This window comes from Microbacterium sp. MMO-56, from assembly GCF_037146215.1.
Taxonomy (GTDB): Bacteria; Actinomycetota; Actinomycetes; order Actinomycetales; family Microbacteriaceae; genus Microbacterium.
The window spans coordinates 1-57049 of sequence record NZ_JBBCVW010000003.1; the positions used below are offsets into that span (position 1 = coordinate 1).

55 protein-coding genes and 1 pseudogene (1 of these 56 cut by a window edge) are annotated in these 57049 nt (G+C 72.3%); 39 read left to right on the plus strand and 17 right to left on the minus strand.

What is annotated here, in order from left to right; translation table 11 throughout:
• Positions 1–297 precede the first annotated feature (297 nt).
• From WFI00_RS03280 to WFI00_RS03310, 7 genes are all read right to left on the minus strand, one after another.
• Positions 298–942, minus strand: coding sequence for a winged helix-turn-helix transcriptional regulator (locus tag WFI00_RS03280; RefSeq protein ID WP_336630557.1), 645 nt, complete (start codon positions 940–942; stop codon positions 298–300).
• A 7-nt stretch (positions 943–949) separates the two neighbouring features.
• Positions 950–1447, minus strand: a complete 498-nt coding sequence (locus tag WFI00_RS03285; RefSeq protein WP_442928289.1) for a VOC family protein — start codon at positions 1445–1447, stop codon at positions 950–952.
• 238 nt (positions 1448–1685) lie between these two features.
• The gene (locus WFI00_RS03290) at positions 1686–2603 is read right to left on the minus strand and encodes an NADP-dependent oxidoreductase (protein ID WP_336630558.1); all 918 of its coding nucleotides are present in this window, start codon (positions 2601–2603) and stop codon (positions 1686–1688) included.
• Between the two features lie 93 nt (positions 2604–2696).
• On the minus strand, positions 2697–3578 hold the full coding sequence (gene purU / locus WFI00_RS03295; protein WP_336630559.1) for a formyltetrahydrofolate deformylase: 882 nt from the start codon (positions 3576–3578) through the stop codon (positions 2697–2699).
• Positions 3579–3634: 56 nt separating this feature from the next.
• On the minus strand, positions 3635–4300 hold the full coding sequence (locus WFI00_RS03300) for a GntR family transcriptional regulator (protein ID WP_336630560.1): 666 nt from the start codon (positions 4298–4300) through the stop codon (positions 3635–3637).
• 225 nt (positions 4301–4525) lie between these two features.
• Positions 4526–6109, minus strand: coding sequence for an amidohydrolase (locus tag WFI00_RS03305; protein WP_336630561.1), 1584 nt, complete (start codon positions 6107–6109; stop codon positions 4526–4528).
• Positions 6106–7572, minus strand: a complete 1467-nt coding sequence (locus WFI00_RS03310) for an APC family permease (protein WP_336630562.1) — start codon at positions 7570–7572, stop codon at positions 6106–6108. The genes WFI00_RS03305 and WFI00_RS03310 overlap by 4 nt, the downstream gene beginning before the upstream one ends.
• Before the next feature lie 124 nt (positions 7573–7696).
• On the opposite strand from WFI00_RS03310, the gene WFI00_RS03315 reads away from it, so the two are divergent.
• Complete coding sequence (locus WFI00_RS03315; protein ID WP_336630563.1) at positions 7697–8299, plus strand: TetR/AcrR family transcriptional regulator C-terminal domain-containing protein; 603 nt, start codon at positions 7697–7699, stop codon at positions 8297–8299.
• Between the two features lie 12 nt (positions 8300–8311).
• Here WFI00_RS03315 and WFI00_RS03320 read toward each other — a convergent pair whose 3' ends face one another.
• Positions 8312–9493, minus strand: a complete 1182-nt coding sequence (locus tag WFI00_RS03320; RefSeq protein ID WP_336630564.1) for a cobalamin-independent methionine synthase II family protein — start codon at positions 9491–9493, stop codon at positions 8312–8314.
• Positions 9494–9838: 345 nt separating this feature from the next.
• On the opposite strand from WFI00_RS03320, the gene WFI00_RS03325 reads away from it, so the two are divergent.
• The 13 genes and pseudogenes from WFI00_RS03325 to menC form a co-directional block, all read left to right on the plus strand.
• A complete protein-coding gene (locus WFI00_RS03325; protein WP_336630565.1) occupies positions 9839–10714 on the plus strand; it encodes a MurR/RpiR family transcriptional regulator in 876 nt (291 codons plus the stop codon).
• Between the two features lie 139 nt (positions 10715–10853).
• Positions 10854–12002 carry an ABC transporter ATP-binding protein gene (locus WFI00_RS03330; protein WP_336630566.1) on the plus strand — a complete coding sequence of 383 codons (1149 nt, stop codon included), beginning with the start codon at positions 10854–10856 and terminating at the stop codon, positions 12000–12002.
• An 86-nt stretch (positions 12003–12088) separates the two neighbouring features.
• On the plus strand, positions 12089–13438 hold the full coding sequence (locus WFI00_RS03335; protein WP_336630567.1) for an extracellular solute-binding protein: 1350 nt from the start codon (positions 12089–12091) through the stop codon (positions 13436–13438).
• Positions 13435–14235: a tyrosine-protein phosphatase gene (locus tag WFI00_RS03340; RefSeq protein ID WP_336630568.1), complete on the plus strand. Its 801-nt coding sequence runs from the start codon at positions 13435–13437 to the stop codon at positions 14233–14235. The genes WFI00_RS03335 and WFI00_RS03340 overlap by 4 nt, the downstream gene beginning before the upstream one ends.
• On the plus strand, positions 14232–15146 hold the full coding sequence (locus WFI00_RS03345) for a phosphodiesterase (RefSeq protein WP_336630569.1): 915 nt from the start codon (positions 14232–14234) through the stop codon (positions 15144–15146). Before WFI00_RS03340 ends, WFI00_RS03345 begins: the two co-directional genes overlap by 4 nt.
• An 8-nt stretch (positions 15147–15154) precedes the next feature.
• Positions 15155–16105 carry a carbohydrate ABC transporter permease gene (locus WFI00_RS03350; protein WP_336630570.1) on the plus strand — a complete coding sequence of 317 codons (951 nt, stop codon included), beginning with the start codon at positions 15155–15157 and terminating at the stop codon, positions 16103–16105.
• A gap of 8 nt (positions 16106–16113) precedes the next feature.
• On the plus strand, positions 16114–17040 hold the full coding sequence (locus tag WFI00_RS03355; protein WP_336630571.1) for a carbohydrate ABC transporter permease: 927 nt from the start codon (positions 16114–16116) through the stop codon (positions 17038–17040).
• Between the two features lie 65 nt (positions 17041–17105).
• Positions 17106–17819 carry a GNAT family N-acetyltransferase gene (locus tag WFI00_RS03360; protein ID WP_336630572.1) on the plus strand — a complete coding sequence of 238 codons (714 nt, stop codon included), beginning with the start codon at positions 17106–17108 and terminating at the stop codon, positions 17817–17819.
• 184 nt (positions 17820–18003) lie between these two features.
• Positions 18004–18690, plus strand: coding sequence for a cyclase family protein (locus tag WFI00_RS03365; RefSeq protein ID WP_336630573.1), 687 nt, complete (start codon positions 18004–18006; stop codon positions 18688–18690).
• Positions 18687–19082, plus strand: coding sequence for a hypothetical protein (locus WFI00_RS03370; RefSeq protein WP_336630574.1), 396 nt, complete (start codon positions 18687–18689; stop codon positions 19080–19082). The genes WFI00_RS03365 and WFI00_RS03370 overlap by 4 nt, the downstream gene beginning before the upstream one ends.
• A gap of 116 nt (positions 19083–19198) precedes the next feature.
• Complete coding sequence (locus WFI00_RS03375) at positions 19199–19651, plus strand: MarR family winged helix-turn-helix transcriptional regulator (RefSeq protein WP_336630575.1); 453 nt, start codon at positions 19199–19201, stop codon at positions 19649–19651.
• Between the two features lie 47 nt (positions 19652–19698).
• Positions 19699–20121, plus strand: a complete 423-nt coding sequence (locus WFI00_RS03380; protein WP_336630576.1) for an organic hydroperoxide resistance protein — start codon at positions 19699–19701, stop codon at positions 20119–20121.
• A 211-nt stretch (positions 20122–20332) separates the two neighbouring features.
• A pseudogene (menC, locus tag WFI00_RS03385) lies at positions 20333–21454 on the plus strand (o-succinylbenzoate synthase); the annotation flags it as partial.
• 198 nt (positions 21455–21652) lie between these two features.
• Here menC and WFI00_RS03390 read toward each other — a convergent pair.
• Positions 21653–23014, minus strand: a complete 1362-nt coding sequence (locus tag WFI00_RS03390) for an SPFH domain-containing protein (protein ID WP_442928293.1) — start codon at positions 23012–23014, stop codon at positions 21653–21655.
• Positions 23015–23251: 237 nt separating this feature from the next.
• On the opposite strand from WFI00_RS03390, the gene WFI00_RS03395 reads away from it, so the two are divergent.
• Complete coding sequence (locus WFI00_RS03395) at positions 23252–23572, plus strand: DUF4870 domain-containing protein (RefSeq protein ID WP_336630832.1); 321 nt, start codon at positions 23252–23254, stop codon at positions 23570–23572.
• 21 nt (positions 23573–23593) lie between these two features.
• Positions 23594–24388, plus strand: a complete 795-nt coding sequence (locus tag WFI00_RS03400) for a bestrophin-like domain (protein ID WP_336630578.1) — start codon at positions 23594–23596, stop codon at positions 24386–24388.
• On the opposite strand, the gene WFI00_RS03405 is transcribed toward WFI00_RS03400, so the two are convergent.
• Complete coding sequence (locus WFI00_RS03405; protein WP_336630579.1) at positions 24333–25316, minus strand: hypothetical protein; 984 nt, start codon at positions 25314–25316, stop codon at positions 24333–24335. The two genes, WFI00_RS03400 and WFI00_RS03405, sit on opposite strands and share 56 nt — an antisense overlap.
• The gene (locus WFI00_RS03410; protein ID WP_336630580.1) at positions 25300–26307 is read right to left on the minus strand and encodes an SPFH domain-containing protein; all 1008 of its coding nucleotides are present in this window, start codon (positions 26305–26307) and stop codon (positions 25300–25302) included. The genes WFI00_RS03405 and WFI00_RS03410 overlap by 17 nt, the downstream gene beginning before the upstream one ends.
• Before the next feature lie 87 nt (positions 26308–26394).
• Here WFI00_RS03410 and WFI00_RS03415 point away from each other — a divergent pair, with 87 nt between their 5' ends.
• Positions 26395–27078, plus strand: coding sequence for an NUDIX hydrolase (locus WFI00_RS03415; protein WP_336630581.1), 684 nt, complete (start codon positions 26395–26397; stop codon positions 27076–27078).
• A 42-nt stretch (positions 27079–27120) separates the two neighbouring features.
• Here the strand turns inward: WFI00_RS03415 and WFI00_RS03420 are convergent, their stop codons facing one another.
• The gene (locus WFI00_RS03420; protein ID WP_336630582.1) at positions 27121–28692 is read right to left on the minus strand and encodes a class I SAM-dependent methyltransferase; all 1572 of its coding nucleotides are present in this window, start codon (positions 28690–28692) and stop codon (positions 27121–27123) included.
• A gap of 145 nt (positions 28693–28837) precedes the next feature.
• Here WFI00_RS03420 and WFI00_RS03425 point away from each other — a divergent pair, with 145 nt between their 5' ends.
• From WFI00_RS03425 to WFI00_RS03435, 3 genes are all read left to right on the plus strand, one after another.
• Positions 28838–30226 (plus strand): glycine--tRNA ligase, encoded by a 1389-nt coding sequence (locus WFI00_RS03425; RefSeq protein ID WP_336630583.1) that lies wholly within the window; start codon positions 28838–28840, stop codon positions 30224–30226.
• A gap of 72 nt (positions 30227–30298) precedes the next feature.
• Entirely contained in the window at positions 30299–30676 is a 378-nt protein-coding gene (locus WFI00_RS03430) for an ArsR/SmtB family transcription factor (RefSeq protein WP_336630584.1), read from the plus strand.
• A gap of 4 nt (positions 30677–30680) precedes the next feature.
• Complete coding sequence (locus WFI00_RS03435; protein ID WP_336630585.1) at positions 30681–32120, plus strand: substrate-binding protein; 1440 nt, start codon at positions 30681–30683, stop codon at positions 32118–32120.
• A 23-nt stretch (positions 32121–32143) separates the two neighbouring features.
• Here WFI00_RS03435 and WFI00_RS03440 read toward each other — a convergent pair whose 3' ends face one another.
• Positions 32144–33472, minus strand: a complete 1329-nt coding sequence (locus WFI00_RS03440; protein WP_336630586.1) for an amidase family protein — start codon at positions 33470–33472, stop codon at positions 32144–32146.
• Between the two features lie 247 nt (positions 33473–33719).
• Between WFI00_RS03440 and WFI00_RS03445 the strand changes: the two genes are divergently transcribed.
• From WFI00_RS03445 to WFI00_RS03475, 7 genes are all read left to right on the plus strand, one after another.
• On the plus strand, positions 33720–35243 hold the full coding sequence (locus WFI00_RS03445; RefSeq protein ID WP_336630587.1) for an ABC transporter substrate-binding protein: 1524 nt from the start codon (positions 33720–33722) through the stop codon (positions 35241–35243).
• A gap of 8 nt (positions 35244–35251) precedes the next feature.
• Positions 35252–36259 (plus strand): ABC transporter permease, encoded by a 1008-nt coding sequence (locus WFI00_RS03450; protein WP_336630588.1) that lies wholly within the window; start codon positions 35252–35254, stop codon positions 36257–36259.
• A gap of 10 nt (positions 36260–36269) precedes the next feature.
• Positions 36270–37157, plus strand: a complete 888-nt coding sequence (locus tag WFI00_RS03455) for an ABC transporter permease (protein ID WP_336630589.1) — start codon at positions 36270–36272, stop codon at positions 37155–37157.
• Positions 37154–38731, plus strand: a complete 1578-nt coding sequence (locus tag WFI00_RS03460; RefSeq protein ID WP_336630590.1) for an ABC transporter ATP-binding protein — start codon at positions 37154–37156, stop codon at positions 38729–38731. Before WFI00_RS03455 ends, WFI00_RS03460 begins: the two co-directional genes overlap by 4 nt.
• On the plus strand, positions 38728–40521 hold the full coding sequence (locus WFI00_RS03465) for a glycoside hydrolase family 3 protein (protein WP_336630591.1): 1794 nt from the start codon (positions 38728–38730) through the stop codon (positions 40519–40521). The genes WFI00_RS03460 and WFI00_RS03465 overlap by 4 nt, the downstream gene beginning before the upstream one ends.
• The gene (locus WFI00_RS03470) at positions 40521–41477 is read left to right on the plus strand and encodes an arginase family protein (protein ID WP_336630592.1); all 957 of its coding nucleotides are present in this window, start codon (positions 40521–40523) and stop codon (positions 41475–41477) included. The genes WFI00_RS03465 and WFI00_RS03470 overlap by 1 nt, the downstream gene beginning before the upstream one ends.
• Positions 41478–41558: 81 nt before the next feature.
• Positions 41559–42284: a GNAT family N-acetyltransferase gene (locus tag WFI00_RS03475; RefSeq protein WP_336630593.1), complete on the plus strand. Its 726-nt coding sequence runs from the start codon at positions 41559–41561 to the stop codon at positions 42282–42284.
• Between the two features lie 65 nt (positions 42285–42349).
• Here the strand turns inward: WFI00_RS03475 and WFI00_RS03480 are convergent, their stop codons facing one another.
• On the minus strand, positions 42350–42928 hold the full coding sequence (locus tag WFI00_RS03480) for an HhH-GPD-type base excision DNA repair protein (RefSeq protein WP_336630594.1): 579 nt from the start codon (positions 42926–42928) through the stop codon (positions 42350–42352).
• Positions 42929–43415: 487 nt separating this feature from the next.
• Here WFI00_RS03480 and WFI00_RS03485 point away from each other — a divergent pair, with 487 nt between their 5' ends.
• Positions 43416–44429: an ATP-binding cassette domain-containing protein gene (locus WFI00_RS03485; RefSeq protein ID WP_336630595.1), complete on the plus strand. Its 1014-nt coding sequence runs from the start codon at positions 43416–43418 to the stop codon at positions 44427–44429.
• Positions 44426–45250 carry an ABC transporter permease gene (locus WFI00_RS03490; protein ID WP_336630596.1) on the plus strand — a complete coding sequence of 275 codons (825 nt, stop codon included), beginning with the start codon at positions 44426–44428 and terminating at the stop codon, positions 45248–45250. The genes WFI00_RS03485 and WFI00_RS03490 overlap by 4 nt, the downstream gene beginning before the upstream one ends.
• A gap of 7 nt (positions 45251–45257) precedes the next feature.
• Here the strand turns inward: WFI00_RS03490 and WFI00_RS03495 are convergent, their stop codons facing one another.
• Positions 45258–48170 (minus strand): ATP-binding protein, encoded by a 2913-nt coding sequence (locus tag WFI00_RS03495; RefSeq protein WP_336642273.1) that lies wholly within the window; start codon positions 48168–48170, stop codon positions 45258–45260.
• Here WFI00_RS03495 and WFI00_RS03500 point away from each other — a divergent pair.
• The 6 genes from WFI00_RS03500 to WFI00_RS03525 all read left to right on the plus strand — a co-directional run bounded on the left by WFI00_RS03500 (position 48077) and on the right by WFI00_RS03525 (position 52387).
• Positions 48077–49690, plus strand: a complete 1614-nt coding sequence (locus WFI00_RS03500; protein ID WP_336630598.1) for a protoporphyrinogen/coproporphyrinogen oxidase — start codon at positions 48077–48079, stop codon at positions 49688–49690. The two genes, WFI00_RS03495 and WFI00_RS03500, sit on opposite strands and share 94 nt — an antisense overlap.
• Positions 49691–49812: 122 nt before the next feature.
• Complete coding sequence (locus WFI00_RS03505) at positions 49813–50202, plus strand: hypothetical protein (protein ID WP_336630599.1); 390 nt, start codon at positions 49813–49815, stop codon at positions 50200–50202.
• Position 50203: 1 nt separating this feature from the next.
• A complete protein-coding gene (locus WFI00_RS03510; RefSeq protein ID WP_336630600.1) occupies positions 50204–50614 on the plus strand; it encodes a phage holin family protein in 411 nt (136 codons plus the stop codon).
• On the plus strand, positions 50604–50876 hold the full coding sequence (locus WFI00_RS03515) for a hypothetical protein (RefSeq protein WP_336630601.1): 273 nt from the start codon (positions 50604–50606) through the stop codon (positions 50874–50876). The genes WFI00_RS03510 and WFI00_RS03515 overlap by 11 nt, the downstream gene beginning before the upstream one ends.
• Before the next feature lie 180 nt (positions 50877–51056).
• A complete protein-coding gene (locus tag WFI00_RS03520; RefSeq protein ID WP_336630602.1) occupies positions 51057–51866 on the plus strand; it encodes a uroporphyrinogen-III synthase in 810 nt (269 codons plus the stop codon).
• Positions 51867–51955: 89 nt separating this feature from the next.
• Positions 51956–52387: a hypothetical protein gene (locus WFI00_RS03525; protein ID WP_336630603.1), complete on the plus strand. Its 432-nt coding sequence runs from the start codon at positions 51956–51958 to the stop codon at positions 52385–52387.
• Positions 52388–52455: 68 nt separating this feature from the next.
• On the opposite strand, the gene WFI00_RS03530 is transcribed toward WFI00_RS03525, so the two are convergent.
• Both WFI00_RS03530 and WFI00_RS03535 read right to left on the minus strand, forming a co-directional pair.
• Positions 52456–53280, minus strand: coding sequence for an ABC transporter permease subunit (locus WFI00_RS03530; protein WP_336630604.1), 825 nt, complete (start codon positions 53278–53280; stop codon positions 52456–52458).
• Positions 53277–54242 (minus strand): ATP-binding cassette domain-containing protein, encoded by a 966-nt coding sequence (locus tag WFI00_RS03535; protein ID WP_336630605.1) that lies wholly within the window; start codon positions 54240–54242, stop codon positions 53277–53279. Before WFI00_RS03535 ends, WFI00_RS03530 begins: the two co-directional genes overlap by 4 nt.
• A 104-nt stretch (positions 54243–54346) precedes the next feature.
• Between WFI00_RS03535 and WFI00_RS03540 the strand changes: the two genes are divergently transcribed.
• The 4 genes in view from WFI00_RS03540 to WFI00_RS03555 are tightly spaced (at most 8 nt apart) and all read left to right on the plus strand, a layout consistent with a single transcriptional unit that may run on beyond the window.
• Entirely contained in the window at positions 54347–55426 is a 1080-nt protein-coding gene (locus tag WFI00_RS03540) for an enoyl-CoA hydratase/isomerase family protein (RefSeq protein WP_336630606.1), read from the plus strand.
• Positions 55423–56250 carry an LssY C-terminal domain-containing protein gene (locus WFI00_RS03545; RefSeq protein ID WP_336630607.1) on the plus strand — a complete coding sequence of 276 codons (828 nt, stop codon included), beginning with the start codon at positions 55423–55425 and terminating at the stop codon, positions 56248–56250. The genes WFI00_RS03540 and WFI00_RS03545 overlap by 4 nt, the downstream gene beginning before the upstream one ends.
• Positions 56247–56792, plus strand: coding sequence for a hypothetical protein (locus WFI00_RS03550; RefSeq protein WP_336630608.1), 546 nt, complete (start codon positions 56247–56249; stop codon positions 56790–56792). The genes WFI00_RS03545 and WFI00_RS03550 overlap by 4 nt, the downstream gene beginning before the upstream one ends.
• 8 nt (positions 56793–56800) lie before the next feature.
• On the plus strand, positions 56801–57049 hold the beginning of the coding sequence (locus tag WFI00_RS03555; protein ID WP_336630609.1) for a DnaJ domain-containing protein. Its footprint extends 699 nt past the window's final position; 249 of the gene's 948 nt are visible here — the first part of the coding sequence; its start codon is at positions 56801–56803; its stop codon lies beyond the right edge, outside the window.

Below are 57049 nucleotides of genomic sequence, written 5' to 3' on the forward strand. Positions count from 1 at the left end.
GGGGGTGCGTGGTGCGCCGGGCTGGGGCGTCCGCCCTCCCGCATCCGCCGAGTGTCCAGGACGCGCCGCCGGACGGGGTTGTCGCGCCGCGCGTCGTGGACACTCGCCGGGGTGAGGCGGTCCCGTGGAGGTGTGGTGCCCCGGGGGTGCGTGGTGCGCCGGGCTGGGGCGTCCGCCCTCCCGCATCCGCCGAGTGTCCAGGACGCGCCGCCGGACGGGGTTGTCGCGCCGCGCGTCGTGGACACTCGCCGGGAGGGTTGGCTGAGCCGGGGCCGACCGACCGCCTGCGGTGCGACGTCAGGCGGCGAGGTGGAAGGTCTGCGCGAACCTGCCGAGCAGCTGCGGCGGACCGCGCAGCACGCGGACCTCGCCCGTCTCGATCGCCCGCCCGGCGGTGATCTCGCCGGAGATCAGATGCCGGATCCCGGGGCCCGCCGAGAAAGCCAGATCGGCGGTGTCGGATGCCCCGGGGGCGATCCGCAGGGCCGCGCCGTCGACCCGCACCGCCAGGTCGACAGAGCCGAGGCGAGCTGCGTAGGCCGTCGCGGGAAGTCGCGCTGCGGCATCCGCCCGGAACGCGGATCGCAGCGCGATCGTCATCGCATCCGCCGTCAGCACCTGCTCGTCGCGCGGGTCGTCGAGCGCCTTGAAACCCCACGCGCTGAGCGCCAGCACGACGGGCTCGAGCTCACGGCCGTACGGCGTCAGCTCGTAGATGATGATCCGCGAACGCGGCGCGCGGCGGATGATCCCCGCGCCCTGCAGCTCTTTGAGGCGGGCCGACAGGATGTTGCTGGGGATCCGCGGCAACCCCGCGGCGAGCTCGCCGTACCGTCGCGGCCCGACGAGCAGGTCGCGCACGATGAGCAGAGCCCACCGCTCGCCGATGAGTTCGAGCGCCCGCGTGACCCCGCAGTACTGCCCGTAGTCCCGGCCCGCCACGGATGCCTCAGTCGCCCTGCTCGGCGGGCGCGCCGTCCTCGCTGCCCTCCATGTACGCGGCGGGGCCCTGCTCGGCGGCGATGGGATCCATCCAGCCGAAGTCGATGATGTTCCCGTCGGGATCGTTGACGTTCCGCTGGTACATGAAGCCGTAGTCGGACGGCGGCTGCGCCTCGGTGCCGCCCGCGGCCAGGCCGCGCTCGACCGCGGCATCCACGTCCGCGCGGCTGTCGAGGAAGATCGATGTGCCGCTCGTCGGGTTCTTCGCCGGATCGCCCAGCGGCAGGTCGGTGAAGGTCTGATAGAACTCGCGCGTGACGATCATGGCGTAGCTGTGATCCTTCTCGATCACGACGCACGCGGCGTTGTGGTCGGTGAACGCCGGGTTGATCTCGAACCCGAGCGCCTCCCAGAACGCCTTCGAGCGGTCGAGGTCGGTCACGGGCATGTTGATGAACAGCGTGGGCATGGATGCCTCCGGTCTCGTCGTGTCCGAAGTGGACATCGCCCACACTTGCAAAAAGCAAGTGCGCCGTCAAGGCCCCCGCCCATCGCCTCGCCCCTCCTCGCCCCGCTCCGTCCTCTCGCCCCCCTTCCCCACGTGGCCGAGTGTCCAGGACGCGCGGGGCGTTAGGCCGGGGCGACCGCGTGTCGTGGACACTCGGCGGAAGCGCGTGAGCGCGCGGGGCGCCACGCGCGCGGGGCGCGGGCGCGGGGCGCGGGCGGGGGGCGGAAGCGCGGGGTCAGGAGAGGATGACGACCTTGCCGGGCGGGTGCGGGGCGTCCAGGGCGCGGAAGGCGTCGACGACGGCGTCCAGCGGGAACGTCGACGCGATCGGGAGCACGAGTTGTCCGTCGGCGAGATCGGCGGCCAGGGCGGCGAGGTTCGCGGCGGTGCGCGCCGCGTGCTCGACCGGCCGGGCCCCCAGCTGCGCGAGGACGTCGTCGGATGCTGCGATCCCGACCATGCGGTCCGGCGCGACACCCAGGGCGAGGCCCGCGTCGAGAGCGTCCCGCCCGTGGCAGTCGAAGACGGCGGTGACCGCCCCGACCGCGGCGACGCGCGTGGAGAGGTCGTCCCCGTGGACCACCGGGTCGACGCCGAGGGAGCGCAGGAGGGAGTGGCCCCGCTCCGACGCCGTCCCGATCACCCGGGCCCCCGCCCGCCGTGCCAACTGCGCGGCGATGAGTCCGACGGCGCCGGTCGCCCCGCCCATGAGCACGACGTCGCCCTCGCCGACCGGCACCGTGGTCAGCACCGACACCGCGGTCAACCCCGCCGTGTGCAGGCTCCCTGCGACCTCGACGGGCAGCTCCGTCGGGCGGCGCGTGAGGGCGGATGCCGCGGCGATCGCACGCTCGGCGATCGCGCCCGGCGCGCGGCCCAGCACCTCGTCGCCGACGCGGATGGGCGTGCCGTCCCAGAACAGCGCACCCTCGCCGACCGCCTCGACCGTGCCGGCGAGGTCGCCGCCGATGCGCCGCGGGAACGACGCCGACGAGGGGATCAGGCCGCTGCGCACCTTCGCGTCGTACGGATTCAGGCCCGCGGCGGCCACGCGCACCGCCACCTTGCCCGGGGCGGGATCGGCGGCGGGCACCTCGGCGAGGTACAGGACCTCGGGTCCGCCGGGGGAGTCGTACCTCGCCGCGCGGCTCATCGTCCGCCCCGCTCGGCCGGCATCCGCCCGTACCTCGCCGCGCGGCTCATCGTCCGCCCCGCGTCCGCCCGGTCCGTGACATACGCCGCTCCGTCAGAACACGATCGTGTGGTTGCCGTGGCGGATGACGCGGTCCTGCGCGTGCCACAGCACGGCGCGCGAGAGCACCTGGCGCTCCACGTCCGCGCCGCGGCGGGCGAGCTCCGCCGAGGACTCGGCATGGGTGACCCGCACGGTGTCCTGCTCGATGATCGGTCCCTCGTCGAGGTCGCCGGTCACGTAGTGCGAGGTCGCGCCGATGAGCTTGACACCGCGCTCCTTGGCCTTCTTGTACGGTTCGGCGCCGATGAAGGCGGGCAGGAACGAGTGGTGGATGTTGATCACGGGCACGCCGAGCCGCTCGAGGAACTCGGGGGAGAGGATCTGCATGTACCGCGCGAGGACGACGAAATCGACGTTCCCGACCAGGAGCTTCAGGATCTCCTCCTCCGAAGCCGACTTGTCGGGACCCGCGACCGACGGCACGTGGAAGAAGGGCACGCCGAAGCTGCGCACGTCCTCCGCCGTGGCGGTGTGGTTCGAGATCACCATCGGGATCGTGACGGGCAGGTCGCCGCGGCGGTGCCTCCACAGCAGGTCGAGCAGGCAGTGGTCCTGCTTCGAGGCGAGCACGGCCATGCGCTTGGGGACGGACTGGTCGGTCAGCGACCACTCCAGCTCGAAGTCGTCGAGCGTGCGGGCGATCTCGGCCTCGATCGCGGGGCGGTCGGCGGCGAATTCGGGCCGGTGGAACACGACGCGCTGGAAGTAGGCGCCCCCGCGGTGGTCGTCGGAGAACTGGTCGAAGGCGACGATGTTGCCGTCGATGCGCGTGATCATCGCCGAGACCGCGGCGACGATTCCGGGCTTGTCGCTGCCGTGCACGATGAGGCAGGCGTGGTCGGCGGGGAGGTGGGGATCGTGCACGGGAGCCATGGATCGATTCTGCCGGATCGCGGCGGAGACCGGCGCCGCCTCGCGCTCCGGGGTGCTCACCCGATGCCGTGCTGCAGTCGGATGACCCGCTCGATCTCCTCGGCGTCCCGCGCCACGATGGCCGCGCGCATGTCTGCGCACGCGGCGTGCTCGTCCTCCGGTGCGCAGAGCGGTCGCAGCCGCATCCGTCCGAGCGATCGCGTCAGCGCGATCTCGACGTCGGCCATGAGCGCATGGTGCGCTCGGTTGCCGGAGTTGCGCGACAGGTAGCTGAACAGCCGGTGCCGTGCCTGCGAGGCCGCGCTCGGATCGGGCAGCGCCGCGGCCACGGCGTCCACGAGCTCGAGCGCGTGCGCGAGCTCGTCCTCGGTGAGCCGCACGACCGCCATCCGCGCCGCCGCGCCCGCCATGAGTCCGGCCAGCTCGCGATGCTGGCGGATGAGCTCCGGGGTGACGACGGTGACGCGGGTGAAGCGGCTCGGCTCGATCTCCACCAGGCCGATGCGCTCCAGGCGCATGAGCGCCTCGCGCACCGGCGTCCGCGACACGTTGAGGCGGTCGGCGAGTTCGTGGTCGCGCACCATCGTGCCGTCGGCGAGCTCGCCGCTGAGGATCTCGTCCGCGATGCGGCGGAACACGTCGTCCGCGAGCAGCCGTCGTTGCGTGCGGATGTCCCCCGGTCGCCCTCGCCCCATCTGACCCTCCCCCGCAAGGTACGTCATTCTAGGCACGTCGACGCGACGAGGGTGCGGGGCATCCCGGGCGGTCGAGCGCGGATCCCGACCGCCCGGAGGAAGACGCCCCAGGTGGACGGACACCGGCACGCCCCCCGACGGCGCGGTGTCCCCGGCCGCCGACGGTGTCGGACGGCCGGGCCTGTCTCCCCTTCGATTGTTGCCCGAGGGGCCCGTCGCCTGCACCGATATATCGGCATGAAACGCGCGACGTCAGTCGAGCAGGTGGCGCACCCGCCCGTCGACCACGGTCGCGCGCACCTCGAGCCCCGCGAGCTCGTCGGGCGCGACGGACGCCGGATCGGCGCTCAGCACCGTCAGATCGGCGCGCATCCCGACGGCCACCCGGCCTTCGTCGGCGGAGCATCCGGCGGCCGCGGCCGCTCCCGTTGTGTACCCCGCCAGCGCCTGGCGCGCGGTCAGGGCCTCGCGGGGCACGACCGGTGGCGCGCCCGCGTGGCTGCGGGTCTGCGCGTCGGCGAGGACCTCCCGCGGGTCGAAGGGTGCGATCGGCCAGTCCGAGCCGAGCGCCAGCGTCACGCCGCGGTCGGCGAGGGATCGGGTCCGCCAGCCCTGCGCCGCGCGCGCGGGGCCCACCCGCTCGCTCCAGTTGTCGCGTCCGTCGGCGCGGACGAACCGCGTGCAGTGGGTGGGCTGCATGCTGGCCACGGCGCCGCTGCGGGCCACCGCATCGACGATGTCGTCGTCCGTGAGCTCGAGGTGCTCGATGCGGTGCCGAGAACCGGGGTGGGCGGCGCGGGCGGCGGCGATCGAGTCGGCGGCGTGCCGGACGGCCGCGTCGCCGATCGCGTGGGTGGCGGTGGGGACACCGGCCGCGGCGAAGCGGGCGATCGCGGCGGCGTAGCGCTCCGCGGACGGCCACGTGCTCCGGACCGACCGGCCGTGGCCGTCGGGGCGGGTGAGCCACGCCGTCCCGTTGTCGATCGTGCCGTCCAGGAAGAGCTTCACCCCGTGGCGTCGCCACAGTCGTCCGCCGGATCCGGTCGCGGCGATGAGGGTCTCCCAGTCCTCGGGCGTCGACGAGGGGTCGACCCACGGATGGATGCGGAGTCGGAGCGGAAGCCGATCCTCGTCCTCCACCGCCTCGTACAGGCGCGTCGGGTCGCCCTCGAAGTCCATCACGTGGGCGCCCGTCAGGCCGGCCGCGGCCATCCGGTCGAACGCGTCGGCGAGGCGGGCGGCGACCGCTGACGGCGGCTCCTCGGGGATGAGTCGCTCGACGAGTTCGATCGCCTCGTGCTCGTGCAGCATGCCGGTGGGGATGCCCGCGGCATCCGCCTCGACGTGCGCACCCGACGCGAAGTCGCGCGGTCCGCACACGCCCGCCCTCGCGAGCGCGGCGGAGCTCGCGAGCGCCGAGTGCGCGTCGAACATGCGCAGGAGCATCGGTGCGTCGCCCACCGCGTCGGCGAACGCTGCGGCCGTCAGGGGCGCCCCCGCCCCCACCTCGTGCGAGAGGCCCCAGCCCAGCAGCCACCCGTCGGGTGTGCGGCGGCGCGCCGCGGCGAGGACGTCGCGCAGAGCGTCGAGCGTGCGCACGTCCCGCAGATCCATGCCGCGTGCCACGCGTGCCCCGAGCACGGGGTGGGCGTGGGCGTCGACCAATCCGGGGAGCACGACGCCCTCTCGCCGGACGAGCCGCGTCCGCGGCCCGATCCAGTCGCGCGCGTCCGAGCGATCGCCCGTCGCGACGATGCGTCCGTCCGAGATCGCCAGGGCCTCGCCCGGGATGCCGTGGAGGGCGTCGGCGATCACGACGAGCTCTGCCGTGCTCACTGCTCCGCGCCCCCGATCCCGGCGTAGGCCGCCGGCCGACGGCGGCGCAGCACTTCGGCGACGATGAGGCCGAAGACGAAGGCCGCCGGGATGACGCCGACGATCACGGCGTTCGTGGGAGCATCCGCGCCGGTGAGCACGTCGATGTTCACGACGATCAGCACGAGGAACACCAGCATCAGCACGCCGCCGACGACGCCGGCCGGGAGGGCGTACCACGGGCGGTCGGCGCGGGTCCGGCGGGCGAAGAAGACCACGACCGACGCCGCCGCGAGGATCTGCAGGACGACGACGCCGACGACCCCCGGAGTGTTCACCCAGATGAGCAGCTGGCGGTACGGGTCGGCGCCGGCGAGGGCGAAGCCGCCGACGACGAGCGCGGCGAGCGCGGTCTGCACGAGCCCCGCGACCCACGGGGTGCCGTTGTGCGCGCGGGTGCGGCCGAGCGCCGGAGGCAGGACGCCGTCGCGGGCGAGCGCGTACGTGTAGCGGTTGATCGAGTTGTGGAAGGCGAGCAGGGCCGCGAACACGCTCGTGACGATCAGCAGCAGGAAGACGGTCGTCGCCGCCTCGCCCAGCCTGTTGCCGGCGGTGGCGAACAGGAACGATTCGACACCGTTCTCGCCGATGAACGCCTGCACCGCGGTCTCGCCGTACGCCTGCACGAGCAGCCAGGTCAGGACGAAGTAGAAGAGCGTCATGGCGGCGACGGCCACGTAGGTGGCGCGCGGGATCGTGCGGGTGGGGGTGCGTGCCTCGGAACGGTAGAGGACGGTCGACTCGAAGCCGATGAACGCGGCGAAGGCGAGGCCGAGGACGACCGCGAACTGCGGCGTGACGATGTTGGCGGGAGCGAACGCCCCGGTGCCGAATCCCTCGGGGCCCCCGCCCGTGACGAGGATCGCGATGCCGAGCGCGGCGAGGGCGAGAGTCTCGGCCACGAGCAGGACGCCGAGGACCCTCGCGCCGATGTCGATGCCGGTGAAGCCCATCGCCCAGACGCCGACGACGGCGACGCCGGCGAGCACGGGCCAGGGGACGTCGATGCCGACGAGGGCGGAGATCATCGCGCGGGCGTTGACCGCGAACAGGCCGTAGATGCCGATCTGCATCGCGTTGTAGGACACGAGGGCGAGGATGCCGGCACCGAGGCCCATGTGCTTGCCGAGTGACGCCGCGATGTACGTGTAGAAGCCGCCCGTGCGGTCGACCCTGTTGGTCATCGCCATGAACCCGACCGCGAAGACCGCGAGCGCGATCCCGACCGCGAGGTAGGCGGTGGGGGCGGCGGGTCCGGCGATCAGGATCGCGAGCGGCACGGTGCCGGCGATGACGGTGAGCGGTGCCGCCGCCGACACCACGAGGAAGGTGATCCCCCGCGCGCCGAGGGAGTTCTGCTTGAGGGTGCCGATCGCACCGGACTGCTCCGCGGATGCGGAGGGGGTGGGCGTCGCCGTTGACATGTGTCCTCCAGGGTGGTGTGCGCCGGCGGATGCGCCGGGTTTATCTAACGGTGTTAGGCAGTATGTCGGGCGAAAGAGTCGCCGACAAGTACGCTGTGTAACTGTCTTGTTTCGGGAGGTGCACGTGGGGCGACCGGTGGTGGCGCGGCTCTCGATCGAGCGGATCGTCGACGAGGCGCTCGCCCTGATCGACAGCGGCGATGCGTTCTCGATGCGCGCGCTCGGCAAGAGGCTCGACGTCGCCGCCCCGTCGCTCTACTACCACGTCAGCGGTCTCGACCGTCTGATCGACCTCATCCGCGACCGCATGGTGGAGGAGTTCCCGCCGCCGCCCGCCGACGAGTCCCGCCCGTGGCGCGAGGAGATCGAGGCGATCCTGCGCGCGATGCGCGCCGGCTACGCCGCCCACCCGCGGCTGGTCACCCTCCTCGTCGGTACGCCGATCACCTCGGCGTCCGTCCTCGCGGTCTACGAGCGGATGGCGGGCGCCCTCCGCCGCGCCGGGTTCCCGCCCGCCACCGTGTCGGTCTACCTCGAGACCCTCGACAGCTTCGCGCTCGGGATCGCGCTCGAGCGGGGCGCCCCCGCGGAGGTCTGGCGCACGACCGACGGCGCGCTCGCCGAGGCGAGCCGAGCGTGGCCGGACGCCGAGGAGCGCCTGGACGCCGCGTTCGACGTGGGCATCCAGGCGCTCCTCGGCGCGATCGAGCGGGCTGCGCGGGGCTGAGGCCGTCCTCGGTCAGGCGCGCCGCGCGCCGTCGCCGAGGGCGCCGAGCTTCGCCCACGCGATGTCGGGGTGGATGCGTCCGCCCAGACCGCAGTCGGTCGACGCGATCACCCGATCGGCGCCGACGATGTCGGTGAAGCGGCGGATGCGCTGCGCGACGAGCTCCGGGTGCTCCACCACGTTGGTGGCGTGGCTGACCACGCCCGGCACGAGCACCAGGTCGTCGGGCACCGCGGCATCCGCCCACGCGCCGAACTCGTGCTCGTGGCGGACGTTGCCCGCCTCGAAGGAGATCGCGCCCACGTTCGCCTGCAGGATGACCGGCAGGATGTCCTTCAGCTCGATGTCGGTCGTGTGCGGGCCGTGCCAGGATCCCCAGCACAGGTGCAGGCGCACCTGCTCCTTCGGCAGCCCGGCGATCGCGTGGTTGATCGCGTCGACGCGGATCCGCGTGAACGCCTGATAGTCGGCGATGGAGGGCTCGGGGTTGATCTGATCGAAGTTCTCGGCGAGCGAGGGGTCGTCGAGCTGCACGATGAGGCCCGCCTCGACGATGGCGCGGTACTCCTCCCGCAGCGCGTCCGCCCAGGCGAAGATGTGCTCCTCGTCGCTCGCGTAGTACTCGTTGCGCACGCGCGCGGCCGACCCCGGCGCGATCGCCGTCAGGAAGCCCTGCTCGCCGTCCCGGAGCGCAGCGGTGAGATTGCGGATGTCGGAGGCCACGGCGTCCTGACCCCGGTAGGAGAGGGGAGCGGTCGTCGTCGGGAACGCGGTGGCGGTGCGTCCGGTCTCGACCGCCTCGGCGTACACGGCGGGGAACAGCTGCCGGTCGCGACGATCGAGGAAGCTGGTCAGCCGGACGTCGCCGGGCTCGGAGCGGACGGGCGGCTCGGTGAACGCGTTCACCTCGGTGAGCTCGAGCCCGTTCACGCGCTGGAACGAGTACGACCACCACGCGCCGTAGTCGACCGCGTTCGACATGGCCTTGCCGAACTCGCCGTCGCCGACGAGCGTGATGCCGGCGGCCCGCTGCCGCTCGACGACGTCCGCGACGGCCTGCGCGGTCAACGCGTCGAACTCGGGCGTGGACTGCAGCGTGAAGCCGTCCGCCGCGAGGGTGCGCGCCTTGTTGGCGTCGATGAGCGCGGCGGTGCGGGGCAGACTGCCCGAGGTGGTGGTGGGGACGGCGGACATGGCGGGCCTCCGGATCGGGATCGGTGTCCGGACGGGAGTGTCCGGGAATCGGGGCTCTCGCCGCGGCGACGACGCACGCGACTCAAGGCGGAGGCTTCCGGTTCACGAGCCTCCTTCAGCGTAGAGGCCGAGGGCGTGCCGCCGCGTCCGTATGACGTTCCGGGTCGGCGCCGACGGGGGCGGTCGCGACTGATCCGCGGCCGTGCTCGCATGAAAGTGTCGTGCATGGCATGCTCCTCGCGTGACCGAATCGTTCATCCACCGTTCTCCGCGGCGGACCGTCTGCGGCCTAGAGTGGGCCGACCGGCGCGGGACCGACCGCCGCGACCGGGGGGAGGAAGACCGGTGACAGCGCACTCCGCCGATCCGCCGCTGGGCGGGGCGATCGACCACATCCTGTCGTTGCTGCCCGCTCTGACTCCCGCCGCGCAGCGCGCGGCACGGATCTGCGTGGAGCGTCCGGCCGACGTCGTCGAGATGTCGGGGGCCGATCTCGCCGACGCGGCCGGGACCTCGGCGGCGGCCGTGAGTCGGATGAGCCAGGCGCTCGGGTTCCGCAGCTTCCAGCACCTCAGGCTGACCCTCGTCCGCGACCTCGGCGCCCTGGCTCCGGAGGACGGCGACGAGGGTGAGGATGCGATGTCGCGCCTGCGAGCGTACGCGGAGCGCTCCGCGCGCATGTTGCAGACCTCGCTCGCCTCGATCGACGTCGACGAGCTCGCCGCAGCGGCGGAGGCGATCGCCGGCGCGCCGCGTCTCCTGCTCGCGGCGACCGGTGCCTCGCAGCCGTCGGCGCAGGCGGCCGCGGTCGCCTTCACCGTCAACGGGCGCGCGTGCGAGGCGCCGAGCGACACCGTCCTGCAGCAGCTCACGGCGAGTGTGCTGCGTCCGGGAGACGTCTGCCTCGCCGTCAGCGCCAGCGGCGCGAACACCAACACCGTCGCCGTCGCACACGCGGCGGCCCAAGCGGGCGCGACCGTCGTCGCGATCACCGGGTTCGCGCGGTCGCCGTTGGCGGTCGCCGCCCATCGCCTGATCGTCGCCGGGGCCCGCTCCACCTCGTGGGAGCACACGGCGATGGCCTCCGGCATGGTGCAGCTCCTGGTCCTCTCCGCCCTGCAGCGTGCCGTCGCCGAGCGCATGTCGGACGCCGCCGCCCGCGCCCGCACGGCCGTTCAGCAGGAGGTGCTGGGCATCGTCGCCGACGACGTCGAGCCGTGAGGCGCTCCGCGAGAGTTCGCCCCCGGAGCGGACACCGTTGAGCGCTCGTTTCATTGCAATTCACTTTCACTGATCACACTCGCTTTGCAAGCAGATTGCGGAGAGGGTCTCCCACGGATCGCTTGCGAGAGGCGAGTCCATGGGAAGCATCCAGTTGAGCGGCATCGGCCGCTCCTTCATGAAGACCGTCGCCGTCGAGGGCATCGACCTCACGATCGCCGACGGTGAGTTCGTCGTCCTGCTGGGCCCGTCGGGGTGTGGGAAGACGACCCTGCTGCGGATGATCGCGGGACTGCTCGAACCGACGGAAGGTCGCATCCTGCTCGACGGCGAGGACATCACCGAGCGGCCCTCGAAGAAGCGCGATCTGGCCATGGTGTTCCAGAGCTATGCGCTGTACCCGCACCTGAGCGTGCGGAAGAACCTCGCGTTCCCGCTGAAGGTGCAGCGCCTCGCAAAGGACGAGCTCGCCCGCCGCGTGGACGAGGTCGCCGAGGCGCTCGAGATCGCCCACCTGCTGGATCGCAAGCCGCGAGAGCTCTCCGGCGGTCAGCGTCAGCGTGTCGCCGTCGGGCGGGCCCTCGTACGCCAGCCGCGTGCGTTCCTGATGGACGAGCCGCTGTCGAACCTCGACGCGAAGCTGCGCACGCACACCCGCCAGGAGCTCACGGAGCTGCACCGGCGACTGCGGGCGACCTTCGTCTACGTCACCCACGACCAGGTCGAGGCGATGACGATGGCGACGCGGATCGTCGTTCTGAACCAGGGTCGCATCGAGCAGTTCGGCACGCCCGAGGACGTGTACGACCGCCCGGAGACCGTCTTCGTCGCGGGTTTCCTCGGCAGTCCGGCGATGAACCTGCTGGACGCACGCGTCGTCGGTGCCGCCGGCGTGGTGGGCGTCACCGCCGACGGCGTTGCGGGCGACCTGTGGGACGGCGAGACCGGCGCCCTCGACGTCGTCCTGGGGGTGCGTCCCGAGCACCTCCAGATCTCCGCGGGGATCGACGGCCGACGCGGAGTCGTTCTCACCGGCGTCGTCCAGGTGGTCGAGAACCTCGGCGCCGAGCAGGTGGTCACCTGCGTCCTCCCGTCGGGCGTCCGCGTCCACGTGCGCGCCGACCGCGGTGTGCGCGCGACGGCGGGCGATGCCGTGCGGCTGCACGCCGCCCCGGAGCGCGTGCATCTCTTCGAGCGCTCCTCCGGCCGACGGCTGGAGTGGGTGCCGGACGACGCAGCGACCGGCTCCGCGGCGCCCGCCCCCGATGCGCTGCCCGCGCTGGCGTGACGCCGCCCCCACGCTCCCCCCGATCCCGATCCCGACTCTCTTCCCGATCCCACCCCGCACCCCTTCCGCACCCCTTTGGAGAACACGTGAACACCACTCTGCGAGGCGCATCCGTCGCCGCGCTCGCCGTCGCCGGGCTCGTCCTGGCCGGTTGCTCGACCGCCGCCGCGGGAGCCCCCGCCTCGACGGGGTCGCTGCAGCCGCTCGCCGACGATCAGAACGTCCAGATCGTCTTCGAGTCGTACAACCTGGCCAACGTCGGCACCTGGGCCGACACCATCAACGGGCTTCTCGACGAGTTCCGTGCCGCCCACCCGAACATCACCGTCGTCGCCCAGCCGAGCGATACCGCGGCGGGCACCGCGGCGAGCGTGCAGAAGCAGCTGCTCGCCGGCGCCGCACCCGACGTCGCGCAGCTGACCTTCAACGAGCTCGACTTCGCGGCGACCCAGCTGGGCGCCCAGAACCTCACCTCGCTCGTCGGGGAACAGGGGCTCTCCGACCAGTTCGGCGGCGAGTACCCGTACCACCCGCGTGCGGCGACGCTCGCCGACTGGAACGGCTCGACCTACGGCGTCCCGTACGTCTTCTCCACGCCGGTCATGTGGCTCGACGAGGCGGCGTTCACCGCCGCCGGACTCGACCCCGCCACCGTCGACCTGTCGACGTGGGATGCGGTCTCCGACGCGGCGGAGAAGATCACCGCGGCCACCGGGGCGCCCTCGTTGAGCGTCTCGTGCGTCGTCACCGGTGGAAGCTGGTGCATGCAGGGGCTCTTCCGCTCCCACGGGGCGCAGGTGCTCAGCGATGATCGCTCCACGATCGAGTTCGGCTCGGACGATGCGGTCGCGACGGTGCAGACCTTCCGCGACATGTACGACCGGGGCATCCTGAGCAACGACAACGCGACCTCGCAGTACGAGGCGTTCGCCCAGGGCAAGACGGCGATCCACATCAACACCTCCGCTCTGCAGGGCGCCTTCATGAAGGGTGCGCAGGCGGGCGGGTGGACGCTCTCGGCACGCACGCTCCCGGCGTTCGCCGGCCACGACGTGGTCCCGACGAACTCGGGTTCCTTCCTCGCGATGTTCTCCACCGATCCCGCCAAGCAGGCCGCCGCGTGGGAGCTCATGCAGTTCATGACGAGCCCGCACGCCTACGAGGTCATCTCCACGAAGATCGGCTACCTGCCGCTGCGTTCCAGCATGACCCAGGGCTCGGGCCCGCTCGCCGCGTGGGTGGCCCAGAACCCGCTCGTGACCCCCAACCTCGAGCAGCTCGACAGCCTGCAGCCGTGGGTGTCGTACCCGGGCAACAGCTACGCCCAGGTCGACCAGGTGCTCGCGACCGCGATCGAACAGTCGGTCTTCTACGGCGCCGATGCGAACACGGCGATGACCGAGGCCGCGACGCGCGCGCAGGGGCTCATCAAGTGAGCTCCTCGACCGTCACCACCGGGGCGGCGTCGTCCGCCCCGGTGCGCCGCCGGGAGCTGACCGGCGTCTACAACCTGCGCGACACCGGCGGGTACCCCGCCGACGGCGGCCTCACCCGGTGGGGCACGCTCTACCGCTCGGATGCCCTCCACCGACTGAACGATGCGGGGCGCGCCGCCCTGGTGGAGCTCGGCGTCAGCCGGATCGTCGACCTCCGCGGCGCGGGGGAGCGCGCCGAGGCACCGAGCGCGATCTCCGGGCTCGGGATCGAGGCGCACCACGTCCCGGTGTTCGACGACGCCGCCCCCGCCGTCGTCGCGCACGCGCCGACGAGCCTCGAGCAGGTCTACGGCCACATGGTGGATGACCGGGGCCCGCAACTGGCCGCCGCGATCCGTCTGATCGCGGACGCCGCGCCCGGGGACGCCGTGCTCGTGCACTGCACCGCGGGCAAGGACCGCACGGGCCTCGTCGTCGCCTTCGCCCTCCTCGCCGCGGGCGTCGACCGCGAGGCGGTCATCGACGACTACGCCGCCACGGCCGCCCACCTCGAGGGGGAGTGGGCCGAGGCCATGCTGGCCGGACTCGCCGATCGGGGGCTCACCCCCACGCCGGAGATCGTCTCGCTCGTCACGGCGAGCCCCGCCGGCCTCCTCGACCGCCTCCTGACGCGCATCGACACCGAGTACGGCACGATCTCGGAGTATCTGCGCGCCCAGGGTCTCACCGAGGACGAGCTCACCCGCCTGCGGGCGGCGCTCGTCGACGACTCCGCACGCGAAAGGAACGTCGCATGATCCCCGACGGCCAGCACGGCCCCGCCGAGCATTTCATCCTGCATCTCTCCGACACCCACTTCGTGGCGACCGGCGATCTGCTGCACGACACGGTCGACTCCGACCGGAATCTCGCCGAGCTGTTCGAGGGCTTCGAACGTTCCGGTGCCCGTCCGGAGGCGATCGTGTTCACCGGCGACCTCGCCGACACCGGCCGCCCGGACGCGTACGAGCGCCTGCGGGCGATCGTCGAGCCGGCCGCCGCCCGGCTCGGCGCCCAGGTGATCTGGGTCATGGGCAACCACGACGAGCGCGTCGCGTTCCGCCGCGGCCTCCTCGACGAGGATGCCGAGCAGTCCGAGCCGGTCGACCGCGTGTTCGACGTCAACGGGCTGCGCATCATCGCGCTCGACTCGACCGTGCCCGGGCACCACCACGGCGAGATCACGGACGCGCAGCTCGACTGGCTCGCGCGCGAGCTGGAGACCCCGGCGCCGCACGGCACGCTGGTCGCGCTGCACCACCCGCCGGTGCCGAGCCCGCTGGGCCTGCTCGCCCTCGTCGAGCTGCGCGACCAGGATCGTCTCGCGGCGGTGGTGGAGGGGACCGACGTCCGGGGCATCCTGGGCGGACACCTGCACTACTCGACGCACTCGACGTTCGCCGGCATCCCCGTCTCCGTCGCTTCGGCCACCTGCTACACGCAGGACCTCACCGTCGTGTACCCGGGAGCGCGCGGCCAGGACGGCGGGCAGTCGTACAACCTCGTGCACGTCTACGGCGACCGCGTGCTCCACTCGATCGTGCCGCTCGGGCAGTTCCCCACGGTGTACGAGATGACGCCCGAGTCGCTGGCGCGCTTCATGGCGATGAGCGCGGACGAGCAGCTCGCCGCCGTGAACGCCTCGGTCGCCGACGCGGTCGAGGCCTAGGGTCCGCCGTGTTCGTCGTCGCCCCCACTGCCGCGGCGGCACCGGCATCCCGGACGGAACCGGCGCCCGCGCGGCGCCGGTTCCGTCCGCAGGCGCTCGTGCCGTACGCCTACTTGGTGCCCGCCGTCGCCTTCCTGATGGTGTGGACCTACAGCCCCCTCGTGCAGACCCTCTCGCTGTCGATGTTCGACTGGAACCTGCTGCCGACGAGCCCCAAGACCTTCGTCGGGGTGGACAACTACGTCGAGGTGCTGCAGCTGCCCGAGCTGCACACGGCGATCGCCAACACGGTGCTCTACATCGCGGCCTTCCTCGTCTTCTCGCTCGTGCTGCCGATCCTCATCGCGATCCTGTCGCGCCAGGTGACGGGGCGGATGCGCACGGTCTACCAGGCGCTCATCTTCGTGCCCTTCCTCATCACCCCCGTCGCCACCAGCGCGGTGTGGCGGTGGCTCTTCGCCGAACAGGGCGTGGTCGCGACGGTGCTGGCCTCGGTGGGCGTGCAGATGCCCAATGTCTTCCGCGACGCCGACCTCGCGATCTGGGCGGTCATCGTCATCGTCGGCTGGCAGATGCTCGGCTTCGGGGTGCTCGTCGTCGCCGCGGGCTTCGCGGGGATCAGTCCCGAGTACGGGCAGGCGGCCTCCCTCGACGGCGCGGGCGCGGCGACCATCCTCCGCCGGATCACGCTGCCGCTGCTCTCGCCGACGATCGTGTTCCTCGCGCTCATGACGATCCTCCTCGCCGCGCAGTGGACCTACCCGATCATCGACCTGTTGACCCAGGGCGGCCCGGCGAACTCCACGACGAACATCTACTACCTGCTCTACCAGTTCGGCTTCCAGAACTTCGACGTCGGCATCTCCGCCGCCGCCGGCGTCGTCTTCTTCCTCGGCTTCGGGATCATCGCGCTGGTGTTCCTCGAACTGCAGGAGCGACTGAGCTTCCACGACAACTGAGGACCGCCATGCCCTTCGTCACCCTGGCCCCCGCATCCGCCGCCGCATCCGCATCCACCGCCGGACCCGCCGGGGGCCGGGCGCCCTCCTCGGCGCCCCGCGCCGGCGAGGATCGCCCCGTCGCCTCGCGCTCCCGCGCCGGCATCGTCGTCGGTCACGTGGTGCTGGTCGCGATCGCGCTGTTCAGCATCTTCCCCGTGTACTGGCTCTTCGCCACCGCGCTCCGCGCGCCCGACAACGCCCTCGATCAGACCCTGCTGCCCTGGCCCCTGAGCTTCGAGAACATCGCCTACGTCTGGCGGACGATCCCGATCGGCGGCATGCTCTGGAACACGTTCTGGATGTCGCTCGTCCTGGCCGGGCTGCAGCTGTTCTTCGCGGTGCTCGCCGCATACGCGTTCGCGATGTGGGAGTTCCGCGGCCGGAAGCTCCTCATGTTCCTGTTCATCGGGTCGTGGCTCGTCCCGTTCCAGGTGACCATGATCCCGAACTACCTGCTCGTCGGGCAGATGGGCCTGCTGGGAACGGTCGGCGGCGTCATCGTGCCGCAGATCGCCGGGGCCTTCGCGGTGCTGCTCATGGTGCAGCACATGTCGTCGTTCCCGCGCGAGCTGATCGAGGCGGCCCACCTCGACGGACGCGGCAGCTGGACGACGCTGTGGACGGTCGTCGTCCCGAACATGAAGCCCGCGCTCGCCGCACTCGGGATCATGGGCTTCATCTCGGCGTGGAACGAGTACCTCTGGCCGTCGCTCATCATGCGTCAGGGCGACGCGCTCATCCAGGTGGGCGTCCGCGGGTTCCTCTCCGCGGAGGGCAACAACTGGGGCGCGACGATGGCCGCGGCCGGCCTCGCCTGCATCCCCGTCCTGCTCATCTACGTCTTCCTGCAGCGCTACGTCGTGGACGCCTTCGTGCGCTCCGGGCTGAAGTGATCCGAGCGCGGGACCTGCGTTCCGGGCAGAGCGCGGCGCCCCACCCCGCGGCGTAGGGTGGCGGCATGTCCGACTCCGTCCTCCCGTCGCCGGCCGGCATCTCCGTCCGGCCGCTCACGACCGTCGAGCAGGCGTTCGAGGCCTCGGCGGTCCTCTCCGAGGTGTGGGGCGGGGACAGCGGGGGCATGCCGCCGAACCTGCTGCGCGCGCTCGCCCACGCCGGGAACTACGCGGTCGGCCTCTACGACGGCGACCGCATGATCGGTGCGTCGGTGGCCTTCTTCGCCGAGCCGGGCGCTCGATCGATGCACTCGCACATCACGGGCATCGTGGACGGCTATCGTGCGCATGGCCTCGGCCGGATGCTGAAGCAGCATCAGCGCGCCTGGGCTCTCGCCCGTGACGTCGGCCACGTCACCTGGACCTTCGATCCGCTCGTCGCGCGCAACGCGCATTTCAACCTGGCGGTGCTGGGCGCGCGGGTCACCGAGTACCTCGTCGACCACTACGGGGCGATGGACGACGGGGTCAACCGCGGCGACGAGACCGACCGGCTGATGACGTCCTGGGCGCTCGCCGCCCCGGCGTCCGCTCCCCGCGAGGCGGACGTGGTCACGAGCGTCGAGGTGCCGGCCGACATCGAGGAGCTGCGCCGCGAGAATCCGGAGGCCGCGCTGGACTGGCGCTACCGCGTCCGCGACGCCATGACCGGCCTGCTTCAAGACGGGTTCGTCGTCGCGGGCTTCGACGACCGCGGGTACCTGTTCGGGCGTGCCTGAGCCCGCCCCCGCCTGCTTCTCGCCCGGTCTGAGCCGGCCCGGCTCCTGACCCCGCCCTGGTCTGCCGTTCACAACTCCGGAAATCCTGCCGCCGCCCGCATGATTCCTGCCGATCCGGCCCCTGCGCGGTGCGGATGTCCGGAGTTGTGAACGCGGCCTCGGCGACGGGACCTACGCTGGCGTCATGCCCACCTCCTCCGCCAGCCGCATCGTCGACCTGAGCCACCCGATCCGGGCCGGGCTCGTGACCTATCCGGGCCTGCCCGCGCCCGAGATCACGCCCTTCCTGACCCGTGAGGACTCGCGGGGGCGATACGCCCCGGGCACGGAGTTCGCGATGGACGTCATCACGATGATCGGCAACACGGGCACGTATCTCGACTCGCCGTTCCATCGCTACGCCGAGGGGCCGGATCTCGCCGGTCTCGACCTCGCGACGCTCGTCGACCTGCCCACCGAGGTGTTCGCCCTCGCCGACGCGTGGTCGCCCGAGAACCGCGGCCTCGGCGCGGAGGCCTTCGCCGGCCGCGACGTGCGCGGCGCCGCGGTGCTGCTGCACACCGGCTGGGACCGCGGCTTCGGCACCGAGGGGTACGGCCACGGCGCGCCCTTCCTGACCCGCGACGGCGCCCAGGCCCTCATCGATGCCGGGGCCGCGCTCGTCGGCATCGACTCCGTCAACATCGACGACACCGAATCGGGCGGAGAGCGGCCGGCCCACAGCCTCCTCCTGGGCGCCGGCGTGCACGTCGTCGAGCACCTCACGCGGTTGGGCGAACTGCCCCCGTCGGGCGCGCGCTTCACCGCGGCGCCGCCCGCCGTCGAGGGCTTCGGCACGTTCCCGGTGCGCGCGTTCGCGATCGTGCCGTGAGCGCGTCCGCAGGGGTCCCGGCGGACTGGACGCCGCACCGCCGCGACGACGGCGAGCTCGTCGGCTGGATCCGGCCCGAGGGCGACGACTGGGTCGCGATCGACGTGCTGGGTCGAGAGGTCGTGGCATCCGCCGACTGGCTGGAGGCCGAGGCGGCGCTCGAGGAGCAGGGTCTCGCCTTCCTCGCCGATCCGTGGATGCTGGAGCGTGCGGGGGAGCCGCCCCTGCGCGTCCGGATGGTCGAGGTGACGCCGGAGCGCATCGTCGTCAAGGTGGAGGACTACGGCGACGTCTCCCACGCGAGCGAACGGATCGTGCTGCCCTGGCCGCTGCCGGATCGCCTGCGGATGCCGCGCGACGGCGATCCGGACGGCTTCGTGATGTTCCGCTGAGAGCCGGCGGACGCCGCGCCCCCGACCTCGTCGCCGACGCCGCCCACCGCGCAGGCGTCGGCGGCGGCATGGAAACATCAATTGTGCACAATTCAATTGTGTGCAATGCTTTACGCATGACATCCGGGCCCTCGATCGACGACTTCGTCTGCTTCGCGATGTACACCGCGTCGCACGCGACCACCCAGGCGTACCGCGAGGTGCTGAAGCCGTGGAAGCTCACCTACCCGCAGTACCTCGCGCTGATCGTGCTCGCCGCGGGGGAGCGGACCGTCGGCGAGCTCGGCGACGAGCTCGGGCTCGACTCGGGCACCCTGTCGCCGCTGCTGCGCCGCCTCGAGGACCGGGGGATCGTCGCCCGCCGCAGGGACACCGCCGACGAGCGGGTCGTCCGGGTACGCCTCACCGAGGCCGGCGCGGTGGTCCACGACGAGGTCGTCGCCGCCGCGGGCTGCCTGGTGCCGGCCTTCGTCGACAGCGGGCGAGGACTGCCCGACCTCCTGGCCCAGCTCGCCGCCATCACCGCCAACATGCGGGCGCTCGCCGCCGACCTGCGCACCGCCGCCTGACGCCGCGCGCCCGTCTCCCCTGAACCCTCCACGAAAGGCAGAACACCATGGACATCGTCTACACCGCCGAAGCGCTCGCCACCGGCGGAGGCCGCAACGGTCATGTCCGCACGAGCGACGGCATCCTCGACACCGACGTCCGCGTCCCCAAGGAGATGGGCGGCACGGGCGGCGCCCCGAATCCCGAGCTCCTCTTCGCCGCCGGCTACGCCGCCTGCTTCCACAGCGCCCTCCAGGCCGTCGCGCGCGCCCAGAAGGTCGCGATCGACGGGTCGAGCGTCGGATCCCGGGTCGGCATCGGCTCCAACGGCCAGGGCGGCTTCGGCCTCGCCGTCGAGCTCGAGGTGAACATCCCCGAGGTCGAGCACGACGTCGCCCAGCAGCTCGCCGACGCGGCGCACCAGGTGTGCCCGTACTCCAACGCGACGCGCGGCAACATCGAGGTCACCGTCACCGTCGTCGACGATTGATCACCGAAACCGCGTCATAGCGCGCGGCATCCGCCGTCTCATGGGTGAACCACACCGGAGAGGACGGATGCCGTGCGCTCATTCATCGCCACCCTCGCGGACGCGGTGCGCCCCCGCGCCCTGCGCCGCGCGACATACATCGACCCGCCCCGCTGGGCTGCGCCGCGGGCGGTCCGCTGACCCCGGGACGACCCGGGCGTAGCCTGACCCCATGCCGATCGACCGACCCGCCTCCGTCGTCCGCCTCGAGGCCGTCGAGCTGCGGGTGCTGCACCTGCCGCTCGTCTCCCCGTTCACGACCTCGTTCGGCACCGAGACGGTGCGCGAGGTGATCGTCGTGCGCGTCCGCACCTCCGACGGCGACGGCTGGGGCGAGATCGTGACCCAGCAGGCGCCGCTGTACTCGAGCGAGTACACGCACGGGGCGTGGGACGTCGCCCGCCGCTTCCTCGTGCCCGCGCTCCTCGACGCGCACGTCCTCGCACCCGAGGGCGTCGCGGGGATCCTCCGACCCGTCGTCGGCCATCGCATGGTCAAGGCGGGGCTCGAACTCGCCGTGCTCGATGCGGCGCTGCGTGCCGAGGAGCGGCCGCTCGGGGAGTATCTGGGCGCACGCGTCGACCGGGTGCCCAGCGGCGTCTCCGTCGGCATCCAGCGCGACCCCGCCGCGCTCGTCGACGCGGTGGGCGGGTACCTCGACCAGGGGTACGTCCGCATCAAGATCAAGATCAAACCCGGGCGGGACATCGGTGACACCGCCGCGGTGCGGGACGCGTTCGGCGCGATCCCGCTGCAGGTCGACGCGAACTCCGCCTACACACTCGACGACGCCGACACTCTCGCCGAGCTCGACCGGTTCGACCTGCTGCTCATCGAACAGCCGCTGCAGGAGGACGACATCGTCGACCACGCGACCCTCGCCGCGCGGCTGCGCACTCCGGTCTGCCTCGACGAGTCGATCGTCTCGGCGAAGGCGGCGGCCGACGCGCTGGCGCTGCGGGCGGCATCCGTCATCAACATCAAGGCCGGGCGCGTGGGCGGCTACCTGGAGGCGGTGCGCGTCCACGACCTGTGCCGGGCCGCGGGCATCCCGGTCTGGTGCGGCGGGATGCTCGAGACCGGCATCGGGCGCGCGGCCAATGCGGCCCTCGCCGCCCTGCCGGGGTTCACCCTGCCGGGCGACGTGTCCGCGTCGGACCGGTTCTACACCCGCGACATCGTCACCGAGCCCATCCAGCTCGAGGACGGCCACGTGCGCGTGCCGACGGCTCCCGGGATCGGGATCGAGATCGATCCGGTCGCCCTCGACGACGCCACCGTGGATCGAGCTGACCCGCTGACCCGCCCGGCGGGCCGCCCCGCCCGGCCGCTGACCCGCCCGGCGGGCCAGCACCCGGCCGGGCGGCGGTTCACAACTCCGGAAGAGCGGCCCCGAAGGGCGCCCCCGGGGCACCAGGGGCCCGGCGCGCGCACCGATTCCGGAGTTGTGAACGCGCGCCCGGCAGAACGCGCGCCGGGCCGCACCCCGGGGTCAGCTCTCGACTGCGGCGTCCTCGGAACGCACGACCGGGGTGTCCGCATCGGCGCGCATCCCCTGCGCGACGCCGCGCCCCGTGGCCTGGCCCTGGATGACCTGACGCAGGTCGATGCCGGTGGCGGCCTCGATCGCGTCGAAGCTCGCGCGCATGCTCGAGGCGGACTCGGCCGCCATGTGGCTCGACGCGCCCTCGCCGCCGAGCACCGTGATCGAGCCGACCTTGTCGAAGCCGCGGGCGAACTCGGTCATCATCGGCACGAGCGCCTCCAGCGCACGCTGCGCGAGCAGCGCCTCCTGGTTCTTGGAGAGGGCCTCGGCCTCCGCCTCGATCGCGGCGGCGCGGGCCTCACCGACGAGGCGCACCGCGTCGGCCTCGGCCTGGGCGCGCAGCCGGGTGGCCTCCGCCTCCTGCGCGGCGATCTGGGCACGCGCCTCGGCCGCCTTGACCTCGCCGTACGCCGTACCGTCGGCCGTGCGCTGACGCTGGTACAGGTCGGCGTCGGCGACCTTCTTGATGTCGGCGTCGAGCTGCGCCTGCTTGTTCTCCGCACCCTGCAGGAGCACCGCCTGCTCGCGCTCGGCGCGGGCCAGCGCCTCCGCCTGGTCGGCCTCGGCGCGCGCGCGTCCGACCTCTGCCGCGGCCGCGGCGGAGTTCTTGTCGAACGCGGTCTGCTCGACGAGGTTCTGCTCGTCGGTGGCGATCTGGCGGGCGCGCACCTCGCGGGCCGCGTTGATGCGGGCGACGTCCGCCTCGCGCCGCACGCGCTCGACCTCGGTCGCGCCCAGCGCGTCGATGTAGCCGTTCTTGTCGGTGATGCCCTGGATCTGGAACGAGTCGAGGATGAGTCCCTGAGCGAGCAGATCGCTCTTGATGCCCTCGGCGATCTGGTCCGACAGCTTCTGGCGGTCCTTCATGAGCTGCTCGACGGTCAGCGTGGCCACGACACCGCGCAGGGCGCCCTCGAGCTGTTCGGTCGTGAACTGCTCGATCGCACCGTCCTGGGAGAGGAACCGCTCCGCGGCGCGCCGCACGAACTCGGGGTCGGAGCCGATCTTCACGAGCGCGACGCCCGACACGTTCACGGTGACGCCGTTGGATGCCTGTGCCGTCGGCTCCATCTTGATCTGCCGGGCGCGCAGCGAGATCATCTCGGCGCGCTGCGTCAGAGGGTTCACGAGCGCGCCGCCGCCGGTGATCACCGAGATGCGCGACGATTCCCCGGATGCGCTCTTCTGGCTCTTGCCGACCACGACGAGCGCCTGGTCGGCCTTGGCGACCTTGTACCACGCGCGCACCATGATGAGGAGGAAGATCAGGAGGACGATGGCGGCGACGACGGTGATGCCGATGACCACCAAGGCTCCTCCGGCGGCGAGAATCTCCACGTGCTGTACCCACTTCCTTATCGATGTCCTTCGACCGTATCGGGTCCTCGCTTCCGGTCGCCTCCCTCGCACGGGGGACATCGCCCACGGATGTCGGGGTAGCCCCCGTGATCGATGCGGGTCCCCGCCCCTAGGCTGTACGGCATGACCACCCCTCCGCCGAACCCCGCCTCCCCGACTCCTCCTGCCTACTCCGCCCCGCAGCCCATGAGCCCGGCGGACGAGAAGATGTGGGCGACCCTCATCCACATCGGCGGCATCTTCTACTTCCTGCCGTCGCTGATCGGGTATCTCGTCCTGAAGGACCGTGGTCCGTTCGTCCGCGCGCACACCGCCGCCGCGCTGAACTTCCAGCTGACGATGCTCCTCGCCTCGCTCGTCGGCAGCGTCCTCCTCGTCATCGGCATCGGTCTGCTCATCCTCCTCGCGGTCTACGTCGTCAACATCGTGTTCTCGATCGTCGCCGCGGTGCGCGCGAACCGGGGCGAGTGGTACACCTATCCCCTCTCGATCCGCTTCGTCAGCTGACGATCCGGAGGCGCCGGCCCGATGATCGTCTCGCTCATGGACGCGCCCCTGTGGCTGGGGCTCACCGTCTTCTGCGTCGCCTTCGTCGGGCTGTCGTGCCTCATCCTGCTCGCGCTGCGACGGTGGGTCGCCCGCATGGCGCACGAGGGGTCGGAATGGGACCGGGTGCTCAGCTATGCCGTGGGCGCGTACGGCGTGTTCTACGGCGTCACGCTGGCGCTGATCGCGGCGGCCTCCTACGCGACCTACGCCGACGTCGACCAGGTCGCCCTCGACGAGTCGTCGTCGATCGCCGTGCTGTACCGCTCGGCGGAGAACGTCCCCGAACCCCAGCGGACGGAGCTGCGTGAGGCGCTCATCGCCTACACGACCAACGTCGTCGAGGATGACTGGCCGCAGCAGGCCCGGCTGATCGAGCCGGTGTCGGGCGATGCCGACGTCACCGCGATCCAGCAGGCCATCACGGGGTTCATCCCCGCCGATCCGCGCGAGATCAACGTCCAGGCTCAGACGCTGCAGTCCTTCGACACCTTCGTGGGGGAGCGTCGGCAGCGGATCGAGGTGACCGACCTCGCCCTGCCGAGCATCCTGTGGACCGTGCTCTGGGTCGGGGCGATCCTCAACGCGATCCTGCTCTCCCTCATCCAGGTGCGCGACATCCGCATCCACCTCATCATGGTCGGGCTCATCGCCGTCTTCGTCGCGCTGCTGCTCTATGCGATCGCGGGATTCGACCGTCCCTACTCGGGGCCGATCGCGGTCACGCCGGGGTACTACCAGTCGCTGCTGGACGGGCTCTTCCAGCGCGTTCCCTGAGCGGGCGCGACGCGCCGTCGACCGTCCGCAGGGTGCGCTCGGCCAGGGTGATGCTCACGCTCTGACCCCACGACAGGGAGAGCCGGTCGTCCTCCATGCCGTCGCCGAACGCGACGAGCCGGTCGGACTCGACGCGCAGCGTCAGCCAGGCGCCGGGCGTTCCCGCGTCGAGCCGCCCGGCGAGCAGGCCCGCGCCCGTGCTCGGCGAGGGCCACGGCTCCCGGACGAACCACGCGAGCGCCCGGTCGGTGGGAGCGGGCAGGGCCAGGCCGGGGGACTGGATGCGGGCGATCGACGCGCACCATCCGGTGGCTCCGGTCCCCGTCCCCACGATGACGCCCGAGGACGACTGCCGCTCGCGGCGCTCCGCGACGTCGAGGGTGTAGCGCGCGGACTGATGCCCGGGCTGGCCGATCATCACCTCGTTGAGCGCCGTGAGGGATTGGCCGTCGTCGGTGCGCACCTGGACCATGGTGCGCTCGCGGACGGATGCGTCGCCGGCGTGCGCCGCCTCGACGAGGGCGACCCCGGCGACCGGGGTGTGCGGCACGAGCACGCCGGCGTTGACGCCCGGCAACGGGTCGATCCCGATCACGGGCTGCGCGCCCAGGTACTTCGCCGCGTTCGCCACGAGACCGTCCTGCCCGACGACGAGGATCACGTCGTCGGGCTCGAAGACGAACCGGGCCAGCTCGCCGCGCTCGACCGAGGCGCGTCTCCAGTCGACGGGGAGGCCCGCGGCGACGTCGGCCAGCGCCGCGCGGGTGCGCTCGTGCCGGTCCTCGACGGCGGCCAGGCTCTGGCCGCGCTGGTCGAGGAAGAAGGCGACCTGGCCCCGGGTCCCGTGGCGCGCGAGCAGCTCGGTGAACTCGCTGTCGCGGTGGACGATCACCGCCCGCGGCGCGGCCATGTCAGCGACCTCCGGCACGGGCACCCAGGCGACCGACGAGATCGGTCAGCAGGTCGGGCGTCACGGTGAGGTGCTCGATGCTCGGCAGGTTCCCGGCCATCTCGCGCAGGGCCAGGGCGGTGAGCACCTCGACGGGGACTCCCTGCAGCGCCGCCATCCGGGCCCGCTCCGCGGCACCGGCGGCCTCGCCGAGCGCGCGCTCGGCGTCGGCCCGCGCCTCGGCGTTCGTCCGGGTGCGCTCGGCCTCGGCGTCCACGGCGATCCGCGCCGCGACAGCGGCCTGCTCCGCCTCGATCCGGGCGTTGCGGCCTCGTGCGGTGACGAGCTCCTCCTGGCGGCGCGCGAGCTCGACCTGGTTGGACAGCTCGTTCTCCCCGATCGCGGCCTCGCGCTCGACGGCCAGCGCCCGCCGGGCGAAGGTCGCCTTGTCGGCATCCTGCTGGATCGACTCGCGGGCCGGAGTCTGCAGCGCCCGCTCCACATCGGGCTCGGCGCGCAGCAGCGAGAAACGCACCCCGACGATCGCGATGCCGAGCTCGGCCAGCCGCGTGTCGGCGGCGAGCATGGCGGTGGCGGCGGCGCCGAGCTCGGCCAGGTCGGCGCGCAGGGCGCTGTCGAGCGTCTTCGGCTGCAGCAGGTGCACGACGGCGGCCGTCGTCGCCCCGTGCAGGGGCGCGGCGATCGCGTCGAGGGGCTGCTCCGCCCAGACCCCGGTGGACAGGTCGATCGAGAAGTCCACGCGCCGGGCGGCCAGGTCGGGATCCACGATGCGGTAGGTCGCCGTGGCGGGGGCGGACAGCTGCTGGAGGTCGGCGGTGCGCAGGCTCACGACGACCGAGAGTTCGCGGTCATCGAGCGGGACCTCGCTGATCGCGGCATCGAGCGCCCGGAACCAGAACGCCTGACCGGCGCCGGCGTGACGCAGCGTGCCGCGTCGGAGGTGGGTGACGTGCATCGTCGGCGTCGCGCTCAGGTGGCGCACGAACGGTCGGGTGGTGATGGTGGCCATGGTGTCCTTCTTCCGCGTTAATGTCACTCTGACGATAACTCCGATCCAAGTTATCGTCAAGATGACGATTTGAGATAGCCTGTCGTCGTGGAGCCCTTCTCGTTCGCGGTCGCCGCGGATCTCGCGGTGCTGACGATCCGTGAGCGTGCGCTCCACGTGCTGCTCGTCGAGCGCGGGATCGAGCCGTCCGCGGGCGCCTGGGCGCTGCCGGGCGGCTTCGTGCTCGCGGACGAAGACGTCGAGGCCGCCGCCTATCGCGAACTCGCGGAGGAGACGGGGGTGTCCGCCGGCATCCACCTCGAACAGGTGCGCACCTACGGCGCGCCCGGGCGCGACCCGCGCGGCCGCGTCGTGACCGTCGCCTGGCTCGCACTCGCGCCCGACCTCGCCGAGCCGTCCGCCGGATCGGATGCCCGCGCGGCGCGGTGGCGGCCGGTCGCGGAGGTCGAGAGCGGCGCACTGCCTCTGGCGTTCGACCACGCGGAGATCCTCGCGGACGCCGTCGAGCGCGCTCGCGCGAAGCTCGAGTACTCCGCCCTCGCGATGGCGTTCTGCCCGCCCGAGTTCACGATCGCCCAGCTGCGCGCCGTGTACGAGGCGGTGTGGGGCGCGCCGGTCGATCCCCGCAACTTCCACCGCAAGATCACGGGCGCGCCGGGCTTCGTCGAGCCGACCGGCGGGGTCTCGCGCGACGGAGGCCGACCCGCGCAGCTGTTCCGCGCCGGGCCCGTCGGCCAGCTGCAGCCGCCGCTGACGCGACTCGGGCGGTGACGCCCGCGCGCGGGGCGCGCCGGTCTCGCCGAGCCCGGCGCCTCAGGCGTCGAGGGGGCGACGCGCGACCAGCAGCATGTGGGTGTCCGGCCACGGGAGCGGCTCGTCGGCGAGATCCGTGAGGGATGCCGCGGGAGCGAAGCGGTTCTCGACGAGCCAGTCGTTGCGCCACGGCCCCGACCGCTCGTCGATCTCGAGTCCGACCGAGGCGACGAGCGTGCGCCAGTCCGCCCAGGACAGGGCGCAGAACCGCTCGTGCATCTCGGAGAGCCAGTTGCGCGTGTACGACACGGTCTCGAGGAACTCCATCGCATCGCCCAGACGCAGCTCGATCGTCCGCTCGTCGCGCACGGCGTATCCCCACGGGGTGCCGCTGAGCGCCGAGAAGTCCTGCGCGAACTGCGCGACCCGGCTGCCGACCGGGAGGGCGTCGAGGGCGGCGGCGATCTCGTCGTTCGAGCCCGACAGCTCGCGTGCCGCCGTCGTGACGTCGCCGTCCCGGAAGTGCAGACGCACCGGCCGGTCGGGGTCGTCCGGGCCGCAGACGTCCGAGTTGATCCACACGCCCCCGGGCATCGTGTGGTCGGCGATCGCCCGCGCGAAGGCCTCGAGCGAGGGCATCCCGTCGCCGTACGAGTAGATCTCGTGCGTCAGGGCGAAGCTCAGCGTCGTGGCGATGGTGCGGTCGGGGAAGAGCCTGCCGGCGAGGATGTTGCGCCGGTAGAAGAACGTGTTGGGGTTGGCGAAGGCGCCCTCCGCCTTCTTGTGCTCGCACTGCGCGAACAGGTCGGGCGCGACCTCGATGCCGATCAGGTCGGACTCGGCGAGCGACGGCTCGCGCGCGGCGAGCTCCAGCATCGCGCCGGTCGCGCAGCCGAGGTCCGCGATGCGGCCCGGCACGACCCAGGGGCGCGCCTGCGCCCACTTGTGCTCCGCGGCGTCTTCGAACGCGCGGCTGTACGTGCGGTAGTCGCGCGTCTGGGTGAGGCCGCGCTCGTCGCCGATGACGGGATCGGCGGCGATCTCGCGCGCCTGCGCGGCGAGGCCGTACCGGTCGACGATGTCGAGGCTCGCCGGGTGCGCGTCGGCGCGCCAGGCGTCCGACCCGGCCATCAGGTCGTCGAGCAGCTGCCAGGGCGTCCGCGGCGCGTCGGGATGCCCGTGCTCCATCGGGGCGATGCGATACCCCAGCGCGCGGTACATGTCGGCCACCTGCGGCGTCGAGGTGGCCACGATCGTCGTCTCGGGATGCGGGGAGACGCGCTCCGCCGTCGCGTAGGCGATCTCCTTGAGCGTGATCTCGGCGAAGCGCGGCGTGGGCGCGACGTCGACGATCGGGACGACGATCGAGGGGATCCGCTCCACGTGCGCGAGGATCTCGATCGCCGCCTCCCGGCGGTGCGCGGGGAAGGGGTTGCGCCGCGTCGACGCGTGGTTCGCGCTCGTGAGCGCCCAGACGACGACCGCGTCGGGGGCGACGGCGATCGGATCACCGGTCTCGTCGTGCACGTCGCCGGCGAGGAGGCGCCGCAGATACTCCGCCTGGAATCCGGTCACCAGATGGTGGCGCCCGGGGACGATGACATGACGGATCTCGGGGAGGCGTGAGCTCACCCGCCCCACGTTAGTCACCGCTCGGGCGGCCGCCCTCCCTCCGAGGGGCCCGCGCGCCGGAAGACTAGACTGGAGGGGTGCCGGCGCGTCCGGCATCCCTCATCTCTGCGCGCTCCGCGCGCGTTCACGACCATTGGAGCCACCTGTGGCCGAGCAGTCCCGCCTCGACAAAGTCATCGCCCTCGCCCGTCACCGCGGATTCGTGTTCCAGGCCGGTGAGATCTACGGCGGCTCGCGGTCCGCGTGGGATTACGGCCCCCTCGGCACCGAGCTCAAGGAGAACATCCGCCGGCAGTGGTGGCAGACCTTCGTGCGGGGCCGCGGCGACATGGTGGGCCTGGACTCGTCGATCATCCTGCCCAAGCGCGTATGGGAGGCCTCCGGCCACGTCGAGACGTTCACCGACCCGCTCGTGGAGTGCCTGCACTGCCACAAGCGCTTCCGCGCCGACAACCTCATCGAGGACTTCGAGGCCCGCAAGGGCCGACCGGCGGAGAACGGCCTCGCCGACATTCCGTGCCCCAACTGCGGGACGAAGGGCCAGTACACGGAGCCGAAGGCGTTCTCCGGCCTCGTGAAGACCTACCTCGGCGTCGTGGACGACGAGTCGGGCCTGTACTTCCTGCGCCCCGAGACCGCGCAGGGCATCTTCGTGAACTTCGCGAACGTGCTGACCGCCTCGCGCAAGAAGCCGCCGTTCGGCATCGGCCAGGTGGGCAAGGCGTTCCGCAACGAGATCACGCCCGGCAACTTCATCTTCCGGACGCGTGAGTTCGAGCAGATGGAGATCGAGTTCTTCACGCCGCCGGCCGAGGCGCAGGAGTGGTTCGAGCACTGGGTCGCCGCGTGCTGGGACTGGTTCATCGACCTCGGCATCGACCCCGAGAACATGCGCCAGTTCGACGTGCCGACCGAGGATCGCGCCCACTACTCGGCGGGCACGATCGACGTCGAGTACCGCTTCGGCTTCCCCGGCAAGGAGTGGGGCGAGCTCATGGGCGTCGCCAACCGCACCGACTACGACCTGTCGAGCCACATCGAGGCGTCCGGGCAGAAGCTCGTCTACTTCGACCAGGCCTCCGGCTCGACCTACGTCCCCTACGTCATCGAGCCGTCGTTCGGGCTCACCCGTTCGATGATGGCCTTCCTCGTCGACGCGTACCGCGAGGAGGAGGTGCCCAACGCCAAGGGCGGCACCGACACCCGCACGGTGCTGAAGCTCGACCCCCGTCTCGCGCCCGTCAAGGCCGCCGTGCTGCCGCTGTCGCGGAACGAACGGCTCTCGCCGCTCGCCCGCGAGGTCGCCGACTCGCTGCGCGCGCGCGGATGGAACGTCGACTTCGACGACGCCGGCGCGATCGGTCGGCGCTACCGCCGGCAGGACGAGATCGGCACGCCGCTGTGCGTCACGATCGACTTCGACTCGCTCGAGGACGACGCCGTGACGGTGCGCGACCGCGACACGATGGCTCAGGAGCGCATCCCGCTGTCGGGTCTCGTCGACTACCTCGCGGAGCGGCTCGGCGGAGTCTGAGCGGGATCGGCCTTGTCCGGCTGCGACCCGACGCGTTAGTGTTTGTTGACATATCCGCCGGGAGGTGAAGCCATGAGCGAGGCCGACGAGGTCTTCCGGGGTCTCATGGACCCCAGCCGTCGGGCGATCCTCGCGCTGCTCTCCTCGGCCGGACGCATGTCCAGCGGAGAGATCGCCGACCAGTTCCCCGACATCGGTCGCACCGCCGTCTCGTCGCACCTGCGCATCCTCCGTGAGACGGGTCTGGTCTCGGAGGTCAAGGAGGGGCGCAACCGCTTCTACTCGCTGGGGCCGAACAAGGCGCGCAGCGCGGTGGACTTCCTGCAGCGCATCTACTCGACCTCCGTGGTGTCGGAGGACGAGAGCGCCGCCGAGACCGAACGTCGTCGCGGGCGACCCTCGCGCGCACAGGTCGAAGAGCGATCGAGGTCCCTGCCGAAGGTGGGGTGACGCGATGGGCGACCTGCTCCACATGACCGTCACCCATTTCGTCACGGACCCGGTCGAGACCTTCGGTCTGTTCGGCACCGAGCGCGGTGGCGGGTGGATCCTCGGCTCCCGGGTCTCCAGCGCCCGCGTCGGCGCACTCCTGGAGACGGGCCTGCCGGTCTCGGTGCTGCCCGACGACGTCTCGCGGGGGACGGCGCGCGTCACCGAGATCACGCCCTACACGCGCATCGTGCTCGAGCACGAGAGCCCGTGGAGCGGGACGACGGTGCTCTCGTTCAGCCCCCACGGCAGCGGAACGCGCGTGCGCACGACCTCGACCCTGACGGGCGAGGCCATCGGGTGGATCAACCAGCAGCTCGACATGCCGTCGGAGGACGAGGGCGCCGACGACGACGTGGTGGTGGGACTGATCACCGACCTGTCGGGGCAGACGAGCGTCTTCGGCCGCTCCATCGTCAACTGCGCGCGCCTCGCCGTGGCCGAGATCAACGAGGACGGGGGGATCGCCGGGCGCACCCTGCGTCTCGCCCACGTCGACGACTCGACCGACCCCGACAAGGCCCAGTCGGCGTTGGCCTACCTCACCCAGGAGCACAACGTCGCGGCCATCGTCGGCGCGCACACGTCCCGGACCCTCGAGGCCCTCGCGCCGAGGCTGCTCCGTGACCACCAGCTGTACCTCTTCGCGCCCGTCAACGAGGGCGGCGTCCGTCAGGGGAACATCTTCCGGCTGGGGGAGTCGTCGGCCGACCAGCTCCGCGCCACGCTGCCGCGCCTGGGCGACTCCCTCGGCGCGCGCTCGTGGTACCTCCTGGGCAACGACTACTCCTGGCCCCGCAAGATCAACAGCGTCGCCCGGGGCATCCTCTCGGCGCGGGGGTGGCGCGTCGCGGGCGAGCGGTACCTCGCGATGGGGCGCCTCCAGGGCGTCGACGATCTGCTGACGGACATCGAGCGCTCCGGGGCGGACGTCGTGCTGTCGAGCCTGGTGGGCTACGCGTCGATCGAGTTCGAACGAGCCTTCGCCGCCGCGGGCCTGCGCGATCGCATCGCGACGTTCTCGGCGCTGCTCGACGAGAACACCGTCGAGCACCTCGGATCGGCCGGAGACGGCATCTGGTCGGCGATGTCGTACTTCAACGAGCTCGACTCGACCGCCAACCGCTCCTTCGTGGAGCGGTACCGGCGCGGCTTCGGCGCCCTGAGTGCACCCCCGTCGGCCCTGTCCGTCAGCGTGTACGAGTCGCTGCACCTGTGGGCCCGGGCGGCGCGTCGCTCCGAAGACCTCCACGCCGACGCCGTCGCCGCGCAGCTGCACGGCCTCGCGTTCGACGGCCCACGGGGGACGATCCGGGTGCGCGCGGACGGCACCGCCGGCTTCGACTACTACCTCGCCCAGGCGGATGCGCAGTCGCTGCGCGTCGCCGAGAGCTTCGGTCGCTGATCCCGGCGCGGGCGGGCCGCCGATCAGCCCACGATCGGCGCGAGTACGTCGGCCACGTGCAGCAGCCGGCGATCTGCCGACCGTGCACCGTCCAGCGCGAGCCCGACCGGCAACGATCCGGTCGCGACCCGCAGGGGGAGGGTGACGCCCGGGACTCCCGCGAAGCTCCCCGGCCCGGTGTTGCGGATCATGGTCGTGAAGGTGTCGACGCGGCGCCCGTTGAGGAGGAACGAGACGTCCTCCTGGCCGAGGAGCTGGGCCGTGGCGGGGGTCGTGGGGAAGACGAGGGCGTCCACGTCGCGCAGGGCGGCGGCGTAGGCCGCTCGGGCGCGGGAGACGTCCGCGGCGGCGTCGCGCATGACGGCGGCCACCTCGTCCTCGTCGGTGATGAAGCGGGCGACGGTCTCGGCGACGTCCGGTCCGGCGACGGCGTCGAGCAGTCCCTCGATCGAGAGGTCGGGGACGTAGCGCCGGAGGTAGCTCTCCAGGCGGGGCCGCGCCTCGGCGAGCACGACGGACAGCCCCGACCTGTCCTCCGCGGTGATCGCGGCATCGATGTCGACGTCGCGCAGGACCACCCCCGCGTCGCGCAGGCGCGCCAGGCCCGCCTCCCAGGCGGCCGCGACGGCGGGGTCCAGGTCATCGGCCAGGCGCGAGGTCGGCACGCCGAGCGTGAGCGCCGCGACCCCACCGGGCGGGGCGGAGTCGACGTCGAGCGGCACGAGCACCCGGTCGACCGCGAGCACGTCGGCCACGGTGTCGGCCATGACGCCGACCGTGTCGCGGAGGGACGACAGGGGAGTGACCCCGCCGCTCGGGTAGCGGCCCGTGGTCGGGCGGAACCCCACGAGTCCGGTGAGTGCCGCGGGGACGCGGACGCTGCCGCCCGTGTCGGTGCCCAGCCCGATCCGCGCCGCACCGACGGCGACCGTCGTGGCCGTGCCGCCGCTGCTGCCGCCCGGCGAGCGTTCGGGGTCGACCGGATTGCGCACCCCGCCGTACGAGACGTTGTTCGAGGTCGCCCCGAAGGCGAGCTCGTGCATGTTCGCCTTGGCGATGACGACGGCTCCGGCCTCGCGCAGGATGCGCACGACCGGCGCGTCCTCGTCCGGGACGAAGTCGCGCAGGGCCGCCGTTCCCGCCGTGTTGGGAAGCCCCGCCACGTGGATGTTGTCCTTCACCGCCATCGTCCACGCGCTCAGCGGGAGCGTCGGGTCGACCCGTGCGGCGCGACGGCGCGCGGCCTCGGTGTCCGCCGTGATCACGCCGCCCAGCCGCTGCGCGCGGGCGAGCCGCCGCGAGCGCTCCTCGAATCGGTGTGCTTCGTCGTTCGGCGTGCTGCCCTCGGTCATGCTCTCTCTTCCACGGCTCTCATCAGTCAAAGAAAACTGACATATGGACACCATGGAGCATCTCTCGCATCACCGCAAGCCGCGATTCCTCCGTGGGTTTCGGGAATGTTACAAGTTCAGAAATGTGTCAATTTTCGCTGGCGAATGTGTGAGTATGAACCCCACGCGGATGCCGACGACGTCGTTCGCCATCGAAACGCACCACGTCAGTTCCCGACCTGCACTCCACAACCAGAAGGAAGACATCGTGTCCTCTCCCCTTTCCCTGCGGCGCATCGGAGCGGTGATCGCCGCCGGCGCCCTGCTCGTCTCGTTGGCGGCGTGCGCCCCGCCCGCGTCGACCACGGCCGATGACGGCGGGACGCTGCGCATCGCCGTCCCCGGAAGCACCGCCGACAGCATCGACCCCCACTTCACGCGGGGCACGTCGGCCGACGTCGTCCGCTACCGCCAGCTCTTCGACGGCCTCACCGAACTCGACGGCACGGGGCAGCTGCGCTACATGCTCGCCGAGTCGATCACCTCGAACGACGACGCGACCGTGTGGACGATCAAGCTCCGCGACGGCGTCAAGCTGCACAGCGGACGGCAGTTCGTGGCGGACGACGTCATCGCGACGATCGATCGCATCATCGCCCCCGACAGCACCGCCGTCGGCAAGTCGCAGATCTCGTTCATCCCGGAGGACGGGATCAAGAAGATCGACGACCTCACCGTCGAGGTGACGCTCGACAAGCCCTATGGGCCGTTCGCTCAGGTCTGGACCAACAAGTACCTGAAGATGGTGCCCGCCGACTTCGATCCGGCCAAGCCGGACGGCACCGGTCCGTTCGTCTACCAGACGTTCACGGCGGGCCAGTCCTCCACCTTCACCCGCAACGCCGACTACTGGGACGGCGCGCCGAAGGTCGCCGAGGTCGTCATCACCGACTTCGCCGACAACGAGGCCGCGATCAACGCCCTGAAGGGCGGTCAGGTCGACATCGCCTACTCGGTGCCGCTGAACGAGGCGCCCGCGCTGGAGACGACGTCCGGGGTGAAGATCCTGAACAGCCCGAGCGATCTCTACATCAACCTCGCGATGCGCACCGATGTCGCGCCCTTCGACGACCCGCGTGTCCGGGAGGCCTTCCGACTCATCGCGGATCGTCAGGAGATGGTCGACGTCGCCCTGAACGGATACGGCGTGGTCGCCAACGACTACGTCGGGCGCTACTCCAGCTGCGGCGACCCCGACGTGCCGCAGCGCGAGCAGGACATCGACAAGGCCAAGGCGCTGCTCGCCGAGGCCGGACAGAGCAACCTCAGCATCGAGCTGGCCACCGTCAACGGCACCGCCGGGATGGTCGAGGCCGCGCAGGTGTTCGCCGAGCAGGCGGCCAAGGCGGGCATCACCGTGACGGCCAAGACCTACGAGGAGGCCGCCTACCTGGAGAACCAGGGCAACTGGACGTTCGCGGTCGACTTCTTCTCCGGCCCGTACCTGCAGCTGGCGGCGCGCACGCTGCTGCCGGGCGGCTCGGCGAACGAGACGCATTGGGACGACGCGACCTACAACGCGCTCGCCGCGGAGGCGTTCGCGACGGCCGACGACGCGGCGCGCTGCCAGGTCGAGCTCAAGATGAAGGAGGTCGAGTACCAGTCCGGCGGCAACATCATCTGGGGCTTCGTCAACCGTCTGAGCGCCTACTCCGACGCCGTGAAGGGTCTTCAGGAGGACTCGACCGGCGAGGGCGCGGCCCGCATCAACGACGTCACGATCGAGCACTGACCAGCCCGATGATCATCAGTGACGAACTGACCCCTGCGACGTCGGCTCCCCGCCGGCGTCGCAGGGGGTCCGCCTCTGCGGGCTGGATCCTGCGACGCATCGCGATCGGGATCGGCGTGCTGCTGGCGGTGTCCATCCTGGTCTTCCTGGCGACGCAGGCGCTCCCCGGCGATGTGGCGCGCGTCATCCTCGGGCGCGACGCGACGGCCGAGCAGGTCGCCGTCCTGCGCGAGCGGCTGGGGCTCGACCAGCCCCTCGTCGTCCAGTACCTGAACTGGCTGGGCGGCGCGCTGCGCGGCGACTTCGGCGTCTCGCTCGCGACCGGCGAGCCGGTCTCGCAGGTGCTCGCGGGCCGACTGCTGAACTCCATGACCCTCGTCGTGTTCGGGATGCTCATCGCCGTCCCGCTCTCGCTCGTGCTCGGCGTCGTGACCGCAGAGCGGCGCGACCGCCCGATCGACAAGGCGTCGCTCCGGGTCTCGATGATCCTCAACGCGCTCCCCGACTTCGTCCTCGGCACGCTCCTCGTGGTGCTCCTGGGGACGACGGTGTTCAAGCTCTTCCCGCCGGTCGCGATCATCCCGGCCGGCCACCTGCCGTGGTGGTACCCGGACCGGCTCGTGCTCCCGGTGCTCACGATCGTGATCATGGCCACCACGTACCTGTACCGCCTCGTGCGCGCGAGCATGATCGACGTCCTGTCCAGCGAGTACGTGCAGACGGCGACGCTGAAGGGGCTCACGCGGCGGACCATCCTCTTCCGCCACGCCCTCCCGAACGCCGTGGGACCCATGATCCAGGCGACCTCGATCATCGTCGCGGCCACGCTCGGCGGCATCGTCGTCGTGGAGTTCGTCTACAACTACCCCGGCCTCGGGACGCTCCTGACGCAGTCGATCGGCACGCGGGACCTCCCGGTCGTGCAGGCCATCGTGCTCGTGATCGCCGCCACCTACTTCATCTGCAACCTCATCGCCGACATCATCGCCGGCGTGACCAACCGCAGCTCGCGCTGACGGAGGAGTCATGACAACCGCATCCGTGCATTCCGTGCCGCTCGCGCCGCCCGCGAGGACATCCTTCGGGCTCGTGCGCCGCATCCTGACCTCCCGCGCCGTGCGCGGCGGACTGATCATGATGATCGCCGTCGCGGCGGTCGCCCTGATCGGCCCGTTCGTCGCCCCGCACGGCGTCAGCGAGATCCTGGGGAGCCCGTACGCGGCGCCCTCCGGCGAAGCCTGGCTGGGCACGGACAACCTGGGGCGCGACGTGCTCTCCCGCGTCCTGTTCGGTGGGCGCAGCCTCATCGTGATGTCCCTCCTCGCCGCCGTCATCGGCACCGCGGTCGGGGCGATCCTCGGCGTCACCGCGGCCTACGCGGGCGGCGTCGTGGACACCGTCCTGATGCGGATCGCCGACGTCCTGCTGGCCTTCCCCGCGGTGGTCCTCGCCCTGCTCGTGGTCTCGATGCTCGGCTCGAGCGAAGCGCTCCTGGTCGCCCTGGTCGCCACGGCGCACGTCGCGAGCGTCGCCCGCGTCATGCGCGGAGCCGCGCTGCCGGTGGTCAACCGCGACTTCGTGCGGTGGAGTCAGTCCATCGGGCTGCCCGCCCGTCGCATCATCTTCGGCGACGTGTTCCCCAACGTCGCCTCGCCCCTCATGGTCGAGTTCGGGCTCCGGCTCATGTGGTCGGTCGGCGCGCTCGCCTCGCTGAGCTTCCTCGGCTACGGCGTGCAGCCTCCGGCGGCGGACTGGGGGCTGATGGTCAACGAGAACCGCAACGGCCTGAGCGTCCAGCCGCTGACGGTCATCGTGCCGATCGTCGGCATCGCCCTCTTCACGGTCGGCGGCAACCTCTTCGCCGAGGGCGTCGCCCGCGTGATGGGCCGTACCGATGCGGAGGCGACCCGATGAGCGCGGTCAGCGTCCGGGGCCTCACGGTCCAGGTGACGGCCACCGGCCGTCCGATCGTCGACGACGTGTCGATCGATCTCGAGCCGGGGAGCGTCCTCGGCGTCGTCGGCGAGTCCGGCTCGGGCAAGAGCACCCTCGCCCTCGCGCTCCTGGCCTATGCCCGCGCCGGCGCCCGCGTCACCGCGGGCCACGTCGCCATCCACGGCGTCGACATGCTCGCCCTGCGCGACGCGAAGCTGCGCGAGGCGCGGCGCACCCTCGTCTCGTACGTGCCGCAGGACCCCGGCACGGCCCTCAACCCGGCGCTGACACTGCGCCGCCAGCTGGAGGAGTCCGTCGCTCCGGGTCAGCCCACGAGCCGGATCGCGGAGGTGCTCGACGAGGTCGGCCTGCCGAGCGACGACGCGTTCCTCGCGCGCAAGCCCGCCGCGCTCTCGGGAGGCCAGCAGCAGCGTGTCGCGATCGCGATGGCGATCGTCTCGGAACCGCGGCTGCTCGTGCTCGACGAGCCGACGACCGGTCTCGACGTGACCACGCAGCTGAAGGTGCTCGACCTCGTCCGGCGGCTCACGACGTCGCACCGGATGGCGGCGATCTACATCTCGCACGACCTCGGCGTGATCGGTCACGTCGCCCAGTCCGTCGCCGTCATGCGCGACGGGAAGATGGTCGAGCAGGGCCCGATCGATCAGGTGCTGCGCCGCCCCGCGCACGCCTACACCCGCAGTCTCGTCGCGGCCGTCCCCTCGCTCGAGGACCGGCCGGCGGCGCGCGAGGAGGCGGGCGAGGACCGTCCCGTGCTGGACGTGCGGGGGCTGTCGTGCTCGTACGGCGACCACCGGGTCATCCAGGACGTGTCGTTCTCGATCGATCGCGGGGAGTGCCTCGCCGTCGTCGGCGAGTCGGGAAGCGGCAAGAGCACCCTGTCCCGGACGATCATCGGGCTCCAGCGCGCCGACCGCGGCGAGATCGTCTTCGATGGGAAGGCCCTCGCCCCGCTCGCACGACGCCGCGACCGCGAGCAGCGCCGCCGTGTGCAGTACATCTTCCAGAACCCGTTCGCGTCGCTGCACCCGAGGCGCACGATCGGCGAGTCCGTCGCGCTGCCGCTGCAGTTCTTCGGCTCGGGAGATCGGTCGCGCGGCGCCGTCGAGGAGGCGGTCGTCACGTCGCTGGAGCGCGTCCGGCTCGCTCCCGAGCTGAAGGATCGGTACCCGTCCGAGCTGTCCGGCGGACAGCGACAGCGCGTCGCGATCGCGCGGGCGCTCGCCGCCCGGCCCGACCTGCTCATCTGCGACGAGGTGACCTCCGCGCTCGACGTGTCGGTGCAGGCCTCCGTGCTCGAGCTGCTCGAGGAGCTGCGGGAGGACGGGCTGAGCATGCTCTTCGTCACGCACAACCTCGCCGTCGTCGCGCAGATCGCCGACCGCGTCGCGGTGCTCGAGCGCGGGCGCATCGTCGAGGACCGACGCACGGCGGCGGTCCTGGACGACCCGCAGAGCGCCTACACCGCGCAGCTGCTGGCCGACACGCTCGACATCTCGGCGTTCCGGGCCGGAGCGGGGGCATCGTGAGCGGCGGGCGGACGGATCGCGACCGCCGCATCGCCGGGATCCTGGCGCAACTGACGCTCGCCGACAAGGTGGGGCTGATGTTCCAGGTCGCCGTCGAGGTCGGCCCCGGCGGAGCCCTCGTCGAGGAGCCCTCGGCGTTCCTCGACGTCGGCACGAGCGCCCTCATCCGCGATCGCCGCATCACGCACGTCAACGTGGCGAGCGCCGCCTCCCCGGCCGACATCGCCGCCTGGGTCAACGCCCTGCAGCGCGTCGCGCTCGCGGAGGGGCGGGTGCCCGTGACGGTCTCGACGGATCCGCGCCACTCGTTCCGGCGGACGCCCGGCGTCGCCTTCGCGGCGGACGGGTTCTCGGAGTGGCCCGAGTCGCTCGGTTTCGCCGCGATCGGCGACGTCGCGACCGTCCGGGACTTCGCCGCGACCGTGCGCGAGGAGTACCGCGCCGTCGGCATCCGCGCGGCCCTGCATCCGCAGATCGACCTGCCGACCGAGCCGCGCTGGGGCCGTCAGGTGCAGACCTGGGGCGTCGACCGCGACCGCGTGGACTCGTTCCTCGCCGCGTCGCTGGAGGAGCTGCAGCGACGCGACGGCGACGCCGTCGGTGTCGCGTGCACCGTCAAGCACTTCCCCGGGGGCGGTCCGCAGCGCGGGGGAGAGGATCCGCACTTCCCGTACGGTCGGGAGCAGGACTATCCCGCCGAGGCGTTCGAGGAGCATCTGGAGCCCTTCCGCCGGGCGATCGCCTGCGGTGCGGCCGCCATGATGCCCTACTACGGCATGCCCGTGGGTCTCGTCCGCGGGGGCGAGCCGATCGAGCAGGTGGGCTTCGGCTTCAACCGGCAGATGATCCGGGGTGTGCTGCGCGACGAGCTCGGCTTCGACGGCGTCGTGGTGACGGACTGGGGTCTGCTCACCGACGACGTCGTGGGCGATCGGGTGCTCCCCGCCCGCGCGTGGGGTGTGGAGGCGCTGAGCGTCGAGGAGCGGATGCGCAAGGCCCTCGACGCAGGCGTCGACCAGTTCGGCGGCGAGCACGAGACGGCGACGCTGCTCGCCCTCGTCGACCGGGGACTCGTCTCCGAGGAACGGATCGACGAGTCGGCCGCGCGGCTGATCGGCGTCAAGCTCGATCTCGGGCTCTTCGACGACCCCTGGGTCGACGAGTCCCGGGTGGCCGAGCGCGTCGGCACCCCCGAGGCACGCGCCGCCGGGCGCCGGGCGCAGTCCGACTCCGTGGTGGTCGCCGCCGTCGGCGATGCCGCGCGGGGCTTCGTGCCGCTCCCCGAGGGGTGCGCGGTGTTCCTCGTCGGGGTCGACGCGGAGGTCGCGGGCGGCTACGCCCGCGTCGTCGGCGACCCCGCCGACGCCGACGCGGTGCTCTGGCGCACGGATGCGCCCTGGGAGCCGCGGGACCACTACTTCTTCGAGCGCGGGTTCCACGCCGGATCCCTCGCGTTCCCGGACGAGACGATCGACCGGCTGCGCGCGTACGCCGCGCATGCCCCCGTCGTCGCCGACGTCTTCCTCGACCGCCCCGCCCTGCTCGGGCAGCTCGCCCCGTTCGTCGACACCCTCACGGTGACGTTCGGGTGCTCGGATGCGGCCTACCTCGACGTCCTGTTCGGACGGGTCCCCGCGCGCGGGACGCTGCCCGTCGACATCCCCGCATCCATGGACCAGGTGCTCCGGCATCCCACCGACAGCCTCCTCCCGCTGCCGGGGGCGTTCCTCCCGCGCGGGGCCGGATTCACGACCGACACGACCGACACGACCGACACGAAGGACGCCTGATGCCCGAGACCCAGAACGCCACCCCGATCTCCGTGATCGGACTGCCCTACCTGATGGGCACGCGCGCGCCCGGCGTCTACTACCAGATGGCCGCGGGCCCGGAGCGGCTCCTCGATCCGGCCGCACTGCCCGCGGCGCTCGGCGCCCACTTCGCCGACGTCGAGACCGAGCTCATCGAAGACGCGGACGACGCCACCGACGAGGACAACGGCGGCGACTTCCGGGTGCTCCCGCGCGGCGACCAGATGTCGCGCGTGCTCGTGCAGAACATGCACCTCGCGCGCCGCGTCGCCGATGCCCGGGCCCGGGGTCGGTTCCCGCTCATCGCGGGCGGCACCTGCTCGTCGGCGCTCGGCTCGGTCGGCGGGATCGGCGGCAGCGGCAAGCGCGTCGGCATGATCTGGCTCGACGCGCACGGCGACGCCCAGACGCCCGACACCTCGGCGAGCGGCTTCATCGAGGGGATGCCCGTGACGACGATCGCGGGACTGTGCTGGCCGCTGTGGCGGGCGCAGATCCCCGGCTTCGAGGTCATCCCGGAAGAGCGGATCATCACGGTCGGCAACCACGAGATGCACTCCCCGGGCGGACGCCTGCCCGCCGACGGCTCGCCGGGGGCGCTCGGGCGCCTCGTCGACCCGCCCGCGATCGCCGCACAGGGGTACCACGTCGCCCTGACCGAGGCGCTCGACGACCTCGCCACGCGGGCCGACGCCGTGTACGTGCACCTCGACCCCGACGTGATCGACCCCTCCGAGTTCCGCTCCAGCACGCACGTGGCCGACGGCGGCCTGACCATCGCGCAGGTGGCCGAGGCCTTCCGCGAGATCGCCGCGCGCTTCGAGGTGCTCGCGATCAACCTGTCCGCGTGGGATCCGTCCGTCGACCCGCGCGGTCTCGACGTCCTCGTGCCGCTGCTCGTGGACGCGACGGTCGAGGCCACGACGAGGAGCTGACGGAGCCCTCGCCCGCCCCTCGTCGGGTGCCTCGCGGAGCGGCTCGGCGCAGTCCGGGCCGGGCGCGGCTAGCGTGAGGTCATGGCATCCGGCGCATCCGACTCCGACCTCAGCATCCGCGATCTCGACACCCTCGACGAGATCTTCGCCGCCCACCGCGTGATCGTGGACATCTGGGGCGGGCGTGACCCCATGCCCGCCCCGTTGATGCGCGCCCTGCAGTACTCGGGCAATTACGTCGTGGGCCTGTACGACGGGGACCGCATCGTCGGGGCGTCCGTGGCGTTCTTCTCCCCACCGGAGCAGCACGCGATGCACTCCCACATCACCGGCGTCCTCCCCGAGTATCAGCGGCGCGGGTTCGGCCGCCTGCTCAAGCAGCAGCAGCGGCGCTGGGCGATCGCGCGCGACATCGGCACGGTGACGTGGACGTTCGACCCCCTCGTGCGGCGCAACGCGCACTTCAACGCCAAGACGATCGGCGTGCGCTTCGTCGAGTACCTCGTCGACCAGTACGGCTCGAGCTACGACGGCGCCGAACTCGACCAGAGCGGGCAGGGCGTCGACAGCGACCGGCTGCTGGTCGCGTGGGCGCTGGCATCCGCTCCGGTCCGGGAGCCGGCGGACGCCGACGTGGTCGACGCCGTGCAGATCCCGGACGACATCGAGCAGATGCGGCGGAGCGACCCCGCGCAGGCGGCGTCCTGGCGTCTCCGCGTGCGCGACGAGATGCTCCGCAACTACGGGCGCGGACTCGTCATCGGCGGCTTCGACGACGAGCGCGGCTACCTCTTCGTGGAGGCCTGAGCCCGGCGGGACCCGGCCTCGGGCCGGCACGGCCTCAGGCGGGCGCGGCCTCAGGCCACCCGTCCTCAGGCCGTGGTCGAGGCCTTCGCGGCGGCCTTGGCGGCCTTCTTGTGCTCGCGGACCTTCGCGAGCGACTCCGGCGAGACGATGTCGGCGACGGAACGGTACGACCCGTCCTCGCCGTAGGGGGACGACGCCTCGCGCCATCCCGCGCCGGTGAACCCGCACTGCTTGCCGAGGAGGGCGAGGAAGATCCTCGCCTTCTGATCGCCGAATCCGGGCAGAGCCTTCAGTCGCTTCAGCACCGTCGGACCGTCGGGGTCGCCCTCGGTCCACAGCGCTGCGGCGTCGCCGCCCCAGTCCTTCTCGAGCGCCTGGCACAGGGCCTGCACCCGACCGGCCATCGAACCGGGGTAGCGGTGCACCGCGGGCGACCGCTGGAAGACCGCGACGAGCGCGTCCGGCCCGTACGCGGCGAGCGTGGCGGCATCCACCGAGCCGATGCGCTCCTGGATCTTGAGCGGGCCCGTGAACGCCGTCTCCATCGCGATTTGCTGATCGAGCAGCATCCCGATCAGCAGCGCGAGCGGGTTCTCCGAGAGCAGGGCGTCGGCGTCGGCGTCGTCCGTGATGTGCAGCGTCATGGGTCCATCGTCCCACCCGGCCGCCCGCGGCGCGTGGGGGACGGGTGGGAACGGGTGGCCGGGTGTCGACGGCAGGCCCGGGGACCCGTGTCGAAAGCAGGCCGGACCGGTGGCGGCGGGGCCGGGGAGGGGTGAGGCGGTCGGTCTGGCCTGCTTCCGGCACGGCCGCCCCGCCGGGGCCCGGCCGGGGCCCCGGTCCGGGCTCCGGCCCCCTCCTTCCGCCCCCGGCGGTGTCGAAAGCAGGCCGAACCGGTGGCGGCGGGGCCGGGGAGGGGAGAGGTGGGCGGTCTGGCCTGCTTTCGGCACGGCCGCCCCGCCTGTCGGCACGGCCGCCCCCGTCACCACCGGCCTCGGGACGGCCCGGGGCCCCGGGGGCGGGCACCCGGACGGTGCGGCCGGGGGCGGTGACGGCGGCGTGACAGCGGCGTGACAGGGCGGGGGCGGTGGTGACGGAGCCGTGACAGCGCCGCCGCGCAGAGTGGAAGCCATGACCACTTCCTCCTCCTCAACGCCCACCCTCGCGGTGCGAGCCGAGGGCCTCGTGAAGGTCTTCGGCGACAACCGGGCCGTGGACGGCGTCGACCTGCGGGTCGAGGCCGGCACGGTCTACGGTGTGCTCGGCCCCAACGGGGCGGGCAAGACCACCACCATCAACATGCTCGCCACCCTGATGCGCCCCGACGGCGGACGGGCCGAGATCTTCGGCCACGACGTCACCCGCGAACAGAACGTCGTGCGCCAGCTCATCGGCGTGACCGGCCAGTTCGCGTCCGTCGACGAGACGCTCTCGGCCACCGAGAACCTCATGATCTTCGGACGCCTGCTCGGGCTCTCCCGGGCAGAGGCGAAGGCGAAGTCCGCGGATCTGCTCGAGCGCTTCGCGCTGACGGATGCCGCGCGTCGCCCTCTCAAGAAGTTCTCCGGAGGCATGCGCCGCCGCCTCGACCTCGCGGCCTCCCTGCTCGCCCAGCCGCCGCTCATCTTCCTCGACGAGCCGACGACGGGCCTCGACCCGCGCACGCGCGGCCAGATGTGGGACACCATCCGCGAGCTCGTCGCGACCGGCTCGACCGTGCTGCTGACCACCCAGTACCTCGACGAGGCCGACCAGCTGGCCGACCGCATCGCCGTCATCGACCACGGCCGGGTGGTCGCCGAGGGAACCGCCGACGAGCTCAAGGCCTCGGTGGGCACCTCGTCGCTCATCCTGCGCCTGGCCGACGGCGCCGACACGCAGGACGCCCTCCGCGCCATCGAGCAGGTGCTCGGCGTGCGCGGCGCGCTCTCGCCCGAGGCCTCGCGCATCACGGCGCCGATGACCGACCCCGACCGCGTCGCCGATCTCCTCATCACCCTGCGCGCGGCCGGCATCCACCTCACCGAGATGAGCGTGCAGAAGCCGAGCCTCGACGAGGTGTTCCTGACCATCACCGGGCGTCCGACGGACGCCGGCACCGATTCCGCGTCCGTCGACGCCCCCACCGAGGAGGTGCGCGCATGAGCGCCATCGCTCTGACAGCCATCACGCCGGCCTCCGAGCGCCGGCTCACCAACCACACGAGCCTGCGCCAGACGGTCGAGAACACGCTCACGATGGCGTACCGCGGGCTCGTCAAGATCCGTCGCACGCCCGAGCAGCTCGTCGACGTGACGGTGCAGCCGATCATCTTCACGCTGATGTTCGCGTACATCTTCGGCGGCGCGATCGCCGGCGATGTGCAGAACTACCTGCCGGCGCTCATCCCGGGCATCCTCGTGCAGACGGTCATCACGACCTCCGTCGTCACCGGCACCCAGCTGCGCGAGGACATGGACAAGGGCGTGTTCGACCGCTTCCGGTCGCTGCCCATCGCCCGGATCGCGCCGCTGTCCGGAGCGCTGCTCGCCGACACCCTGCGCTACGCGATCGCGACGACGATCACCTTCGTGGTCGGCTTCCTCATGGGCTACCACCCGGCCGGAGGGATCGGGAACGTCGCGCTGGCAGGGCTCCTGGTCATCGCCTGCTCGTGGGCGATCAGCTGGATCTTCGCGTTCTTCGGCGTCATCGCCCGCACCGCGTCGAGCGTGCAGGGTATCTCGATGCTGATCCTGTTCCCCCTGACGTTCCTCTCGAACGCCTACGTCCCGGTCGACTCGCTGCCCGCGCCGCTCGCGTGGTTCGCGAACATCAACCCGATCTCGCATCTCGTGACCGCCGTGCGCGATCTCGCGAACGAGGGAGCGATCGCCGGCGACTTCTGGCTGTCGCTGCTCGGCGCGGCGGTGATCGTGCTGGTCTTCGCACCTCTGACGGTGCGCGCGTACATGCGCAAGGCGTGACGACGGATCAGTCCAGGAAGGCGGCGAGGATCTCCGGATCCTCGTCGTCGTCGTGCGTGAGGGGCGCGTCCGGGAGGCGGCGATCCCCGCGCAGGGGCAGGGCGGGGTCGGGCGCCCCGAGCGTGCCGCGCAGCCGGACGAACAGCGGGTCGGTCTCGTCGGCGCCGCCGCGCAGGCGCACGGATGCCGCGAACGCGCGGGCCGCCGTGTCGGTGCGGCCCGCATCGATGAGCCAGAGCGCGATCACCGCGACGAGGTCGGCGATGATCGGATGGTCGCCCGACGCGTAGGCGAGCGGCAGCGCTGCCCGCAGGCTGTCCCGGGCCTCGACCGGCCGGCCGAGCGCCAGCAGAGCCTGCGCACGGCGCGAGGCGGCCCACGCGTGGAGCTGCGCCTGGGGGCCGCCGAGGTCCATCAGCGGCACGCTGTCCAGGTGGTCCAGCGCCGCCTGCGCGTCTCCCGCGGCGATCGCGAGGGTCGCGGCGGTCGAATGGAACTGGAAGATCGCCCGCGACGACCCCTCCGTCTCGGCCAGGCGGCGCACCTCCTCGAGCCGCGCGAGCGCCTCGTCGATGCGACCGAGCCGCACGAGGATCCCGAGCGCGAGGGCGCGCTGCTGGATAACGTCCCACGCGGAGGTCATCCCCGCCAGGGCCGCGGTCGCGCCGTCGGAGATCGCCAGCGCCTCTTCGACCCGCCCCTGCAGGATCAGCCATTCCGACCGCATCTGGCTCGCGAGTGCGAGGCCCCACGGGTCGCCCAGGTCCTCGAACAGAGTGAGCGCGCGTGCGCTCTCGTCGCCGAGGGTCGTCACGTCGCCGTTGTTCTGCGCAGCCGCGGCCCGGAGCACGGCGAGGAAGGCGATCGTCCACGGTGGCGCGCCGACGAGCTCCTCGTCGCGGACGACGATGTTCCACGACCGAAGCCGGCGCCCGCGGCCGTCCTGCAGCGCGCGCGCCGCCGACAGGACGAGCGCACCGAGCGTGAGGGAGAGATCGGACGGATGCCGACGCGCTCCCTCCGCGATCTCGGCCGCGCGCCGGACGAAGGCCTCGACCTCCTCGGGCGAGATGTCGTCGTCGAGCGGCGCCGTGAACGCCGGGAGGGCGAGCAGGAGCGCATCGACGACGACCGCCGCTTCGCTTCCGGGGACGCCGTCGGTGCGGGCCAGGGATTCGACGGACGTGCGCAGATCGGCGAAGCGCTCGCGCATGAACGCCGGCCAGACGGTCGCGCGGGCGAGGCGGACGCCGACGTCGTGCAGCTCCGGGTCGGACCATGTCAGCCGGAGGGCGGCCGTGAGGGATTCGTCGTTCGCGTCGAACCAGGCGAGAGCGGCGCGCACCTCCGGGCCGCGCAGTCGCGCATCCTGCCGCGTGGCGAGCTCGACGAGGACCTCGGTTGCCGCGACGCGGGCGCCGTGCTCGCCGCCGTCCCGGCGCAGGCGGTCGATCCCGTACTCGCGGACCGTCTCGAGCATGCGGAATCGGCCGTCGACGCGTGAGAGCAGCGATCGGTCCACGAGCCGGTCGAACGCGTCGGCCTCCGTGCCGAAGGCGTCGCCGACGGCGTGCGCATCGTCCGCCCCGACGCCGTCCGGGAAGACGGATGCCGCCAGCAGCGCGATCCGCTCGTCGGTGGGCAGGGGTTCCCAGCTCCAGTCGATGAGCGCGCGCAGGGTCTGATGGCGCGGATCGGCGGCGCGCGGGCCCGCGCCGAGCAGGGCGAAGCGATCGTCGAGGCCGGCGTCGATCTCGGCGAGGGTGAGGGTGCGTGCCTTCGCCGCGGCGAGCTCGAGAGCGAGGGGGAGGCCGTCGAGGCGGCGGACGATCCGCTCGACGGTCGGCCCGTCGTCGAGGGAGGGGGCGGAGCCCCGGGCGGAGCGGACGCGTCGGGAGAAGAGTTCGACGGCATCCGCCGTGGGCAGCGGGCCGAGGTCGACGAAGGCCTCGCCGGGCACGCCCAGCGGTTCGCGGCTCGTCGCGAGGATGCGCACTCCCGGCAGCGCCGTCAGCATCTCGATCGCGACCGCGGCGGCCTCTGCGCTGACGTGCTCGCAGTTGTCGAGGACCAGGAGCACGGACCGGCCGCGGAGCGCCTCCAGGACGCGGTCGCGGTCGGTCTCCTGCGGGCGGGGCGCGGTGTCGCCGAGGCGGATGCCGCGTCCGGCCGCGCCGGCGACGACCGCCCAGATCTCGGTGGCCGCCGCGGGGGCCAGCTCGACGAACAGGGCGTCCTGTGCCCGACGCGCGATCTCGAGCGCCAGCGTGGTCTTCCCCGCGCCACCCGGCCCGAGGAGCGTCACGAGCCGGTCCGCGCCGAGCTGCGCGGCGACCGCGGCGAGTTCGTCGGCGCGGCCGACGAGGGCCGTGAGGGGTGCGGGGATCGTGCCCGCTGTCGGGGCCGCCTCGGGCGCGGCGACACCGGAGGCCGACGGTCCGAGGTCGGTGAGAGCGGCCGTCCGGCCGGCTCCGGCGACGAGACGGCGTGCGTGGGCGCGGTCTTCGAGCAGGTCGCGCAGCGCCCAATCGAATCCCTCCGGGATCCAGGGGTCGCCCGTCCACAGGCGCAGCGCCTCCCGGGCGGGCTCCGCCGATTCCCGGCGGCGAGCCTCAGCGACGAGATCGGCGAACCGCGTGAGGTCGACGTCCTCGCGAGAGAGGGCGAGGCGGTAGCCTCCCGAGACCGCCTCGAGCATGTCGGGCCCGAGCGCGCGTCGCACGCGCGAGACCAGGGACTGGAGCGCGGCCCGCGGGTCGGCCGGCGCGTCGATCGGCCAGATGTCCTCACTGAGCGCGCGGGCGGAGACGACCGTCCCCGCGTCCAGTGCGAGGCGGAACAGAAGGGTCTCCTGCCCGCGCCCGCGCACCGGCAGGGGCCCGGCATCCCACGCCGGGCCGCCGAAGTAGGTCAGTCGCACGCCACAACTCTAGGTCTCGGGCGTTGCGGGCGCCGGGACGACGGCCGCACGCCCGACGGTGGGAGGATTGTCACGTGTCCGACGCCCCCTCGCTCGATCTGATCTCCCGCGCGCAGCGGACCCGAGTCGCCGTCGTCGGGGGAGGGGTCGCCGGCCTCGTCGCCGCGTGGGAGTGCGCACGCGTCGGGATGCCCGTGACGCTGTTCGAGGCCGCCGGGCGCCTCGGCGGGACGCTCGAGACGGACACGCTCGACGGCATCGCGCTCGACCCCGTCGCTGATGCCTTCCCGCTGGGCTCCGCGACGCTGCGGGCCCTCATCGACGAGGTCGGCCTGTCCGACCGGATCGAGCCGGCGGCGGCCGAGACGGTCGCGGTCGCCACGGCGGGCGGGAGCCGGCTGACGACGCTGCCGCCGAATCTCGCCGGCATCCCCGCGAACACGTGGGACGTCCCGGTGCGCAGGCTCGTCGGCTGGCGAGGGGTGTGGCGCGCCTACCTCGACCGCCTCCGTCCTCCGCTGACGATCGGGCGGCAGCACAGTCTCGGTGCGCTCGTCCGGACGCGGATGGGGGAGCGCGTGCGTGACCGCCTCGTCGCCCCGCTGTCCACGGGCCTGTACGGTGTCGATCCCGACGTCGTCGACGCCGATCTCGCCGTCCCCGGATTGAACGCCGCGCTCACCCGGGCCGGGTCCCTGTCGGGAGCGGTCGCTCAGCTGCTTCCCGAGGCGGACGGGGCGCGGCGCGGCACCCTGCGCGGAGGACTCGGGACGCTCGTGCCGGCGCTCGCGGATCTCCTGCGCGACCGAGGGGTCGAGCTCCGCACGGGGGTGTCCGTCACCGCCCTGCACCCGTCCGGCGCGGGGTGGGACCTGTCCGTCGCCTCCGATCCCGTCGACGAGGACCGAGACGAGGACATCCGCACCTTCTCGGCCGACGTCGTCGTGCTCGCATGCGGTGCGGACGCGACACGCGCCCTGACCGGCGAGGCGGGCGTGCGCATCGCACCGTCCGCGCCCACGATGCGCGACGTCGTCACGCTGGTGACCGATGCGGCGCCCGGGTCCGCCACCGGGTCGCAGCCGGCGATCGTGGCGCCCCTCCCCGGATCCTCCCCGGCGGCCCTGCTCACCGATGCGGCGGCGATGTGGCCCTCCGTCGCCGAGGCGGCCGGCGCTGCCCGACGGGTGCTGCGCGTCGCCCTGGTGGTCGACGGCGCCGACGCGCCGCCGGACGACGTGACCGCGGCGATCGCCCACGACGCCGCGGTCGCCCTTCTGGGTGCGTCGGCGTTGGGGTCGGTGCGCGCGGCGGTGCGGCGCCGGGTGCGGCTGGACGCTCCGGCCTCCGTGCTCGGGCACGCCGCCCGTCGCGACGAGGCCCGGGCCGAGATCGCCCGTCGCGCGGGGCTCGTCGCCGTGGGCGCGTGGCTCTCCGGTGGGGGGATCGCGGCCGTCGCCGCCGACACCGCCGCGGAGGTCGACAGGATGCGCCGCGGCGTGCTGTTCGGGTCGGCCTAGCACAGCGGCTGCTCGACCGACAGCCCGTCGACGGTCGGATGCCCTGATCGGAATATGGGTCTACCCTGGTGGGGACGCAGCATCGCCGGATCGCACACACGGGTCGAACACGAGGAGACGCCATGAGGGGCAAGATCGGGATCGTCGTAGGGCTCGCCGCCGGATACGTCCTCGGCTCTCGGGCGGGGCGCGAGCGGTACGAGCAGATCAAGACGGGCTTCCTGAAGGTGTGGAACACCGATCCCGTGCAGAAGCAGGTCGACAAGGCGAAGGAGCTCGGCAAGACCGCCGCGTTCGCCCTTCCCAGCGCTCTGTGGGACGGCGCGGTCAAGATCACGAAGGCCGCCACGAAGTCCGGCACGCCCGGGCAGAAGCTCGACTCGGCCGTTCGGGCGGGGCGTGCGAGCGCTGCCGACATCGAGCGCAGCGCGCAGACCACCGCGGACGAGGTGCGGAAGGCGGCCGATGACGCGGTCGCCGATGCGCGGCACCGCGCCGAGGCGGACGACTGAGATGACGACGCCCCGCGGATTCCGTGACCGCGCCGACGACAGTCTGTTCACCCTGCTCGGCGAGGTTCCCGAGCTCGTGCGCAACCTCATCGTGGCGGAGATCGATTCGGCCAAGAGCTGGGTCAAGAGCGCGGGCAAGCAGGCGGGCCTGGGCGGCGTGTGGTTCCTCGTCGCGCTCTTCTTCCTGTTCTGGCTGATCCCCGCCATCGGCGCGTTCGCCATCATCGGTCTGTCCTCGTGGATCCCCGCGTGGGTGGCGTCCCTCATCGTCCTCGGCGTCTTCCTCGTGGTCATCCTGGTCGCGGCGTTCCTGGGACTGCAGCGCTTCAAGAAGCTGACCAAGAGCGAGAACCCGGCGAAAGCGATCACCGTGGACGCCCGCATCGTGAAGGACGTGGCCGATGAGTATTGAGACCCCCGTTCCCCGCACCGCCGTGGCCCTCGGCATCACCGATCCGGTGGAGCGCGCCCGCGCCGAGCTGAAGGCGGCGCTGTCGGCGATCGAGGAGAAGACCAACGTCCCCAAGCGGCTGACGCGAGCCACGGACGACGCCCTCGGCTCGGCCCGTGCCTTCGCTCGCCGCAATCCCTCCGGCGCGACGGCGGCGGTCGTCGGCGCGGCCGTCGCCGTGGGCACCGTCGTGTGGGGCATCGTCCGTCTCTATACACGCTGACCGTGCGCGGGCGCACCCTCCGTCCCCGCGGACGTGGGCCGGGGGTATGCTCGACTGCAGGCAGCGGCGATGGGGCGAATGCTGCCGACCTGCACACCCGATCCGCACAGCACATCGCGGGTCCGTGAGGGTTCGGAGGCGCGATTCCGTGCGTCCGTCGAAGCACCACGAGAGTCGAGCATGAACCCAGACGACCGGCCCGCCGCGAGCGCGAAGCCCCTCAAGGGGTGGCGCGTGCTCGTGCCGCGCGGAGGTCCCTGGGGAGACTCGGTCGCCGCGACGCTGCGCTCGCAGGGCGCCGTCCCGGTGATCGCACCCCTCATCAACTTCGCCCCGTCGACCGATCAGGAGACGCTGGAGGCGGCGCTCGCCGACCTCGCGGCCGGTGTCTTCGACTGGGTGACCCTGACGAGTGCGACGACCGTGGACGTGCTCTACGCCTACCGGGCGCAGATCCCCGCGCAGACGCGCGTCGCCGCCGTCGGCGAGACGACCGCCGCGGCGCTCACCGCCGTCGGCTACCGCGTCGACCTCGTCCCCGACGAGGACAACTCCGCCGCCGGCATGGCCGCGCAGATGATCGAGCTCGAGAGCGATCGCGTGCCGCGGCGCATCCTCACCCTGCGCAGCGAGATCGCCAAGCCCGTGCTGACCCGCCGCCTGACCGAGGCCGGTCACGACGTCCGCAGCGTGGTCGCCTACCGCACCGTCGGGGTTCCGGTGACCGAGCGGATCGCCCACGACGTCCGCAGCGGCCGGATCAACGCGATCCTCGTCACGAGCGGATCGGTCGCCGAGCAGGTACGGCAGCAGTTCCCCGAGATCCCGGGGTCGACCATCATCGCCGCCATCGGGCCGCGGACGGCCAAGGACGCCCGCCGGGCGGGGCTGGGCGTCAACGCCGTCGCCCGGGAGCAGACCGTCGAGGGACTGATCGCCGCGGTGCAGAAGTTCCCGCTGCCGCACGCGACCGACGAGTTCGCCGTCTGATCGGACGATCGGGTCGCGTCGGCGCACGCGAGCCCGATCGTTGTCGGTCTGTGAGCATTCGCTCATACGGACGCTGGCAGACTTGTCCCATGGTGACTCTGCTGCTCGACTCGACGCAGTTGGAGGTCGTGCTCTCCCCCTTCGAGCGGACTCTGTCGCGCCGGTCCGACCCGGTCCGGGTGCGGCGTGAGCACATCCTCAAGGTGCAGCTGACCGACGACGCCTGGACGTGGCTGCGCGGGGTGGCCAGCCCCGGCACGCTCATCCGCGGGACGATCGCGATGGGCGCGTGGCGATCCGCCGGAGCCGACGACTTCGTCATCGTGCGCCGCCGCCGGCCGGCGGTCGTGATCGATCTCGCCGACGACGAGGAGTTCGCGCGCCTCGTCCTCACCACCCGGCACGGCCTCGCCCTCGTCCAGGCTCTCCGCTTGGAGGGCGAGGACGCTCCGGTCGAGGTGGGCGAGCCCGTCCCCGCACCCGCGCGCCCGCGCGGCACGCGCGCACCCGCCCCCGCCTGACCCCGCCTCCGGCTCACCCCGCGAGCTCGCGGAGCCCGGGGAGGCCCGGGCGAGGGGAAGGGAGGGCGTCAGCTCACGTCGCGGCGCCAGCTGACGAGCCAGCCGACGACCAGGAACACGACGGCGTAACCGAGCAGCAGCAGCCCGCCGGCCCACCAGGGGAGGGCGTCGCCGCTCTGGGCGCCCATGCCGGTGTAGATGCTCGCGCCGACGAGGGCGTCGGAGGCGGAGCCGGGCAGGAGGCGGGTGATGCCCGAGACGCCGTCGACGAACGCGCCGACCGTGCGGAGGATCGGTTCGAGGAACTGCGTGAAGGCGATCACCCCCACCACGGCGGCGATCTGGTTCCGCACGAGCGTGCCGACGCCGATCCCGACGAGCACCCACAGCACGAACGCGATCGCCATCCGGCCGATCATCGCCCAGGTGTCGCCGCGGCCCAGCTGGGTGTCGACGCCGAACACGGCGAGCAGCGCGGCGCCCAGGCCGACGGCGGCGACGATCGCGAGCGCCCCGTAGAGGACGCCCATGACGGCACCGGCGACGACCTTGCCGGTGAGGGCGACGCCCCGCCGCGGCGTCGCGAGGAAGGTGGGGGTCAGCGTCTTGTGGCGGAACTCGCCCGTGACGAGGATCGTGCCGATGAGCAGGGGGAAGACGTAGCCCACCGCTGTGGCGATGCTGTAGATGATCGGCGGGAGGGTCTCCGCGGGCAGGGCGGGGGTGTTGGACATCCCGGACGGGAGCGCGCCGCTCGCCAGCGCACCGAAGGTGCCGGCGAGACCGCCCGCCGTGAGGCCGACGTAGACGAACAGGACGATCCCGAGGATCCACCACATCGACGTGGTGAACTGCTTGGTCAGCTCCGACCGCGTGGCGTTCGCGAGGCTCATCGCTGCGCTCCTTCCGTGCGGGACTGCTCGTGTCGCTCCGCCGCGGCGCCCGTCGCCGACGCGTCGACGCGCGTGCCGTTGATGAGGTCGAGGAAGACCTCCTCCAGAGCAGGGCCGCGCCGCTGCAGGACGGACAGGGCCACGCCCGCCTCGGCCGCAATCGCCCCCAGGCGTGCCGGGTCGTCGATGCGCACCGTGAATCCGCTGCGCATGAGCTCGTAGGACAGGCCGGCGGCGTCGAGCGCCCGCGTCAGGGCATCCCGGTCCGGCGCGTCGATGACCGTCGCGTAGTCCTCGGCGCGGGTCAGCCCCGCCAGATCGCCCTGGTAGACCAGTCGCCCGGACGAGATGACGAGCAGGGACGAGACCGTCTGCTGCACCTCGGCGAGCATGTGCGAGGAGACGAGGACGGTTCGGCCCTCGTCCGCGAGGCGGCGCAGGAACCCGCGCAGCCACTTGATGCCCTCCGGGTCGAGGCCGTTCGCCGGCTCGTCCAGCACCAGCACCCCCGGGTCGCCCAGCAGGGTGTAAGCGAGGCCGAGGCGCTGCCGCATGCCGAGCGAGAACCCGCCGACCTTGCGGCCGGCGACGTCGGCGAGGCCCACGAGTCCCAGGACCTCGTCGACGCGGGCGAGCGGGAGGCCCGCCGCCCGCGCGTAGACCCGGAGGTGGTTCGCCGCCGTGCGCCCGGGGTGGAAGCTCGACGCCTCGAGGGCGGCCCCGACCGTCTGCAGCGGATGGGTCAGCTCGGCGTACCTCCGCCCGCCGATGGTCGCGGTCCCGGAGGATGCCCGGATGAGCCCCAGCAGGATCCGCAGGCTCGTGGTCTTGCCGGCGCCGTTCGGACCGAGGAACCCGGTCACCGTTCCCGGCTCCACCCGGGCGGTGAGTCCGTCGACGGCGGCGACCGGCCCGAACCTCTTCGTCACATCGGCGAACTCCAGAACGTGGCCTTCGGGCATGGCGCGTCTCCTCAACGGTGGCGTGGTCCCATCCTGGCCGACGCGTCCGCCTCCGCGCGAATGCCGCGCGGAGGTGCGGCGAACCGCGCGGTAACGTTGCCCGCGTGAGCACTGCCGACGCCGCCCCCACCGTCCTCGCTCGCGCCGAGCGCGGCGTCGGGCACCTGACCCTGAACCGGCCGCGGGCGATCAACGCGCTCGATCTCGGCATGATCGAGCTGCTGCACGCGGCGCTGGACCGCTGGGAGCGGGATCCCGACATCGAGCTCGTCCTGCTCGACGGCGCGGGCGAGCGCGGGTTCTGTGCGGGGGGCGATGTCCGCGGACTCCGCGAGCAGATCGTGGCCGGCGCCGCCGACGACGTCTCCGTCTTCTTCCGCGCCGAGTACGCGCTGAACGCGCGCATCGCCGAGTATCCCAAGCCCATCGTCGCGGTGGCGGACGGTGTCACGATGGGGGGCGGCATCGGGCTCGCCGGTCACGCCTCCGTCCGGGTGGTCACCGAGCGCTCGCGGCTCGCGATGCCCGAGACGCGGATCGGTCTCACCCCCGATGTCGGCGGCTCATGGCTGCTCGCCCGCGCCCCGGGCCGGCTCGGCGAGTACCTCGCGCTCACCGGTGCGTCGATGGATGCCGCCGACGCCCTCCACGCCGGCTTCGCCGACGCGCTCGTGCCGAGCGAGCGGATCGACGACCTCCGCGACGCGCTGCTGTCGCGGGCCGACCCGGCGACCCCCGCCGAGATCGTCCTGCTGTTCGACGAGACCCCGGGCGCCTCGCCCCTCGCGGCCGCGCGCGGCTGGATCGACGACGCCTTCGCCGCCGAGACCGTTCCCGAGATCGTCGCCCGCCTGCGCGCGCGGCCCGAGCCGGAGGCGGCGGCCGCCGCGGACACCCTCAAGAGCGTGTCGCCCACGGCGCTGACGGTCACCCTCGCGGCGGTGCGCGCCGCCCGTGCCCTGCCCGACCTGCGGGCGGCGCTCGCGCAGGAGTACGGGCTCGTCCTGTGGTTCGCCGCGACCCAGCCCGATCTGGTCGAAGGCATCCGCGCCCAGCTCGTCGACAAGGATCGCGATCCGCGCTGGCAGCCGGCGCGTCTGGACGAGGTCGCGCCGGACCTGGGGGAGCGGGCGCTCGCCTGGACGCCGGCGACGCCGCTGTGGTCCCCGGGAGCGGACGGGTGAGCGCCGCGCCCTCCCCTCCCCGTCGCCGCTGGTCCATCGGCACCGCGATCGACCAGTTCTTCTTCGTGTTCGCCGGGCTCGCGGCGATCTGGCTGGCCTACCTGAGCTTCACGGAGACGTTCCTCATCGGATGGTGGGGCATCGCGGCGGGCGTCGTGTTCTGGCTGCTGCTGGCCTACCTCGTCCTGCCGCGCCTGCACCGCATCCTCACCGCGATCTACGTGCCCGACTACTTCATCGGGCGCGCCCGGACGAGCGACGGACTGCTCGGCGATCCGATCAACCTCGCGTTCATGGGCGACGCCGATCAGCTGCACGCCACTCTCGAGGCGGCGCACTGGGTGCGCGCGGATCCCGTCACCCTCCGCTCGTCGTGGCGGATCGTGACCTCGACCCTCGGCCGCCGCAGCTACGACGAGGCTCCGGTCAGCCCGCTGTTCCTCTTCGGGCACCAGCAGGACTTCGCCTATCAGCAGGAGGTCGACGGCAGCCCCGAGAAACGTCATCACGTTCGGTTCTGGCGATGCCCGGACGGGTGGCTCCTCCCCGGCGGACGCCGCGTCGACTGGCTCGCCGCGGGCACCTTCGACACCGCCGTCGGGCTCTCGCTGTTCACCCTGCAGGTCACCCACCGGATCGACGCCGACACCGACATCGAGCGGGACCACATCGTCGGATCCGTGAGGGGGAGCCTGCCGGGGGTCGAGGTGGAGGTCATCCGCGACTTCTCCACCGGGTACCACGCCCGCAACGGGGGCGGCGACAGCATCCGCACCGACGGCGACCTGCCGATCGTCGACGTCCGGAAGGTGGTGCCGGCATGAGCGGCGGTGCGGGCGCGACCCCGGGTGCCGGGCGCCACCCCGACCAGCGACCCGCCTACGAGCCCGTGGGGCGCATCCTCGGACCCACGCCGTACGACCCGGGGATGCCGCGCCCGGCGGCGACCGTCGCGGGTGCCCTCCTGGTCTTCCTCGGAGCGGTCGTGGGCATCCTGTCGATCATCGATCTGTCGGTGCACTGGACGACCTACGCCGGGTCGCTCGACCTCGACATCGACGACGTCGTCGCCACGCCGGATGTGATCAACGCCTCCCTCACGGCCGTCCTCGTGCTGCTGGGGGTCGTGGTCCTCGTCGAGCTCGTGTGCGGGATCCTCATCCTGCGCGGCAGCAACCTCGCGCGCGTGGTCGTGATGTCGGTGACGGTGATCTCGATCTCCACGGCGTTCGCGAGCTGGTGGGCGCAGGATCAGGAGATCACGCTCACCACGACGCTGCCCTCGCTCGCCGTGGACATCCTCGTCCTCCTCGCCCTCTCCAGCCGCAGCGCCGCAGGCTACGCCCGGCGCAACGAGAAGCGCTGAGGGCGAGCGTGTTCGACAGCCCCCTGTCGGCCTCGGCGTACGAGGTCCTGCAGATCGCGCCGGATGCCACCGACGACGACCTCCGTCGGGCGTACCGGCTGCGGCTGCGCGAGACCCACCCGGACACCGGCGGCGATGCCGCCCGGTTCGTCCGCGTCCAGCGCGCGTGGGAGCTCGTGGGCACCCCGGAGGCGCGTGCCGCGTACGACCGCGGGCACGGCTTCGCCGCCGGCTCGTCCTCCGGAGCCTCGGACGCG

Bases quoted from the DNA above. Each gene is read 5' to 3' on its own strand.
- WFI00_RS03400 (WP_336630578.1), top strand. From the start codon at position 23,594: ATGATCGTCTCGCTCATGGACGCGCCCCTGTGGCTGGGGCTCACCGTC.
- WFI00_RS03375 (WP_336630575.1), top strand. From the start codon at position 19,199: ATGACATCCGGGCCCTCGATCGACGACTTCGTCTGCTTCGCGATGTAC.
- WFI00_RS03460 (WP_336630590.1), top strand. From the start codon at position 37,154: ATGAGCGCGGTCAGCGTCCGGGGCCTCACGGTCCAGGTGACGGCCACC.
- WFI00_RS03355 (WP_336630571.1), top strand. From the start codon at position 16,114: ATGCCCTTCGTCACCCTGGCCCCCGCATCCGCCGCCGCATCCGCATCC.
- WFI00_RS03520 (WP_336630602.1), top strand. From the start codon at position 51,057: ATGAACCCAGACGACCGGCCCGCCGCGAGCGCGAAGCCCCTCAAGGGG.
- WFI00_RS03290 (WP_336630558.1), bottom strand. From the start codon at position 2,603: ATGAGCCGCGCGGCGAGGTACGACTCCCCCGGCGGACCCGAGGTCCTG.
- WFI00_RS03470 (WP_336630592.1), top strand. From the start codon at position 40,521: ATGCCCGAGACCCAGAACGCCACCCCGATCTCCGTGATCGGACTGCCC.
- WFI00_RS03360 (WP_336630572.1), top strand. From the start codon at position 17,106: ATGTCCGACTCCGTCCTCCCGTCGCCGGCCGGCATCTCCGTCCGGCCG.
- WFI00_RS03510 (WP_336630600.1), top strand. From the start codon at position 50,204: ATGACGACGCCCCGCGGATTCCGTGACCGCGCCGACGACAGTCTGTTC.
- WFI00_RS03410 (WP_336630580.1), bottom strand. From the start codon at position 26,307: ATGGCCACCATCACCACCCGACCGTTCGTGCGCCACCTGAGCGCGACG.
- WFI00_RS03435 (WP_336630585.1), top strand. From the start codon at position 30,681: ATGGGCGACCTGCTCCACATGACCGTCACCCATTTCGTCACGGACCCG.
- WFI00_RS03440 (WP_336630586.1), bottom strand. From the start codon at position 33,472: ATGACCGAGGGCAGCACGCCGAACGACGAAGCACACCGATTCGAGGAG.
- WFI00_RS03450 (WP_336630588.1), top strand. From the start codon at position 35,252: ATGATCATCAGTGACGAACTGACCCCTGCGACGTCGGCTCCCCGCCGG.
- WFI00_RS03515 (WP_336630601.1), top strand. From the start codon at position 50,604: ATGAGTATTGAGACCCCCGTTCCCCGCACCGCCGTGGCCCTCGGCATC.
- WFI00_RS03480 (WP_336630594.1), bottom strand. From the start codon at position 42,928: ATGACGCTGCACATCACGGACGACGCCGACGCCGACGCCCTGCTCTCG.
- WFI00_RS03330 (WP_336630566.1), top strand. From the start codon at position 10,854: ATGGGAAGCATCCAGTTGAGCGGCATCGGCCGCTCCTTCATGAAGACC.
- WFI00_RS03505 (WP_336630599.1), top strand. From the start codon at position 49,813: ATGAGGGGCAAGATCGGGATCGTCGTAGGGCTCGCCGCCGGATACGTC.
- WFI00_RS03395 (WP_336630832.1), top strand. From the start codon at position 23,252: ATGAGCCCGGCGGACGAGAAGATGTGGGCGACCCTCATCCACATCGGC.
- WFI00_RS03300 (WP_336630560.1), bottom strand. From the start codon at position 4,300: ATGACGTACCTTGCGGGGGAGGGTCAGATGGGGCGAGGGCGACCGGGG.
- WFI00_RS03535 (WP_336630605.1), bottom strand. From the start codon at position 54,242: ATGCCCGAAGGCCACGTTCTGGAGTTCGCCGATGTGACGAAGAGGTTC.
- WFI00_RS03310 (WP_336630562.1), bottom strand. From the start codon at position 7,572: ATGTCAACGGCGACGCCCACCCCCTCCGCATCCGCGGAGCAGTCCGGT.
- WFI00_RS03380 (WP_336630576.1), top strand. From the start codon at position 19,699: ATGGACATCGTCTACACCGCCGAAGCGCTCGCCACCGGCGGAGGCCGC.
- WFI00_RS03285 (WP_442928289.1), bottom strand. From the start codon at position 1,447: ATGTCCACTTCGGACACGACGAGACCGGAGGCATCCATGCCCACGCTG.
- WFI00_RS03455 (WP_336630589.1), top strand. From the start codon at position 36,270: ATGACAACCGCATCCGTGCATTCCGTGCCGCTCGCGCCGCCCGCGAGG.
- WFI00_RS03345 (WP_336630569.1), top strand. From the start codon at position 14,232: ATGATCCCCGACGGCCAGCACGGCCCCGCCGAGCATTTCATCCTGCAT.
- WFI00_RS03485 (WP_336630595.1), top strand. From the start codon at position 43,416: ATGACCACTTCCTCCTCCTCAACGCCCACCCTCGCGGTGCGAGCCGAG.
- WFI00_RS03530 (WP_336630604.1), bottom strand. From the start codon at position 53,280: ATGAGCCTCGCGAACGCCACGCGGTCGGAGCTGACCAAGCAGTTCACC.
- WFI00_RS03365 (WP_336630573.1), top strand. From the start codon at position 18,004: ATGCCCACCTCCTCCGCCAGCCGCATCGTCGACCTGAGCCACCCGATC.
- WFI00_RS03475 (WP_336630593.1), top strand. From the start codon at position 41,559: ATGGCATCCGGCGCATCCGACTCCGACCTCAGCATCCGCGATCTCGAC.
- WFI00_RS03320 (WP_336630564.1), bottom strand. From the start codon at position 9,493: ATGTCCGCCGTCCCCACCACCACCTCGGGCAGTCTGCCCCGCACCGCC.
- WFI00_RS03550 (WP_336630608.1), top strand. From the start codon at position 56,247: ATGAGCGGCGGTGCGGGCGCGACCCCGGGTGCCGGGCGCCACCCCGAC.
- purU (WP_336630559.1), bottom strand. From the start codon at position 3,578: ATGGCTCCCGTGCACGATCCCCACCTCCCCGCCGACCACGCCTGCCTC.
- WFI00_RS03490 (WP_336630596.1), top strand. From the start codon at position 44,426: ATGAGCGCCATCGCTCTGACAGCCATCACGCCGGCCTCCGAGCGCCGG.
- WFI00_RS03525 (WP_336630603.1), top strand. From the start codon at position 51,956: ATGGTGACTCTGCTGCTCGACTCGACGCAGTTGGAGGTCGTGCTCTCC.
- WFI00_RS03430 (WP_336630584.1), top strand. From the start codon at position 30,299: ATGAGCGAGGCCGACGAGGTCTTCCGGGGTCTCATGGACCCCAGCCGT.